The 50,757-nt window shown below is 39.5% G+C and carries 39 protein-coding genes and 1 pseudogene (1 of these 40 cut by a window edge); 23 read left to right on the top strand and 17 right to left on the bottom strand.

The genetic code is table 11. The features are described from left to right. The 3 genes from KIH23_RS11715 to KIH23_RS11705 form a co-directional block, all read left to right on the top strand. Positions 1-1,954, top strand: a 1,954-nt coding sequence (locus KIH23_RS11715) for a gliding motility-associated C-terminal domain-containing protein (RefSeq protein ID WP_213213677.1), incomplete at its 5' end; no start/stop codon positions are given. A gap of 60 nt (positions 1,955-2,014) precedes the next feature. Next, complete coding sequence (locus tag KIH23_RS11710) at positions 2,015-2,938, top strand: type IX secretion system membrane protein PorP/SprF (protein ID WP_213213676.1); 924 nt, start codon at positions 2,015-2,017, stop codon at positions 2,936-2,938. Between the two features lie 12 nt (positions 2,939-2,950). After that, a complete protein-coding gene (locus tag KIH23_RS11705) occupies positions 2,951-4,888 on the top strand; it encodes an OmpA family protein (RefSeq protein ID WP_213213675.1) in 1,938 nt (645 codons plus the stop codon). Between the two features lie 62 nt (positions 4,889-4,950). Here the strand turns inward: KIH23_RS11705 and KIH23_RS11700 are convergent, their stop codons facing one another. Next, a complete protein-coding gene (locus tag KIH23_RS11700; RefSeq protein WP_213213674.1) occupies positions 4,951-6,234 on the bottom strand; it encodes an O-antigen translocase in 1,284 nt (427 codons plus the stop codon). A gap of 120 nt (positions 6,235-6,354) precedes the next feature. Here KIH23_RS11700 and KIH23_RS11695 point away from each other — a divergent pair, with 120 nt between their 5' ends. From KIH23_RS11695 to nhaA, 8 genes are all read left to right on the top strand, one after another. Next, positions 6,355-8,163, top strand: coding sequence for a gliding motility-associated C-terminal domain-containing protein (locus KIH23_RS11695; RefSeq protein ID WP_213213673.1), 1,809 nt, complete (start codon positions 6,355-6,357; stop codon positions 8,161-8,163). Between the two features lie 113 nt (positions 8,164-8,276). Continuing rightward, positions 8,277-11,333 carry a S8 family serine peptidase gene (locus tag KIH23_RS11690; RefSeq protein WP_213213672.1) on the top strand — a complete coding sequence of 1,019 codons (3,057 nt, stop codon included), beginning with the start codon at positions 8,277-8,279 and terminating at the stop codon, positions 11,331-11,333. 59 nt (positions 11,334-11,392) lie between these two features. After that, entirely contained in the window at positions 11,393-12,181 is a 789-nt protein-coding gene (locus KIH23_RS11685) for a TrmH family RNA methyltransferase (protein WP_213213671.1), read from the top strand. 4 nt (positions 12,182-12,185) lie between these two features. Next, a complete protein-coding gene (locus KIH23_RS11680; protein ID WP_213213670.1) occupies positions 12,186-13,739 on the top strand; it encodes a serine hydrolase in 1,554 nt (517 codons plus the stop codon). Between the two features lie 219 nt (positions 13,740-13,958). Next, on the top strand, positions 13,959-16,175 hold the full coding sequence (locus KIH23_RS11675) for a RelA/SpoT family protein (protein WP_213213669.1): 2,217 nt from the start codon (positions 13,959-13,961) through the stop codon (positions 16,173-16,175). A 165-nt stretch (positions 16,176-16,340) separates the two neighbouring features. Continuing rightward, the gene (locus KIH23_RS11670) at positions 16,341-16,802 is read left to right on the top strand and encodes a Fur family transcriptional regulator (RefSeq protein WP_213213668.1); all 462 of its coding nucleotides are present in this window, start codon (positions 16,341-16,343) and stop codon (positions 16,800-16,802) included. 208 nt (positions 16,803-17,010) lie between these two features. After that, positions 17,011-18,282 (top strand): adenylosuccinate synthase, encoded by a 1,272-nt coding sequence (locus tag KIH23_RS11665; RefSeq protein WP_213213682.1) that lies wholly within the window; start codon positions 17,011-17,013, stop codon positions 18,280-18,282. A gap of 15 nt (positions 18,283-18,297) precedes the next feature. Then, entirely contained in the window at positions 18,298-19,431 is a 1,134-nt protein-coding gene (gene nhaA, locus KIH23_RS11660) for a Na+/H+ antiporter NhaA (RefSeq protein ID WP_213213667.1), read from the top strand. Positions 19,432-19,476: 45 nt separating this feature from the next. Here nhaA and KIH23_RS11655 read toward each other — a convergent pair whose 3' ends face one another. Next, positions 19,477-21,345 (bottom strand): alpha-amylase family protein, encoded by a 1,869-nt coding sequence (locus KIH23_RS11655; RefSeq protein WP_213213666.1) that lies wholly within the window; start codon positions 21,343-21,345, stop codon positions 19,477-19,479. A 163-nt stretch (positions 21,346-21,508) separates the two neighbouring features. On the opposite strand from KIH23_RS11655, the pseudogene KIH23_RS13765 reads away from it, so the two are divergent. The 4 genes and pseudogenes from KIH23_RS13765 to KIH23_RS11635 form a co-directional block, all read left to right on the top strand. Beyond that, positions 21,509-23,038 (top strand): annotated as a pseudogene (locus KIH23_RS13765) (OstA-like protein); the annotation flags it as partial. Between the two features lie 876 nt (positions 23,039-23,914). Then, complete coding sequence (locus KIH23_RS11645; RefSeq protein WP_213213665.1) at positions 23,915-25,105, top strand: aspartate aminotransferase family protein; 1,191 nt, start codon at positions 23,915-23,917, stop codon at positions 25,103-25,105. A 108-nt stretch (positions 25,106-25,213) separates the two neighbouring features. Then, positions 25,214-26,605 (top strand): tetratricopeptide repeat protein, encoded by a 1,392-nt coding sequence (locus tag KIH23_RS11640; protein ID WP_213213664.1) that lies wholly within the window; start codon positions 25,214-25,216, stop codon positions 26,603-26,605. A gap of 3 nt (positions 26,606-26,608) precedes the next feature. Beyond that, positions 26,609-27,343, top strand: coding sequence for a shikimate dehydrogenase family protein (locus KIH23_RS11635; protein WP_213213663.1), 735 nt, complete (start codon positions 26,609-26,611; stop codon positions 27,341-27,343). A gap of 1 nt (position 27,344) precedes the next feature. On the opposite strand, the gene KIH23_RS11630 is transcribed toward KIH23_RS11635, so the two are convergent. Continuing rightward, complete coding sequence (locus KIH23_RS11630; protein WP_213213662.1) at positions 27,345-27,734, bottom strand: hypothetical protein; 390 nt, start codon at positions 27,732-27,734, stop codon at positions 27,345-27,347. A 209-nt stretch (positions 27,735-27,943) separates the two neighbouring features. On the opposite strand from KIH23_RS11630, the gene KIH23_RS11625 reads away from it, so the two are divergent. Together KIH23_RS11625 and hemN are read left to right on the top strand one after the other, a co-directional pair. Next, positions 27,944-30,088, top strand: a complete 2,145-nt coding sequence (locus tag KIH23_RS11625; RefSeq protein ID WP_249684901.1) for a DUF349 domain-containing protein — start codon at positions 27,944-27,946, stop codon at positions 30,086-30,088. Positions 30,089-30,180: 92 nt separating this feature from the next. Continuing rightward, complete coding sequence (hemN, locus tag KIH23_RS11620; protein WP_213213661.1) at positions 30,181-31,545, top strand: oxygen-independent coproporphyrinogen III oxidase; 1,365 nt, start codon at positions 30,181-30,183, stop codon at positions 31,543-31,545. 52 nt (positions 31,546-31,597) lie between these two features. On the opposite strand, the gene KIH23_RS11615 is transcribed toward hemN, so the two are convergent. The 9 genes from KIH23_RS11615 to KIH23_RS11575 all read right to left on the bottom strand — a co-directional run bounded on the left by KIH23_RS11615 (position 31,598) and on the right by KIH23_RS11575 (position 40,427). Continuing rightward, a complete protein-coding gene (locus KIH23_RS11615) occupies positions 31,598-31,831 on the bottom strand; it encodes a YdcH family protein (RefSeq protein WP_213213660.1) in 234 nt (77 codons plus the stop codon). Positions 31,832-31,843: 12 nt separating this feature from the next. Next, complete coding sequence (locus KIH23_RS11610) at positions 31,844-32,545, bottom strand: sulfite exporter TauE/SafE family protein (protein WP_213213659.1); 702 nt, start codon at positions 32,543-32,545, stop codon at positions 31,844-31,846. Positions 32,546-32,551: 6 nt separating this feature from the next. After that, the gene (locus KIH23_RS11605; protein WP_213213658.1) at positions 32,552-33,028 is read right to left on the bottom strand and encodes a FixH family protein; all 477 of its coding nucleotides are present in this window, start codon (positions 33,026-33,028) and stop codon (positions 32,552-32,554) included. Between the two features lie 16 nt (positions 33,029-33,044). Beyond that, a complete protein-coding gene (ccoG, locus tag KIH23_RS11600) occupies positions 33,045-34,463 on the bottom strand; it encodes a cytochrome c oxidase accessory protein CcoG (protein ID WP_213213657.1) in 1,419 nt (472 codons plus the stop codon). A gap of 5 nt (positions 34,464-34,468) precedes the next feature. Continuing rightward, the gene (locus tag KIH23_RS11595) at positions 34,469-35,410 is read right to left on the bottom strand and encodes a cbb3-type cytochrome c oxidase N-terminal domain-containing protein (protein ID WP_213213656.1); all 942 of its coding nucleotides are present in this window, start codon (positions 35,408-35,410) and stop codon (positions 34,469-34,471) included. A 12-nt stretch (positions 35,411-35,422) separates the two neighbouring features. Then, complete coding sequence (locus tag KIH23_RS11590; RefSeq protein WP_213213655.1) at positions 35,423-35,596, bottom strand: CcoQ/FixQ family Cbb3-type cytochrome c oxidase assembly chaperone; 174 nt, start codon at positions 35,594-35,596, stop codon at positions 35,423-35,425. Between the two features lie 7 nt (positions 35,597-35,603). Continuing rightward, positions 35,604-37,790 (bottom strand): cytochrome-c oxidase, cbb3-type subunit I, encoded by a 2,187-nt coding sequence (gene ccoN, locus KIH23_RS11585; RefSeq protein ID WP_213213654.1) that lies wholly within the window; start codon positions 37,788-37,790, stop codon positions 35,604-35,606. Positions 37,791-37,792: 2 nt separating this feature from the next. Then, a complete protein-coding gene (gene ccoS / locus KIH23_RS11580) occupies positions 37,793-37,981 on the bottom strand; it encodes a cbb3-type cytochrome oxidase assembly protein CcoS (RefSeq protein WP_213213653.1) in 189 nt (62 codons plus the stop codon). Between the two features lie 67 nt (positions 37,982-38,048). Then, entirely contained in the window at positions 38,049-40,427 is a 2,379-nt protein-coding gene (locus tag KIH23_RS11575; RefSeq protein ID WP_213213652.1) for a heavy metal translocating P-type ATPase, read from the bottom strand. A 107-nt stretch (positions 40,428-40,534) separates the two neighbouring features. Here KIH23_RS11575 and KIH23_RS11570 point away from each other — a divergent pair, with 107 nt between their 5' ends. Next, entirely contained in the window at positions 40,535-41,215 is a 681-nt protein-coding gene (locus KIH23_RS11570) for a Crp/Fnr family transcriptional regulator (protein ID WP_213213651.1), read from the top strand. Here the strand turns inward: KIH23_RS11570 and mazG are convergent, their stop codons facing one another. From mazG to ruvX, 4 genes are all read right to left on the bottom strand, one after another. Next, a complete protein-coding gene (gene mazG, locus KIH23_RS11565) occupies positions 41,216-41,989 on the bottom strand; it encodes a nucleoside triphosphate pyrophosphohydrolase (RefSeq protein WP_213213650.1) in 774 nt (257 codons plus the stop codon). A gap of 75 nt (positions 41,990-42,064) precedes the next feature. Then, entirely contained in the window at positions 42,065-42,547 is a 483-nt protein-coding gene (locus KIH23_RS11560) for a DUF5606 domain-containing protein (protein WP_213213649.1), read from the bottom strand. 35 nt (positions 42,548-42,582) lie between these two features. Continuing rightward, positions 42,583-43,170, bottom strand: a complete 588-nt coding sequence (def, locus tag KIH23_RS11555; protein WP_213213648.1) for a peptide deformylase — start codon at positions 43,168-43,170, stop codon at positions 42,583-42,585. A 93-nt stretch (positions 43,171-43,263) separates the two neighbouring features. Further along, entirely contained in the window at positions 43,264-43,680 is a 417-nt protein-coding gene (ruvX, locus tag KIH23_RS11550) for a Holliday junction resolvase RuvX (protein WP_213213647.1), read from the bottom strand. Between the two features lie 161 nt (positions 43,681-43,841). Here ruvX and KIH23_RS11545 point away from each other — a divergent pair, with 161 nt between their 5' ends. The 4 genes from KIH23_RS11545 (at position 43,842) to KIH23_RS13865 (ending at position 48,875) form a co-directional block, all read left to right on the top strand. Further along, a complete protein-coding gene (locus KIH23_RS11545; protein ID WP_213213646.1) occupies positions 43,842-44,228 on the top strand; it encodes a hypothetical protein in 387 nt (128 codons plus the stop codon). A gap of 76 nt (positions 44,229-44,304) precedes the next feature. Beyond that, positions 44,305-45,120 carry a 2,3,4,5-tetrahydropyridine-2,6-dicarboxylate N-succinyltransferase gene (locus KIH23_RS11540; RefSeq protein ID WP_213213645.1) on the top strand — a complete coding sequence of 272 codons (816 nt, stop codon included), beginning with the start codon at positions 44,305-44,307 and terminating at the stop codon, positions 45,118-45,120. 18 nt (positions 45,121-45,138) lie between these two features. Next, positions 45,139-47,019, top strand: coding sequence for an LTA synthase family protein (locus KIH23_RS11535; protein ID WP_213213644.1), 1,881 nt, complete (start codon positions 45,139-45,141; stop codon positions 47,017-47,019). Then, positions 47,016-48,875 (top strand): glycosyltransferase, encoded by a 1,860-nt coding sequence (locus tag KIH23_RS13865; RefSeq protein WP_317197039.1) that lies wholly within the window; start codon positions 47,016-47,018, stop codon positions 48,873-48,875. Before KIH23_RS11535 ends, KIH23_RS13865 begins: the two co-directional genes overlap by 4 nt. A gap of 1 nt (position 48,876) precedes the next feature. On the opposite strand, the gene KIH23_RS11520 is transcribed toward KIH23_RS13865, so the two are convergent. Further along, positions 48,877-49,641 carry a lipopolysaccharide kinase InaA family protein gene (locus KIH23_RS11520; RefSeq protein ID WP_213213643.1) on the bottom strand — a complete coding sequence of 255 codons (765 nt, stop codon included), beginning with the start codon at positions 49,639-49,641 and terminating at the stop codon, positions 48,877-48,879. 141 nt (positions 49,642-49,782) lie between these two features. Here KIH23_RS11520 and KIH23_RS11515 point away from each other — a divergent pair, with 141 nt between their 5' ends. Then, positions 49,783-50,757, top strand: partial view of a DUF3413 domain-containing protein gene (locus tag KIH23_RS11515; RefSeq protein ID WP_213213642.1) — the 5' portion only. Its footprint extends 876 nt past the window's final position; the window shows 975 of its 1,851 coding nt (coding positions 1-975); the start codon lies at positions 49,783-49,785; its stop codon lies beyond the right edge, outside the window.

Genomic DNA, 50,757 nt, shown 5'->3' with positions numbered 1-50,757 from the left:
AACACAACCAACGTGCGCAGTAGCAACAGGTTCAGTAGAATTGACCGGTTTACCAACAGGAACTTGGACCATTAATCCGGGGAACATCTCTGGAACTGGAACATCTACAACCGTGTCTGGTTTGGCTACTGGTTCTTATAACTTTACCGTAACCAACAGCGAAGGTTGTACTTCATCAGCTTCTGCTGAAGTAGTAATCAACGCTCAACCACAAACGCCATCGGCTCCAGTTGCCGGTACTGTAACACAACCAACGTGCGCAGTAGCAACAGGTTCAGTAGAATTGACCGGTTTACCAACAGGAACTTGGACCATTAATCCGGGGAACATCTCTGGAACTGGAACATCTACAACCGTGTCTGGTTTGGCTGCTGGTTCTTATAACTTTACCGTAACCAACAGCGAAGGTTGTACTTCATCAGCTTCTGCTGAAGTAGTAATCAACGCTCAACCACAAACACCATCTGAACCTATTTCTGGTGGTAATCAAACAGGGTGTTTCTCAAACCCGATAACGGCTTTAACTGCAACTGCAACCACAGGAGCAGGAAACACAATCGTTTGGTTTAATGCACCTGTTGATGGATTTACAGTTGATAACCCAACATTGAATACCGTTGGAACCATTACATACTATGCTGCGTCATTCAATGGAACTTGCTACTCAGCAACCAGAACGGCGGTTACTTTGACTATTAACCCTGCTCCTACAGCTCCATCATTGAGTAACATTGTTGCTGAATGTAGTGCTACTGCACCTGCTCCGACTATGAATGATAATTGTGGTAATACTTTAATCGGTATAACAACTGATCCGACTATTTACAATACGATTGGTAATTATGTAATTCACTGGACATTTAACAATGCTAATGGACAGTTTGTAGTTTCAGCTAACCAAAATGTAGTGGTTCAAGATACACAAGCTCCGATTGCTCCAGTATTGCCAAACATTACTGCTCAATGTACCGTTACAGTGACACCACCAACAGGCCAAGATACTTGTGCCGGTCAAGTAACAGCAACAACAAGTGATCCGTTGACATATCAAGGTGAAGGAACCTATACAATTCACTGGGTATTTAGTGATGGTATCAACAGCACAACAGCAATTCAACAAGTTATTATTGACGATACTGTTGATCCGCTTATTCCAACATTGGCAACCCTTACCGGAACTTGTTTGGTAAATGTTCCAGCACCAACAACAACTGATACATGTAATCAAAATACCATTACAGGTACAACTTTAGATCCGGTAAGCTACAATGTTGCCGGTACCTATACAGTTAACTGGTCATTTAATGATGGAAACGGAAACATTGCAACTACCACGCAAACGGTTATTGTAAATCCGGGAACAGCGCCAGATAATATTACCGCTTATGCAGAATGTAATAATGATAATTCACCAGAGAGATTGATCAATTTAGATACTTTATTACCTACTGGTGTTCCAAGCGGTGGTACATGGACTGATGTTGATTTTAGCAACGGTGTTACGGGTAATATTTTTAATCCTTATGATGTACCGGTAGGAAACTACCTCATTACGTATGCAGTTGCAGAGGGTGATTGCAGCCGATTGGTAAATTTAGTGATAACTGTAGATGATGAATGCGAAGTTGACCCTGAGTGTTCAGAGCCGGTAGTTTACAATGCGGTTTCTCCGAACAATGATGGAGTAAACGAGTACTTAAATATTGATAACTTAGACCAATTCACTTGTTTCCCAACCAATTCGGTAGAAATATATAACCGATGGGGTGTACTAGTGTATGAAACTAGTCAATATGACAATGCAGCTCGTTCATTTAAAGGAACTTCTGAAGGTCGTGTAACTGTTGATAAATCAGCACAATTACCAACCGGAACTTATTTCTATATTCTAAATTATACGGATAAAAATGGTAGTAACCATCACAAAGAAGGTTATTTATACCTAACCAGATAAACCAAACTCAAATCTAACGCCTGAGGGTTGCAAAACCCTCAGGATTAAAACAGAAAACTAATGAAAACAAGAATATTAACTTTCGTTTTGATGTTTACGGCCGCGGCGGGGTTTGCGCAACAGGATGCTCAATTCACGCAGTATATGTACAACACGATTAATATCAATCCGGCTTATGCGGGATCGAGGGGAGCTTTGAGTATCTTTGGCTTACACCGAACACAATGGGTTGGTTTAGATGGTGCTCCGGTAACCAATACGCTTTCGATGAATACGCCAATCAATGGTAGCAAACTAGGTTTAGGGTTATCATTTGTCAATGACAGAATTGGCCCAACGACTGAAAATGCTATATCGGTTGATGTATCGTATACAGTTCCAACTTCAGAAACTTTTAATTTATCATTTGGTCTTAAAGGTACGGGTAACTTCTATGGTTTAGATGCTTCTAAATTAGATTTAGATCCGACTGTACCTGATGATGCTGCCTTGATCAATTATAATAAATTTACGCCAAACATTGGTGCCGGTGTATATTGGCATTCAGACAAATCATACATAGGATTGTCAGTACCCAACTTTATACAGAACAAAAAACTCAACAACAGCAATGGTGATAATGTAGCTATTCTACAAGAACGAATCAACTACTATTTGATTGCTGGACATGTTTTTGACTTGAATCCAAACATTAAATTTAAACCGGCCATCTTGACCAAAATGGTTACTGGTTCGCCACTTCAAGTAGATGTTTCAGGTAATTTTATGTTCTATGACAAATTTGTTCTGGGTGCTGCTTACAGATGGGATGCCGCTATGAGTGCCTTGGCCGGATTTCAAATTACAGACGGTTTGTACCTCGGATACGGTTATGACTTAGAAACGACCAGACTCAGAAAATACAATTCAGGTTCTCACGAAGTATTCTTGAGATTTGAATTATTCAACAATTACAACAAAATTATTTCTCCTCGATTCTTCTAAAATTGAAACATCATGAAAAATAAAGCAATACTATTTATATCGTTTTTGAGTGCTCTTACCTTTAATGGTTTAGCCCAAAATGCCGGTATCAAAAAAGCTGATAAGCAGTATGCCAAATATGCATATATTGATGCAACTCAGACTTATGAGCGCGTAGCCAACAAAGGCTACAAATCGGCAGACATGTTTCAAAAATTAGGAAACGCCTACTACTTCAACGCAGATTTAACCAAAGCAGCCAAATGGTACGGAGAATTGTTCGCCATGAATACTGAGGTTGAGCCAGAATATTACTATCGTTATGCGCAATCGCTCAAAGGAATTGGCGATTACAAAAAAGCCGATGAAATGATGCGCCAATTCAACCAAAAAGCCGGCGAGGATTTGCGTGGTAAAATCTTCAAAGACAAACAATACTACATGGATGAAATCACAGCCAATTCAGGTAGATACAAAATTGAAGATGCCGGAATCAACTCAAAATATTCTGATTATGGAAGTGCATTCTCAGGCAATATGCTGGTTTTTGCATCATCACGTGATACCGGAAGTTTAGCACAGAAAAAACACAAATGGACCAATCAATATTTTACAGGCTTGTATTCGGCCGAACAATCAACTGATGGTGCTTTGGGATTGGCCGATAAATACGCCAAACAAATCAACTCTAAGTTTCACGAGTCAACACCTGTTTTCTCAAAAGATGGTAAAACCATGTATTTTACCCGAAACAACTTTAACAACGGAACCAAAGGTAAAGATGCCAACCGCGTTACTTTGTTGAAAATCTACAAAGCGACCCTCAAAGATGGCGTATGGCAAAATGTAACCGAGTTACCTTTCAACAGTGACAGTTACAGCGCTGCTCACCCGATGCTTAGCCCGGATGAAAAGACTTTGTACTTTGCCTCTGACATGCCGGGAACCAAAGGTCAATCTGACTTGTGGAAGGTGGCCATTACCGGCGAAGACAGCTACGGAACACCGGAAAACTTAGGATCTATAAATACTGAAGGAAAAGAAACTTTCCCACTGGTAACCGACGAAAATGAATTGTATTTTGCCTCAGACGGTCATCCGGGATTGGGCGGTTTAGATATCTTTATGTCGCGCATGAATGCGGACGGAAGCTTACAAGAACCGATTAATATTGGAGCGCCTGCCAACTCACCGCAAGATGATTTTGCTTATTTGATTGACACCAAAACCCGTAAAGGATTCTTATCATCTAACCGTGAAGGCGGTATGGGCTATGACGATATTTACAAGTTTGTTGAAACGCGTAAATTGGTTTGTGAACAAACTTTATCAGGAATTGTTACTGATTTAGAAACCGGCGAAATCTTGCCAAACACCAAAGTAACTTTGTTTGACGAAAAGTTCAATAAAATCAAAGAGGTGGTTTCAGACGATAAAGGTTTTTATGATTTCGGAACCGTTGAGTGCGGAAAAGTATATTATGTTCGCGCTGAAAAAGATCCGTACGAAACCAAAGAACAGCGTTTGACTATTTCTAAACAAACCGGAAAAACAGATTTACCGATTCAATTGGAGAAAAAAGTCAAACCGGTTACTGTAGGCGACGATTTGGCCAAAGCCTTTGGTATCAAAATCATCTACTTTGACTTAGATAAGTGGAACATCCGTCCGGACGCTGCTCTAGAGCTTGAAAAAATCTTAGATGTGATGAAGCAATATCCGAACATGAAAATTGATGTTCGTTCACATACTGACTCACGTCAGACACACAAATACAACGAAAAATTATCTGACCGTCGTGCCAAATCTACCATTGCTTGGTTGATTAAAAACGGAGTAGATGAAAGCAGATTAACCGGTAAAGGTTATGGTGAAACAAAATTGGTGAACCGTTGTGCCGATGGTGTACAATGTTCAGAAGATGAGCACCAAGCCAACCGTAGAAGTGAATTTATTATTACAGCTTTATAATTCCAAATTTAAATTTTGTTGGTAAGGGATGTTGTTTTGGCAGCATCCCTTTTTTTATTCAATTAAAGCTGTTTTGACAAAAGTGATTTTCTGAAATAGATAAATAGAACTAAAAAATAAATGAGGTAATCTGCGGCATAAGCCATCACTACTCCTTTAGCTCCGTATATTGGCATCCATAAATAAGAAAGCAAAGTCAATAAAATAAGTGATAGTATTTCGGTAAGGATATAAACTTTAATTAACCGTTTGGCCAAAAGTTGATAACCCAAAATAAGCGAAGCTGCTTTGAGCAAATCGCCCAACAATTGCCATAAAAACAAATCTGAAACCAACGAAAAATCTTTTGTAAAACAAACCGCGATGATTTCTTGACGCAACAAATAAATGACAAATAATCCCAGGCAAAAAAACGGTAGAATTCCTTTGTAATAACTCATAAAAATATTTCGTGTGGCCACAACTGAGTTAGCCGCAGAAAGCTTTGGATAAAAATATACTGTGAGTACCGTTGAGATGAACAACAAATAAAAACCTGAAATTCTGCTCATAGCTTCCCAATAACCGGCTTGTTCAATACCGCTGAGTTCAATTAAATTTTGGCGAATCATTAAGTAAGTCCAAGAACCACCAACCGCTGAAACCAAAGTCATCAGGGCATATGAAGACATTTTTTGAATAACGGCAATATCAAAACAACTTGGATTTAAATAACTTTTAAAATCAATAATTCGGTTGAGTTGATACCAAGAAAACAAAAACAAAATTGCCGGTGGAATAACCAATGATATCAAAGCACCAAAAGTTTTAAACGCAGCAACCGCCCAAAATGTAAAAACCAAAACCAAGATGTTCCCGACAATATTGATCCAAATCACTTTTTGATATTGCCCCAAACCATTGATAAAGTAGGTCAAAACCATTCCGCCAATATAAAACGGAAGGCTTAATCCTAATATCAAAAATAGGTTATCAAAATGTTGCTGACCAAAAATTGCCTGGTTTATATACGAAGCCATAACCATTAATCCTATACCTAAAAGCAACGAAAAAGCCAACATTAAAGTAAAAACGGTAGCCATCATTTTCTTGACATTTTCAGGCTTGTCTTTACTTGCGGCAACTTGTTGAATAACGCCATTCTGAATTCCGAGTGTAGCAATTCCTTCTAACGAAGTGAGAAAGTTGCGCAGATTACCGGTCAACGCCAAGCCTGAGGGGCCCACCATTAATGCCAATATTTTAGAACTGGCCAATCCGGTAAAAATCTTAACCAAAACACTCAAACTGTTGAGTGAGGTTACTTTGAACAAAGGTGTTCTTCGGATTGACTTGAAAAAACGCAAAACGAAAGTATTAAAGTTGTTTACAAAACTAGCATTATTTTGAATAAATGACTCGAAAGTAAATTTTACCCTTCTTATTATAAGGTATTTTTAATAATTTTAAAAACTCAAAAAAGCTAAGTGAAAGATAAACTCATACTTACAGTATATATTGTCTACTTGTGGTCAATTAAACTTGCAGGTCAAAATATTGCACTCTATGAGCAATTTCAGGGCAGATATAATTTTACCTTCATAGGCAATACGCTTAACCCGCAGGAAAATACTTTTATGAGTAGCGCCAGCATTCTCACTACATCATCAGCGCAATTAAATTTATCGGCAAACGACCAAATTGAAAAAGCTTATTTGTATTGGGCGGGTTGCGGGCCTGGCGATTTTGAAGTAAAACTCAATGGTGTTTCCTATACATCGCAAAGAAATTTTGCTTTGCAACGCATCTCATTTTTCGGAAACCCGCTTGATTACTTCAGCGCTTTTGCCGATGTGACCACACAAATACAAACTACAGGCAATGGCACTTATACCCTATCTGATTTAGATTTGAACCCGTGGATTAATTATTTTTTTACCGAAGGAAGAACCAATTTTGGCGGTTGGGCCATCATCATCGTATACAAAAACAACAATCTACCGCTCAATCAAATTAACATTTATGACGGTTTTCGGTCTATTCCGAATTCAGTTGACATTACCCTGAATAACCTTGATGTAACCGATACCAACAATGCACAAATTGGCTTTTTGGCTTGGGAAGGCGATAGAGGCATTCAAGTAAACGAATCGCTGTTTATCAACAATAATCTTATTGCTTCGCCCCCACTCAACCCGTCAACCAATGCTTTTAACGGAACCAGCACAGTTACCAATTCAGCTTCGATGTATAATATGGATTTAGATATATACAGTTTACAAGGTAATATTGGTATAGGCGATACTACTTTACCTATTCGAATGACCTCAGACCAAGACGTGGTTTTGATCAATGCTGTAGTTACCCAACTCAACCAACGTTTACCCGATGCCACTGTTCAGGTTGACCTGATTGAAAGTCTGTGCAATTTTAGAGACGTAAAAGTTGACTACACCGTTTACAACACCCTTGGAACCTTGGCTTTGCCGGCACAAACTCCGGTAGCTATTTATCTGAACAACAACTATTTTCAGACGCTGTATACTCAAAATGCAATAGCACCCGGCGGTAGTGAATCGGGTATCTTGAATTTTATTCTTCCGCAAAACTTATCTAGTCCGTTTGATCTTAAAATGGTAGTGGATGAAAATAGCTCAGGCCAAGGAATTGTCACAGAACTTAACGAAAACAACAACACTTTTACAACGACCGGCTACATTGATATTTCACCCGAACTTATACCTCCGCCCCACTTGTTGGTTTGCAACGAAGGCGATTTTAAAGGAACTTTTGATTTTTCAAACTATCCTGATTTGGTCAAACAAAATGCTACCGATGATGTTCGGTTTTATGAAAGTGAATCAGATTTACTGAGCAACACCAACGAAATAACAAACACAAATAACTACACCGCACTATCAACACCAAAAACCATTTATGTAAAAGTAGGTCATGAAAATTGTTATCAAAAAACCAGCTTTGAATTACAAACACGCAAATGCCCTCCGGTGATTTACAATTTTGTTTCGGCCAATCATGACGGAGCCAATGATACTTTTCATATTGCCCATTTGTATCATATTTTTTACAATTTTAGATTATACATCTACAATCGTTGGGGAAAACTAGTCTGGATTGGCAACAACAGCACAGGTGAATGGGACGGATATGCCAATAAAGGTTTGGTGGTTTCAAACGATGAAATTGCAAGCGGGACTTATTTTTATGTTTTAGAACTCAATGATCCCGAGTATCCTGAGCCTATGACCGGCTATTTGTATTTAATTCAACCTTAGGGATTTTTTGCTGTAAAATGTTTACAAAATGATCCTTTTTGCACCTCAATATCAATTGATCTTGCAAAAGTTATCAAGATTTGAATTACTTTAGCGACGCAAAAAATTGAAAAATGAAAAAACTATTTACCCCAATAGTAATGTTAGGTGTATGTTTATCGGTGTTTTCGCAAAACACTGAAGACATCAAAAAAATACAAGCTGCCAGCAATATGGCACAACTAACCTTATTGGCCCGTCAAAAAGATTCCTTGGCCAAAGCGCAAAAAACAGAAGCTTGGAAATTGGCGCAAACCAAAGGATGGCCCACTACTGTAAAAGGCAAAAACGGCAGTTTCAAAGAACTCATCCGAATAGATCAAGACGGAAACCCGGTGTACTTCAGTACCGACAATGCAGGAGCAGCAATGACTACCAGAGCCAATCGATTAAACACCGGAGGAAGTCTGGGTTTGAATCTTGACGGACAAGGAATGACCATTGGTGTTTGGGATGGCGGTAAAGTTCGCGACACCCATGTTTTGCTCAACGGACGAACCACACAATTTGATAATGCCACCGAACTATCACTACATGCTACCCATGTTTCAGGCACAATGATAGGCGGAAACGGCAGCGCCAATGCCAAAGGAATGGCCTCACAAGCACAACTCAAAGCTTATGACTGGAATTCTGACGAATCAGAGGTGATAACTGCTGCTGCCAATGGTTTATTGATTTCAAATCATTCCTATGGTGCTGATCCGGATTCGGTTCCGATTTCAATGTGGGGAAGATATAATGGTGAAGCTCAATCATTTGATGAAATCATGTTTAATGCACCTTATTATCAGTTTGTCAATTCAGCAGGAAATTCAAGAAACTCCGGATATAACCCAGACAAAGAAGGTTATGATTTGCTCTCCGGAAAAAGTAACTCCAAAAACGGAATTATTGTAGCGGCTGTTAATCAAGTAACCAATTACACCAGCGCTTCAAGTGTGACCATGTCTGGTTTTAGTAGTTGGGGGCCTTCAGACGATGGCAGAATCAAGCCCGACATTTGTGGTAAAGGCGTTAACGTACGTTCAAGCACTTCAAATTCAGACACTTCATACCAACAATTAAGCGGTACATCAATGTCATCGCCCAACGTTGCAGGAACATTACTTTTATTGCAACAGCACTACAAAAATGTCAAAGGATTTTTTATGCGCGCCGCTACCTTGCGCGGATTGGCTCTACATACAGCAGATGAAGCTGGCAGTGACCCTGGGCCTGATTATCGTTTTGGCTGGGGGTTGTTGAATGCAGAAAAAGCAGCTGTACTGATTTCAAAAGAAGGTGCTGAATCGTATATTCAAGAAAATGATTTAGCCCAAAATAAAACCTATTCATTTGATGTAAAACCATTCAATACAGCACAGCCTATTATGGCTTCAATTTGCTGGACTGACCCCGCAGGGGCAACAGTTTTTGGTGCCGTAGACAACCCAACTCCGGCATTGGTCAACGATCTGGATTTGCGTTTAACTCAAGGCAATCAAGAAAGTTTTCCGTGGAAACTCAATCCGGCCATAGTTGATGATCCGGCAATCAAAGGTGATAATACTGTTGATAATATTGAAAAAATTGAGCTTAGTAATCCAAACGGAACATACACTGTAACGGTTTCACACAAAGGAAATTTGACCAATGCTCATCAAAACTATTCATTGATTATCAGCAATGTAATACACAACCCGATGTTTTTGAGCACCAGCGAACCTGTATTAAAAAGATATTGTCAAGGCACCAATGAAGCGCAATTTAATTACCACTTAAAAATACCGGCCACATTTTCGGGCATTGCCCAAATGAGTATGACCGGATTACCAGCTGGTGCCAGTACAACTTTTTCATCTGATACAATGAATACCAGTGGTGAAGGTTCAGTGGTTATTTCAGGTTTAAATTCAGCAGCTGTAGGAACTTATGTGCTAATGCTCAAAGCAGACTCAGGGAACTATCACGGCGAGCTTACTTTGACCTTGGTGATTCAGAATGAATTAATAGCGGGTCCTACTTTGACCAGTCCGGCCAACAACACCAATCCGGCGAGCATTTCTCCTACTTTGATTTGGCAAAACGTTGGCTCAAACGCGGCGAGTTATACCATTGAATTGTCAAAAACAGCTGACTTCACCTCAGGTGTGACTGTTTATTCAAGCAATACCAACCAAATTGACTTAGACGGATTAGATGCCGGAAGCAATTATTACTGGCGTGTAAAATCAAACAATGTGTGTGGAACTTCAGAATACTCTACGGTTTATCAATTCACCACAGCTTGTAGCAACGATACGCAAATTACGGTTTCAAATATAACTGCCCACACTGCCGAAATTACTTGGAGCAACCCGAACGGTTCTTCTAGTTTTGAAATAGCTGTTGTGCCGAGCGGACAATCGCCCGTGGGTGCCTATCAAACAGTAAGCACTAATTCATTTATTGCCAATAATTTGACCTCATTTGCTAGTTATGATGTTTACATCAGAGCACAATGCAGCAACAATGTTTTTTCAGCCATAACATCCACCGGATTCAACACCAAAATTGATTATTGTTTTGACAATGTATTCTACGATACCGGTGGCCCGAGCGGCAACTATTCAAATCAAGAAAATGATATGGTAACAATTTACCCACTTAATGCCGGCGAAAAAGTAAGTGTTACTTTTACTTCTTTTGAATTAGAAGATCAACTTGATCGATTGACCATTTACAACGGTCCAAACAATACCTATCCGTACATCGTTGAACAATATGGTTTTACCGGTAACAACAATCCGGGAACCATTACCTCTACCGATGCATCAGGAGCTTTGACCTTTTTATTTTATTCTGACGGAGTCAATACTTATCCGGGCTGGTCAGCAAGCGTTAATTGTTCGGTTTTAGGCCAATCAAAATTTGATCGCTTACCGTTTTTGTATTATCCTAATCCGGCACAAAATCAAGTAAATATCAAGAGTAAAAATGTTATTGACGATATTTTGATGTACAATATGTTGGGGCAATTGATTCAAAAAATCAGTCCAAAAACAAACGAAACATCTGTTGATATTTCAGAATTGAGCAACGGACAGTATTTGATGAAAGTGGCCACTGGTCAATCATATAATACGGTGAAAATAACCAAACAGAATTAAATCAAAAAAGCCTTTGAAGATGTTTCATTCAGAGGCTTTTTTATTTTTATCTTTGAGGCTTGAAGCAAATTACATCCATACAAAATTCATTGATAAAATCTCTGGTTCAATTGCAGGAAAAATCCAAAACCCGCAAGCAAACCGGCACTTTTTTAATTGAAGGAAAACGCGAAATTGAACTAGCCATTCGTGGCGAATATAAGCTCAAAACCATTTTATACTGCCCGAGTTTTGTTGACTACAATACAATTCAACATCTTGCTCATCCAACCGAAATTATTGAAATCAATCAGGATGTTTATCAAAAGTTAGCTTATCGCGATACTACCGAAGGATTACTGGCCGTAGCTGCCAGCCGTTCACTTGATTTATCAGATTTAAGGTTGCCCAAAAACCCACTTGTTCTAGTGGCTGAATCACCAGAGAAACCCGGAAACATCGGAGCTATGTTGCGCACAGCCGATGCCGCCGGAATTGATGCCGTGATTATAGCCGACCCAAAAACTGATTTGTATAATCCGAATGTGGTTCGTTCAAGTGTAGGCGGGTTGTTTACCAATCAAATAGCCACCGGAACCTCTACAGAAGTGATTGATTATCTCAAGCAAAACAACATAGCCATATACTGTGCGACGTTGCAAGATTCAACTCCATATTTTTCGCCTGATTATCAAAAGCCAACCGCTTTGGTAGTCGGAACTGAAGCTACCGGATTAACACAAATTTGGCGTGACGTTTCAGATCAAAATATCATTATTCCGATGCAGGGTGCACTTGATTCAATGAATGTTTCAGTAGCCGCTGCCATCCTCCTTTTTGAAGCCAAAAGACAACGTAATTTTAAATAATCATATGAAAAAAAGATTTTTTCTCTGCCTGACCTTTGCCGCACATTTGAGTGTGATGGCCCAACTCACCGCCGCTCAAATAGATCAATTGGTTCAAAGAACACTTACTACTTACAACGTTCCCGGCATAGCTGTGGCCATTGTTAAAGACGGACAAGTTGTTCATGCTAAAGGCTACGGAATTCGTTCTATTAAAAGTCAAGCGCCTGTGGATGAAAACACCTTATTTGGTATAGCTTCTAACAGCAAAGCTTTTACTTCAGCTGCTTTGGCCATGCTGGTTGATGAAGGAAAACTCAAATGGGACGACAAAGTAACCCAACATATTCCTGAGTTTAAAATGTATGATGATTATGTCACTCAAGAATTCACCATCAGAGATTTGCTCACGCACCGCAGCGGTTTAGGATTAGGCGCCGGAGATTTGATGATCTGGCCCGATAAAAACAACTTTACAACGCAAGACATCATTCACAATTTACGCTATCTCAAACCGGTTTCATCGTTTAGAAGCAAATATGATTATGACAATTTACTGTACATAGTGGCCGGTGAAATTATTCACAGAGTGAGTGGTTTAAGCTGGGGCGAATTTATTGAACAGCGCATCATGAAGCCATTAGAAATGAATCACAGCGCGGCATCCTATGTGCGTTTAAAAGATACTGCCAACATCATCATGCCGCATGTGCCTACCGACGGAAAACTCAAAGCCATTGCGCGCTACAAAAGCCAAGTATTTGATCCCGCAGCCGGAATTTATTCAAGCGTGACCGATTTGAGCCGTTGGGTCATCACGCAATTGAAAAAAGGAAAATACGGCCCTGAAAATAAAAATCAATTGTTTTCTGAAAGACAACACACTGAAATGTGGACACCGCAAACCCTGCAACCCAACAAACCCATAGCTCCATATTTTTCGCATTTTAAAGCCTATGGGCTGGGTTGGCAAATTACAGAGGTCAAAGGAAATGCTCAGATTGGACATACAGGCGGGCTTGACGGGATTGTAACCCAAGTGACCATGTTGCCCGAAATCAATTTGGGTATTATTGTTTTGACCAATCAACAAAGCGGAGCAGCTTTTAACGCCATAACCAACACCATCAAAGATTCATATATTGGTGTCAAATCAGACGATTATGTTGCTCTATATAGCGCGCAACGCAAAGAAAAAGAAGACAATGCCGACAAAATTACCGAAGAAGTTTGGCAAACCGTGGCGCAAAATCTCAAAAAACGCATCCGCATTCCGGTTGAATTATACACCGGAACCTTCACCGATAATTGGCTCGGCGCTATTGAACTGACTCTTGAGAAAAAAGGAAAATTGCGCTTTGCCTCAAAACGTTCACCCCAACTTACCGGTGAAATGTTCTATTATAAAGACCAAACTTTTGCTGTAAAATGGGACAACCGTAGCTTTTTGGCCGATGCCTTTGTAAGCTTTAGCGCTGACCTTAAAAACATCAAAATGAAAGCGATATCTCCGCTCACGGATTTTAGTTATGACTTTCATGATTTAGATTTTAACAAAACTGAAACCTCTGGTCAATAACCGGCACAACTACTTTTTCACAACCACCCAATTGCGTGAAGGATGGCAGCGGCAGCCCGCAGCGAGGTTTGCAAAACCGAGCGAGGACTACAGCGAACAGCCTGACCCTTGTGGCCACGCCAAAATTGTTGATTTTTTAGTATTGATTTTGATTGAAATTTTTTATTTTTAAACACAACGCTAAAAAAGTGGAACAGACCCAAAAAAACGAGCCCTGTTATGGTTGAGATTGACATTGAAAAAGAGAACAAAGCCATTGCAAAAGAATACAAAGAACTTTTGCGCATTAGCTACCAAACGCTTTCGGCCGAAGATAAAAAACTCATCAGAAAAGCCTTTGATCTAGCCGTTGAATCGCATCAAGATCAGCGCAGAAAATCAGGTGAAGCTTATGTTTTTCACCCGATTGCCGTGGCCAAAATTGTCGCCTCAGAAATTGGCTTAGGTGCCACCGGAATTGCCGCCGCACTCATGCACGATGTGGTTGAAGATACCGATGTAACAGTGGCCGATATTGAGCGCATGTTTAACCCAAAAGTGGCGCAACTTGTTGAAGGTTTGACCAAGATATCTAAGGTTCAGAAAGATTTGAACGTATCGATGCAAGCCGAGAATTTCAGAAAAATGTTGCTCACACTCAACGATGATGTGCGCGTGATTCTGATCAAACTGGCCGACCGTTTGCACAATATGCAGACCATGGAATCGATGCCGGAACACAAACAAATTAAAATTGCTTCAGAGACGCTCTATATTTATGCGCCGCTCGCCCACCGTTTGGGTTTATACAACATCAAAACCCAGTTGGAAGATTTGGGTTTGAAGTATACAGAACCTAAAGTGTATAACGATATTGTAAGCAAAATCAAAGAAACCAAAGAAGAGCAAGACGCTTATATTAAAGATATTTCTGAGGTGCTCAAAAAATCACTTGATGAAGAACAATTAGACTACATCATCAAAGGCCGCCCCAAATCAATTTATTCGATTCGTCGTAAAATGAAAGCGCAAAACGTGACTTTTGATGAAGTTTATGACAAGTTTGCGCTCAGAATTGTCTACAAATCAAATCCGCATGATGAAAAATTCTTTGCCTGGAAGATATATTCTATAGTAACGGATCATTACCGCCCAAGCCCAAGCCGATTGCGCGACTGGATTTCATCGCCCAAATCAACCGGCTACGAAGCGCTTCACATAACCGTTATGGGGCCAAAAGGCAGATGGGTTGAGATTCAAATTCGCAGCGAACGCATGGACGAAATTGCCGAAAAAGGCTATGCCGCGCACTACAAATACAAACAAGGCGCCAATGAAGAAAGCGGTTTGGATGTTTGGCTCAACTTATTGCGTGAGGCATTAGAGAATTCTGAAAGCAATGCCGTTGACTTTGTGGAAGATTTTAAAATGAATCTCTACGCCAAAGAGATTTTTGTCTTTACACCCAAAGGCGAAATTAGATCGTTGCCCAAAGGCGCTACTTCATTAGACTTTGCGTTTAGTATTCACTCTGAAATTGGCATCAAAACCCGCGGAACTCGCGTGAATGGCAAATTGGTTCCGCTCAATACCGAGCTCAAAAGCGGCGATCAGGTTGAAGTGATTACCTCGCCCAACCAAAAACCAACGAGTAACTGGCTTGATTATGTAACTACCTCGCGCGCGAAGAATAAAATCAGAAACGTTCTCAACGAAAACACCAAGAAAATTGCCGAAGACGGAAAAGAACTGCTCACGCGCAAATTGCGTCAGCTTAAAATATCACTCAGCGAACAAGTGATCAATGAACTGGTCAATTACTTCAAACTCAAAACCAGTTTAGACTTGTTTTATCGCGTAGGAATTGGCTCGATTGAAAACCAACACCTCAAAGATTACGCGGCTCAAAAGAGCAATACGCTCATGAATTTCTTTAAAGTCAAAATAAAACGACCACATCAAACTGCCGACGATGACATCAACAAACCCGAAATCAGCAGCAATTATGACATGCTTGTTTTTGGGCCTGATCAAGACCGACTCAATTATAAATTATCTTCATGTTGCAACCCAATTCCGGGTGATGAAGTGTTTGGTTTTGTGTCAATCAACGAAGGTATCAAAGTGCACAAAAAAGATTGCCCGAACGCCATTAGCTTGCAATCTAATTACGCCTACAGAATTATTTTGGCCAAATGGATTGACTCAACCCAACAAGAATTCAAAGCCAGTCTTGAAATTACCGGTATGGACAGTATGGGGCTTACCAATGAGCTCACCAAAGTCATCTCAAACAATATGCATGTTAACATTCAGAGTATTTCACTTAGTGGCGAAGCCGGTATTTTCAACGGACAATTAACCGTAATTGTTCAGAACAATCAAATCTTGAAAAAACTCATTGAAAACATCAAAAAAATTGATGGTGTTGATAAAGTCTCGCGGGTCAATCTTTAGGATTGAAGATTGTTGATTTTTGAACGGAAAGCATTGAATCAACAAAATGTTTCAACTCAACTTCCTAAACCTTCTAAACTTTCATTGTTGAAAACTCATCTCCATTGTTGAAGTTTTAAAATATAAAACAGGTGCACCACGCATGAAAAAAATTATCTTTGCCTTATGACTTTAGTTGCCAACGATAACAGTAAAAATCAAGAAATCGTAAAAAACGTTTTTACGAAATACCTTGAAAACAATGGCCACCGAAAAACGCCGGAGCGCTATGCCATTCTGCAAGAAATTTACGAATGCGACGATCATTTTGATATTGAAAACCTCTACATCAAAATGAAAAACAAAAACTACCGCGTGAGCCGAGCCACTTTGTACAACACCATTGAGCTCTTGCTTGACTGCGGTTTGGTGCGCAAACACCAATTTGGACAAAATCAGGCGCATTACGAAAAATCGTATTTTGACAAACAACATGACCACATCATCATGACCGATACCGGTGAAGTCATTGAGTTTTGTGACCCGCGCATTCAAACCATCAAAAAAACGATTGAAGAAATCTTCGGCATCGAAATTCACAATCACTCGCTGTATTTTTATGGCAACCGCAAACCCAATAACGAGTAGTTTGTAACTCTTTTGGGCATTGCTTACGGCCGGGCTTATCGCGCTTGTCGGCAGCTAGCTTCAAATGCGAAGCATTCATTGAACACCAATAAAAAGATTAACTTAGTGAGTAATCTCTAACGCGACTCACCTTTTCAAAACAAGCACAACACACAACTGATTATAAAAATTCCAAAAAACAAATTCCAACAACACAACACACAACTCAATAATGGCTAACTTACTACTCGGTCTCCAATGGGGCGACGAAGGAAAGGGAAAAATCGTCGACGTACTCACCCAAAATTATGACATCATTGCCCGCTTTCAAGGCGGCCCGAATGCCGGACACACTTTAGAATTTGACGGTATCAAACACGTACTCAGAACCATTCCTTCGGGTATTTTTCACCCGAATGCAATTAATCTCATCGGAAACGGCGTGGTCATTGATCCGGTGGTTTTTAAATCAGAAATTGAAGGCTTGGCCAAATTCAATATTGATTTACCCAATCGCTTATTATTGTCGCGCAAAGCACATCTGATTTTACCCACACACCGATTGCTCGACGCGGCTTCTGAAGCGGCCAAAGGCAAAGCAAAAATTGGTTCCACGCTCAAAGGCATCGGCCCGACTTATATGGATAAAACCGGTCGCAACGGTTTGCGTATTGGCGATATCGAATTATCAGATTTTAAAGAACGTTACCGCGCATTGGCCGAAAAACACGAGGCGATGATTGCGTTTTACGACGTGAGCATTCAATATAATTTACCCGAACTCGAAAAAGAATTCTTTGATGCACTTGAAACGCTCAAAAAACTTCCTTTTATTGACAGCGAAGAATACTTAGCTAAAGCACAACACGACGGAAAATCTATTTTGTGCGAAGGCGCTCAAGGTTCACTATTGGATGTTGATTTCGGAACCTATCCGTTTGTGACTTCGTCTAATACCACAGCAGCAGGCGCTTGCACCGGACTCGGCATTGCCCCGAACAAAATCAAAGAAGTCTACGGAATCTTCAAAGCCTACACCACCCGCGTGGGCAGCGGACCCTTTCCTACTGAAGATTTTGGCGAGGATGGCGATACGATGGCACGCGTGGGCAACGAATTCGGATCAGTCACCGGACGCAAACGTCGTTGTGGGTGGCTTGATTTGGTGGCTTTGAAATACGCCGTTCAAATCAACGGAGTTACCCAGCTCATGATGATGAAAGCCGATGTGCTCTCGGGTTTTGAGACGCTTAAAGTATGTACAGCGTACAACTATCGCGGTGCGCAAATATCGCATATGCCCTACAACATTGAGCCTGAAAACCTCACACCCATTTATCGGGAATTCAAAGGTTGGCAAGCTGATTTGACCGGAATGAGCAATTATGAAATGCTTCCCGAAGAGTTAACTGCTTACATCGAATTTATCGAAAACGAAATTCAAGTGCCGATTAAAATTGTATCGGTGGGTCCGGACAGAAAACAAACCATTCTTCGTTAGTAACGAAAATAAACCATGAGAATCACACGCGTTTTTACTGCCTTTTTTGAGAGCGAAAAAGCCGGTGGTCTTGTGTTGATATTGGCAACACTGGTTTCGTTAATCATAGCCAACTCACCTTTGCAAGCTAATTACATCGCTTTATGGGAAATGCCTATGGGCAGCCATACGCTTGTTGATTGGATCAACGACGGACTCATGGCGATTTTCTTTTTGCTCATTGGTTTAGAACTAGAACGCGAACTCTATAACGGTGAGCTCTCGAGTATCAAAAATGCTACTTTGCCCCTAGTTGGAGCATTGGGTGGCATGGTGGTTCCGGCACTATTGTTTACCCTTTTTAATTTTGGATTATCAACCCAATCCGGTGCCGGAATTCCAATGGCCACCGATATTGCGTTTGCCATTGGTATTTTATCGCTGCTCGGAAAAAAAGTGCCGGCTTCGCTCAAAGTTTTCCTGACTGCGCTGGCCGTAATTGACGATTTAGGTGCCATTTTGATTATTGCGTTGTTTTATACTAAAACCATTTCCTTTGGTTATTTACTGGGTGCTATGGCTATTTTTGGTGCTTTACTCATCCTCAACCGACTCAAAATACATAGCTTCTGGCCTTATGCAATTGGCGGAATTTTGATGTGGTATTGTATGTTGCATTCTGGCGTTCATGCCACAATTACGGGTGTACTATTGGCGTTTGCGCTTCCGTTTGGCAATGGCAGCAAAACATCGGTTTCCTACAAAGTTCAAAACGCCTTACACTTGCCGGTGGCTTTTATCATTTTACCGCTTTTTGCTTTGGCGAATACGGGAATTATCTGGTCAGGAACGGCTCAAGACAACTTCACACAACCGGTAAGCTTAGGGATTTTGGCCGGGCTCGTGATTGGAAAACCCTTGGGTATTTGGCTGTTTTCGCGCTTGGGATCAATGCTTAAAATATGTTCTTTACCCAGCGATTTAAAATGGTCGCATATTCTAGGCGCGGGATTTCTAGGCGGCATTGGTTTTACGATGTCAATCTTTATTACCCTTTTAGCCTTTACAAATACAACAGATATTACGCATGCAAAAATGTCCATCTTGTTGGCCTCACTCCTAGCCGGAAGCATTGGTTTTATTTGGCTCAAAAAAACTTTGCACAAATAAAAAAAGCCACCTTGTGAGCGACTTTTTCTTTTATATTATTATGGTTTAAAAACCAAAGATAAACGATTCGGATGGGTTGATATCAATATGAATTATACCCACACCTTGATTTACCTTAAGCATCGCCGTTTGTTTTTGATACAATTGATCTTTGAGCGGATATGTTCCGTCTTTGAGTTTCCATTGTGCGATTAACTCAGTCGGAACTTTCATATCAAAATGGCTTTTGGTAACCCATGAAAAATTGGCTACCACAATCAGTTTTTGCTCTTTTGACCAACGCGCAAAGGCATAAATGCCCGGATCATAACCCGCGGTTGCTTCGCGGTTGGCTTTTTGCAAATCGGCAAACGAACCCATCAAGGCAGAACTCTTCGTTGTAAAATTCAATAATCGGCTATAAAAATCGCGCAATTGTTTTTCAGCATCGCTGAGTTTTCCGCCGTCAAATTTTCCGCCATTCATCCAGCGTTGATGATTCGGAACCCCCACATAATCAAAGATAGAGGTGCGCGATGGTTTGCCAAATCCGCCATCAATTGCACCGGCCTCGCCTACTTCTTGTCCGAAATAAATCATGGTGGGCGATGAACCCAAAGTAGCCGAAACCACCATCAGCGGTTTTCCTTTTTCAGGAGTTCCCGCAAATTCCGGGCTGGCCAAACGTTGCTCATCGTGATTATCGAGAAAATGCAACATATGATGGTCAATATCACTGTATTTTTTTTGAATCTCAGATACGTGATCCGGCAACGCCTTACCTTGAATCACGGCTTTTAAATGATCATACAAATCAACTTTGTCATACAAATAATCCATTTTTCCCAGGTGAATGTAGTTTCGATATTCATTCGGATTATAGACTTCGGCCAGCAAAAAGGCATTGGGGTTTTTCATCTTGATCGATGAATTCATAAAGCTCCAAAACTCATACGGAACCATCTCGGCCATATCATATCTAAAACCGTCCACACCTTTGCCTATCCAATACAAAGCGATGTCACGGAATTTTTTCCAAGAACTCGGCACGTCTTTATCTTTCCAAAAGGCGTAGTGCTCTTTATATGATTTTTGGTCGAAACCTTGCGGCAACTCAGGAAAATCTTTACTACCGTCGGGGCGAATACCATAATTGACTTTGACCGTTTCATACCAATCGTTGATGTCGGGTTTGGCATTACGCGAACCATTGCCGGTCCATTTGGCCGGAAATTCTGAAAACTTACCGTCAATGAGCGGATTCGCCTCGCCATTGAGCGGTTTGTAACTATCAGATGTGGGCACTTCAAAAGCCTTTCCGGGAATGTAATAAAAGTTGTTATTGCGATCGTACTCAAGATTGGTGTTATCATCAGCGCCAAAATCACGCACACCTTGCGGATTGGTTTTGCCTTCATACTTTCGAGCAATGTGATTTGGAACGATGTCAATAATCAGCTTCAAACCATTTTTGTGCGTGCGGGCAATAAGCGCCTCAAATTCTTGCAAACGCTTGGCCGGGTCAACCGCCAAATCAGGATTAACATTATAGTAATCTTTAACCGCATAAGGCGAACCCGCTCTACCTTTGACTACTTCAGGATCGTCGTTTGAAATGCCGTATTTAGTGTAATCGCGCACCAAAGCATGATGCGGAACGCCGGTATACCAAATATAAGTTACACCCATTTTTTTAATTTCTTGAAGTGCCTTATCGGTAAAATCATTGAACTTACCAACACCATTTTCTTCAAGGGTTCCCCAAGGTTTGTTGTTGGTATTTTGGTTTCCGAACAAACGCGTGAAAACCTGATAAACCACTTCTTTGTGTGGTTGCGTTTTGGTTTTTGGTGCAGTCATGGGTTTCTTTTTGACATTTTGGGCCTGAGCGCTCAGTACTAAACCAACGGCCAGCAGGCAAATTGCTTTTTTCATGGTGCTATTTTTTACTGAAAGTCTACAAATATAGTTATTCAAACTTCACTTAAAACGCGCTGATAAATAATTCTTAATAGCCTTTTTGGTTGGCGGCTTTTTCATAAATTTGGCAAAATTTTTTAGCTTGAAAATTACGCGGTTTTTTATCTTTTTTTGTTGGATGATCCTCAGCAGCATTTCTGTTTTGGCTCAAGCTCCGAAAAAAATCATCATTGAACATTCTGATTTTGCCGATGTCAATCAGGTGGAAATGCCGGATGCTTTCTTGCTCACCGGAAACGTGCGTATTTTGCACGACGGTGTACGCATGTTTTGCAATAAAGCTTATTATTTTCAGAACGAAAATTACGTCAAAGCTTTTGGCGATGTCCGCATGATTCAGGGCGACACGCTGTTTATGAACAGCAAATACGCCGAATACAACGGCAATGTGAAACAAGCCTTTGCCACCGGAAAAGTAGTTTTGCGCTCGCCCGATATGACCCTAGAAACTGATACGCTCAACTACGATCGCGTTTCACAACAAGCTTATTATAACACGCGCGGTGTGATTGTCAATAAAGACAATGTACTCAAAAGCAAATCAGGCCGATACTATGCAACTGAAAAAAAATTCCAATTCAAAACAGCAGTAACCATTACCAATCCTAAATACGTGGTCAAATCAAATCGTTTGGATTATTACAACCACAACGGACAAGCTTACCTGATGGGACCATCGACCATTACTTCAAAAGATAATTTTATCTATACCGAAAAAGGCTTTTACGACAGTAAGAAAAATATAGGGCATTTCATCCGCAATTCATACATCAAATATAAAGACCGACGCATTGAAGGCGATAGTTTGTATTACGACCGGACCCGCGAATTTGCCTCGGCCACCAACAATGTAAAAATAACGGACACCATCAACAAAGGCATCGTCAAAGGACATTATGCCGAAGTTTTTAAAAAGAAAGACTCCCTTTTTGTCACCAAGCGCGCTATAGCTATTAATTTGGTTGATAAAGATTCGGTTTACATACACGGAAAAATTTTGATGGTGACCGGAAAACCCAACCAAAGAATTATTCGCGCCTACAACAACGCTCGTTTTTATAAAACCGATATGAGCGGAAAATGCGATTCAATTCATTCGAGTCAAATCAGCAACATTACCCAACTGATTGGCAAACCTATTTTGTGGAATTTCAAAAACCAACTCACCGGCGATGTGATGCATCTCATTGGCAATGACAAAACGCAAAAACTCGATTCACTCAAAGTTTTGAGCAATGCTTTTATCATCTCAAAAGACACCATTGGCGATGGTTATAACCAAGTAAAAGGCTTGAATTTGTTCGGGAAATTCAAAGAAAATCAACTCTACGAAGCTGATGTTGTCAAGAATACCGAAGTGGTTTATTATATGCGCAACGACCAAAACGAACTCATTGGCATCAACAAAAATGTGAGCAGCCGCATCAATATGACCATGGACGGAAATACTATTGATACCATGACTTTTTTCACCAATGTAGACGGCGATATTTATCCTGAAAAAGACTTGCCTGAAAATGCGCGAAAATTGCGCGGTTTTGTATGGCGTGATGATGAACGCATCAAATCAAAAAACGATTTATTTAGTGAAGAAGACAATGCTTTGGATGTTAAAATTCAGGAGGAGAAAAAGAAACGCGAGGAACAATTCAGAAAAGTTGATGAGCTCGAAAATCTTGCTGATGTACTAGATCAAAAAGTTGGTGGCATTGTTATAAAAAACAACGATATCCCTGAAAATGATTCATTTACAAAAAAACTTTATGACCTAATTTTCAAAAATTACAACAATAGAATAATATCTGATATTAATGGTCAAAAATTATTGATTCGCAACAATAAGTTTTTAGCGCCTTTAACAAGTTATTCTTTAAGAAATTTAAAAGAAAAATACTCTGAGTATAATACCGAAATCAATATAAAAGCCAAAGTATGGTTTGGTGAAAAAACACAATTAGGAATCTATTATGATACCGAATTTGATGAAAAACCAAAAGGAGTATTGAGCAGCAATGAATATGATGAGATTTTCAAGAAATATAACAACCGAATTATTATTGATAAAAACAATCAAACATTGTTAGTAAAAGGTGGGAAATTTCAGTTTGCTTGGACTGAAAAATCATTAGAAAATTACAAAAAAAACAATCCAAAATATAAAAACGAGATTCATCTTGATAAGGTTGTCTGGGATTGGCCATTAATGGAGAAAAGTCAATTCAATGGAATGTATTTTTACGATGGCAAGCTAGAAGAAATTGAAATGATGCAACCGGAAAAGATAACATACAGTTACATCTTTTCTAATTACAACAACAGAATTCTCTTTGATCAAAATGAACGACCAATATTAGTCAAAGATGACAAATTTTATTTTTTTGAAGACAACAAAATTTATGAAGATTTCAAAGCTAAATATCAACAAAACACTCCTGAAATTAGGCTTTATAAAAAAATATGGGACTGGAAAACTATGAAACTAGGTTCATACTATGGTGGGTATTACAAACCGTAAGAATATACTATGCAATCAGACTTCCTCAAATACCAAGCGCAAACTTCGCCGCATCCGTTGGGCATGGAAATTTCACATGCGCAGGGTTCATATATTTATGACATTCATCAAAATAAATATTTAGACTTTGTAGCCGGTGTTTCGGCCTGTTCTCTCGGACATCAACATCCGCGGGTAAATCAAGCCATCAAAGATCAGCTCGACAAATATTCACATGTAATGGTTTATGGTGAATATGCGCAAGATCCGGCCGTAGTTTATTGCAAATTGTTGGCTTCGCTTCTGCCCGAGCCGCTAGAAAAAACCTATTTGGTCAATTCAGGAACCGAGGCTACCGAAGGCGCACTCAAACTCGCCCGCCGTGTAACCGGTCGCAGTCAACTGATTTCTTGTAAAAATGCTTACCACGGAAACACCATGGGTTCGATGAGTGTGATGGGTTTTGAAGAACGCAAACAAATTTTTCGCCCACTCGTTCCCAATGTTGATTTTATCACTTTTAACCACGAAACCGATCTAGAAAAAATCACCGAAAAAACCGCTGGAATTATTCTTGAAAGCATTCAAGGTGGTGCTGGTTTTATTGAACCCAAGAACGATTTTTTGCGCAAAGTAAAACAGCGTTGTGAGCAAGTAGGCGCACTGATGATTATTGACGAAATTCAACCGGGTTTTGGTCGTACCGGAAAACTCTTTGGTTTTGAAAATTACAATGTTGTACCCGATATCGTGATTTTGGGTAAAGGTATGGGCGGCGGAATGCCTGTAGGCGCTTTTACGGCATCAGCAGCGCATATGGATTTGCTCAGCGACAGCCCAAAACTCGGACACATCACTACTTTTGGCGGACATCCGGTGATAGCCGCTGCTTGTTTGGCCACTTTGCGCGAAATCACTGAAACTGATATCATACCACAAACTTTGGTCAAAGAACAGTTGCTCAGATCGCTGCTGGTTCACCCGCTGATTCAAGAAGTACGCGGTCGCGGATTGATGTTGGCCGCCATGACATCTGATCCTGGAATCACCAACCAAGTTATTTTAAAATGCCACGAACGCGGTCTGATTTTGTTTTGGTTGTTGTTTGAAGGCTGTGCGATTCGCATAACACCGCCTTTGACCATTTCTGAAAATGAAATCCGCGAAGGCTGTTCTATCTTGCTCCAAGTACTCGACGAAATTCAAGCTGAAAGACAATAAATGAGCCCAAATGTTTGTTAATTAAATTGTTCACAACAAATATTGGCTCTACCCGCTTCTACCCGAAGCTTTTCTAATTTTATTCTGGGTTATTTTAAATCTAAGCCTATGCATCTTAGCGACGAAGAAGAAGACTACAATTTATCGCTTTCTAAATTTGAGTCTATGTTGAAAACCAATAAGGTTCTCTTCTTTGACTCTGAAGAATTTGAAGAGATCATCCTTCACTACATTGATATGGGCAAACCCGCCCTAGCCAAAAAAGCGCTCAAGCTGGCTTTGGAACAACACCCAAAATCAACCGGTTTAAAACTGGTTCAAGTTGAAATGTTGATTTATGAAGACAAACTTGATTTAGCTGAAAAATTACTCAACGAATTATACGCCATTGAGCCACACAACGAAGAAATTTATATCCAAAAAGCAAGTATTTTTTCAAAACGTGATAACCATGAAAAAGCAGTAGAACTTCTTAAAACTGCACTTAAATATACCGATGACTTAGCCGATGTATACAATTTGATTGGCATGGAATATCTATTCATGGATAATCTTGAACTCGCTAAAGATAATTTTATCAAATGTCTCGAAGAAGATTTTGAAGATCAGAGCGCACTCTACAACGTAGTTTACTGCTTTGAATTTCTTGATCAGAACGATCAAGCCATTGAATACTTATCACGATACATTGACCAAAATCCGTATAGCGAAATTGCTTGGCACCAGCAAGGAAGATTGCACTACAGTTTGCATCAATATGAACCGGCGCTTAGAGCTTTTGAATATGCCACCTATATAGATGATGAATTCTTGGGTGCATTCATGGAAAAAGCCAAAACGCTCGAACGTCTTCATAGGTACGAAGAAGCCATCGAAAGCTACAACCGAACCATTGAACTCGACGAACCAACATCTTATGCGCTGCTCAGAATTGGCAAGTGTTACGAAAAATTGGGCAACAAAAACTTGGCACTCAAATTCTTCAACAAAACAGTACACGAAGACCCGCTTTTAGACAAAGGTTGGATAGCCATTACTGATTTTTATGTTCGTCAAAAAAGCTATCAAAAAGCCTTATTTTATGTCAATAAAGCTTTGGGTATTGATGATCAAAACCGCTATTACTGGAAGCGATTTGCCACCATCAATCAAGAACTCAACAACTATGAAGAGGCCGAATACGGTTTTAGAAAAGCGGTTGAATACGGCGACCAAATGCTTGACACTTGGTTGTACTGGATTGATATGTTGGTTTATTTAGGCGAGTATGAAAGTGGCGTTCAAGCCTTGTTGCAAGCTTCAGAATATTTTCCGGAGCAAGCTGATATTGCCTATCGATTGTCCGGATTGTACTTTATTTTGCACGAAACTGAAAAAGCCAGCTTTCATTTAGCCAACGCGCTCAGAGCTGCTTTTGAAAAAAGAACAATCCTTGAAGATTTATTCCCAGGAGTTTGGGAAATGAAAGAAGTGCAAAAAGCCATTCAAAAGTATCAGTAATCCATGACCAAATTATACGGACTCATTGGCAAGAACATTGGCTATTCATTTTCAAAAAAATACTTTACAGATCGATTTGCGCAAACAGGCGCTACAGATTGCGTTTATGAGAATTTTGACCTTGCACAACTAGAAGAATTCAAGAAAATTATTGCTGAGCATTCTAATTTGTGTGGGCTCAACGTGACCATTCCGTATAAAGAAGCTGTTATTCCGTACTTAGATGAATTGTCAATAAAAGCCCAAAAAATTGGTGCCGTCAATGTTATTCGCTTTAAAAACGGAAAACTAAAAGGTTACAATTCAGATGCTTTTGGTTTTAAAAAATCAATCAAACCATTACTAAAACCGCATCACAAAAAAGCACTTATTCTCGGAACCGGCGGAGCCTCAAAAGCTGTTGCCTTTGCGCTTGAGGAATTAAATATTTTGTACTCTTTTGCTTCAAGAAATGATGGCGTCAATACCATCAAATACGAGCACATCAATGCAACGACTTTTGATAATTTCCAAATTTTTATTCATTGTACGCCGTTGGGAACATACCCAAACATAAATACTTGCCCTGATTTACCATATGAATATTTCTCAGAACAACACCTCGCCTTTGATTTGATTTATAATCCTGAGGAGACTTTGTTTCTGAAAAAAGCCAAAAACAAAGGAGCCCAAACGCAAAACGGTCAGCAAATGTTGATTAATCAGGCAGAAAAAGCCTGGCGTATTTGGAATAAATAACTTATTTTGTTCCGAGCGGATGTTGCTTTTTTTGCAAACCAACCGAGCGTTTGGCGCGCTCTTCTTTATCGTTTAAATAATCTTTGAATTGCTCCGGAGTCAAAAGTAATTTAACCTCGGCATCGCGCTGTAGGTCATATTCGCGCATTTTTTGTTCTTTTTGCTCAATGGTCAATCCGCCTTTACGCAAGTCTCGAACCATAATTGCATATCGCTTGATGATTTCACGATAAGCCGATTGCTGATCTGTTTTTAAAACCAATGTTGTTTTGAATCCTGAATCTTGTGTTGCTTCAGCCTTTGTTTGCGGCTGGGCTACAGTTGCATTTTCTTGTGCAAATAAATTTGTAGCAGCAAAGGCTAAGGACAGAACTAAAACTATTTTTTTCATGGTGAAAACTAAATCATTTAAATTTTATGAGGCAAATTAAATAAATTCTAAAGCTATTTTTTTATGATTTAACAAATAAAAAATTCATTTAAACAGAATTTTTGTTTACTCCTCGATAAAAACCTTATTTTCTTTGTTAATTAACGTTGCTTTACTATCTTTCGCCAACCAAAAGTCTAAGTAAATAACCAACCTAAAACATTTTTCGAATGTTAGAAGAAAAGAATGATAACCTGCCAACACCTGAATCTACGGCAGATGGAAACACAGAATCTACGCAAAACAACCCACAAATTACTGAAAATGAAACGCCTGAAGTTTCTACAGATATCACAGAAGTAGTATCTGAATCAGAAGCCATTGTTGAAGTTGTTGAAGAAACATCAGCCGAAGAAGTTGAAATGCCTGAAGCAGCTACATCAGAAACTGAAATTCCTGCTCAAGAAGCTGAAATATCAGAAGAAATTGTGACGGAACCTGAAGCAGAAACTGTCATTGAAGAAGTTCAAACCGTTACGGAAGTAGAGCCATCACAACCAGAAATTGCGCCAGAAACCGATGATGTGATGAGTGCCATTGCTGATGTAACGGCTGCTGAAAGTGAAGATGCAACTATTCGAGAAGAAGTTCCGATGCTTGATTATGAAAGCATGCCCATGGAGCAACTCATCTCTGAATTAGAACAGTTGACAGCCACTGATAAAGTGATGTCGGTGCGCAACCACGTTGAAGAACTCAAAAAATCATTCTTAGCCAAATACTATCATTTCTTAGACGAAAAACGCGAAGAATACTACGCGCAAAATCCAGACACTACTGAAGATTTTAAATATCATTTTCCGCTCAAAAGCAAATTTGATGAACTTTACTCAAGTTATCGCGATCGCATCAACAAGCATTTCAAGAGCTTAGAATCTGGTTTGAAAGCCAATTTAGATGCGCGAATGGCTATTGTTGAAGAACTCAAACATCTCATCAACCCGCAAGAAAATATTAAAGACACGCTCAAGCATTTTAATGATTTGCGCGAACGATGGAAAAACTGCGGACCAATTCCGAAAGACAAATACAACATTGTTTGGAATAATTATCATTTTCACTTAGAAAACTTTTACGATTATCTGCATTTAGATCGTGAGGCTCGTGATTTTGACTTCAAACACAACTTAGAGCAAAAGCAAAAAATTATCACTCGTGTAGAAGAACTTTTACATCTAGATGACATCATGCTTGCATTTAGAGAATTGCAAGATTTACATCGCATTTGGAAAGAAGAAATTGGCCCGGTATCACGCGAACACCGCGAGGAACTTTGGACCAAATTCAGCGAACTCACCAAACAAATGCACGAAAAACGCGAAGCATGGTTTGGTCGATTCCGTGCAGCCGAAGAAGACAATCTCAAAAGCAAAAATGAAATCATCGCTCAAATTGAAGCATTGGCTGAACAAAAAGCCAACAGCCATTCTGGATGGAGTGCTTTGGTAACCCAAGTAGAGGCTTTGAGAAATAATTTCTTTGCCACCGGAAAAGTTCCGGCAGAAGTGAGTGAAGAAACTTGGGCTAAATTTAAAAACGCCGTTAGAAACTTCAATGTGCTCAAAAATGGTTTTTACAAAGACATCAAGAAAGACCAAAACCACAATATGAGTTTGAAACAAGCTTTGGTGGCCAGAGCACAAGAACTTCAAGACAGCAATGATTTTGAGGCAACCGCTCAAATTTTAAAGCAAATTCAAGAAGAATGGAAAACCATAGGTCATGTGCCGCGCAAATATTCTGATCAGCTTTGGACCGAATTTAGAGCGGCTTGCAACCATTTCTTTGAAAGAGCCAAAGAAAACCGAAACAGTGCCAGTGCTGAAGAAGTCGAAGCTTTTGAAAAGAAAAAAGCTTATCTTGAAACTTTGCGTTCATTTGAAATGACCGGTCATCATAAAAATGATCTCGATGCGATCAAAGCCCATATTGAAAACTGGAAGAGCATCGGAAAAGTTCCACCTGCGCGTCGTCATGTTGAAGGTAAGTTTAATAAAATTCTAGATGCCTTATTTGAAAAATTAAGCGCTAGTAAAAAAGAAACTGACATGGCCAGATTTGCCAGTCGTGTTGAAAGTATTAACGATGATGGCCGCAAATTAGAAAGCGAAAAAGTATTCATCACCCGAAAAATTGAAGAATTGCAAAATGAAATTTTTCAACTTGAAAACAATATCCAGTTCTTCAACAGCAAAAATGACAAAAAAGAAAATCCAATTGTTGTAGAAGTTCGCAAGAATATAGCCAAACACAGAGAAAGTCTAGACGTTTGGAAAGAAAAACTCAAACAATTACGTCAATTAAAATCTGAATAAAGCAAGCCCCATTTTGGGGCTTTTTTTTTACATGACAATTATCATTTTTAATTGCTGAACGCATAGTTACTTTTGGAGTAAATTCAATAGGTATGAAAAGTTCACTGATTCAAAAATATAATGTACCCGGCCCGCGATACACGAGTTATCCAACGGTTCCGTATTGGGATGAATCCGGTTTTAGTTATGATCTTTGGGTCACATCGATGAAAAAATCATTTGCCGAGAGCAACGCCAATCAGGGAATCAGTTTATACATTCACCTGCCGTTTTGCGAAAGCATGTGTACGTTTTGCGGCTGTAACAAACGCATTACCAAAAACCACGCAGTGGAACATCCATATATTGAAGCTGTTTTAAAAGAATGGCATTTATATACCCAACTCATGGGCGAAAAGCCGCTCATCAAAGAAATCCACTTAGGAGGCGGAACCCCAACCTTTTTTTCCACCCAAAACCTCGAAGATCTCATCAACGGAATACTCAGCCATGCGCGTTTGGCCTCTGACTATGTTTTTAGTTTTGAAGGACATCCGAATAATACCACACGAGCGCATTTACAAAAATTGTATGATTTAGGCTTTCGTCGTGTGAGTTATGGCGTTCAAGATTATTCAGAAACGGTACAACAAGCTATTCACCGTGTACAATCATTTCACAATGTGGCTAAAGTAACTTTTTGGGCTAAAGAAATTGGCTATACTTCTATTGGTCACGATTTGATTTTTGGATTGCCATTCCAAACAATAGAAGATGTGATTGATACCATTGAAAAAACCAACGCGCTCAGACCCGACCGATTGGCTTTTTACAGTTATGCACACGTGCCTTGGATTAAAGGAACAGGACAACGCGGATTTAAAGACCAAGATGTGCCTAAAGATGATTACAAACGTCAGTTATACGAAACAGGCAAAATGCTGCTTTCAGAATTTGGGTATCATGAAATCGGTATGGATCACTTTGCACTCAAAACCGACAGTTTGTATCTGGCCATGCAAAATGGTTTGCTGCACAGAAATTTTATGGGTTATAGTTCATCAAAAACCCAGCTGATGATTGGTTTGGGCGTTTCATCAATTGGTGATAGTTGGTATGGATTTGCACAAAATGAAAAAACTCTTGAAGATTATTACCAACTTTTAGAATGGAATAAACTTCCGGTGATGCGTGGACATATTTTGTCTAAAGAAGATTTAATTATCCGAAAACACATTCTTAACTTGATGTGTCAATTTGAAACTTCTTGGCACAACCAACCCGAAATAGCTCAAGATATTCCCGATATATTGGTACAACTATCTGAAATGATACACGATGGTTTAGTAATAGTTGAAGGCTCAAAAATGATTGTAACCGAAGCCGGAAAACCTTTTGTTCGCAATATTTGTATGGCTTTTGACCTCAGACTTAAGCGGCAAGCACCGGAAACTCAATTATTCTCAATGACCGTATAAAAACTACTCCTTTTTAATAAAAAAAGCACACTGTAAAAAAGTGTGCTTTTTTTTAATTCGTTTTGATTTGCTGATATAAATCGTCTTTCAAGAATAGTAAGTGCGCTTTGAGCTCTTTAACTTCATCATCGGTAGCAAGCTCATTTCCGGTGTTGATTCTATGAATTTTATGCTCCACTTCGTGATATTCGTCAAATGTTTTTCTAAAATGAGCATTACCCGTTTTAAGTTTGTGAATCTTTTCTTGATATTCAGGGAATTCGTGTAATAGATCATGTTTTTCCATAATGATTGTTTTTTAGTGACAATTAGAAGATGATTGTACAAATAGGCTGATTGATGATGGTGATACATATGGGATTCCCAATCCTAATCCGCGCAAGATGAATAAAATAGCAATAACCACAGTAGCCCAAGGAATAAACTTTCGCACTTTATTGCGGATGGGTACGGTAAAAAAAGTCTGAACATATACCAAAGCGCTCATGAGCGGTGCAGTTCCTAAACCAAAAACGGCCATGTACAAAGCGCCTCCTAATGGATTTTGAACCGTTACAGCTCCGAACAAAGCAGCATAAACCAATCCGCAAGGCAAAAAGCCGTTAAACAAACCCAATAAATAAATAGCATCAAAGCCCTTTTTTCTAAGCTGCAATCCAAGTCGGGCTTTTATAGCGCCCACAGCCCGATACAAAGGTTGGGAGAAACTGTATCGGGCCAGAACGCCTTCGGGAATCACGACCAAAATAAGAATCGCTATCCCGGCAACAATGGATAACTCTTGTTGAATACCCGCCAAATATAATCCTTGACCCAAAGAACCAAAGATAAAACCAAGCGTAGCATAAGAAGTCATTCTACCCAAATGATAGGTCATGATTTGCAATGCTTTACGCGTGGGATTGTGGTGATCTAGTGGCAACATCAAGGCAATAGGACCACACATGCCGATACAATGCAGACTGCTAATCAAACCAAAAACTAAGGCGGTGATAAACATTTTGAATTAATAATAAAGAGTTTGTTTCATTAAAAAAGATTGCTCCTCGTATTGCCATGAAACGGTAATGTCCCAGAGGCCGCCTGCCAATTTTGATTTAGGTATGAGCAAAGTTGGACTGGTTTTCGAAAACGGCCATTCGAAATCCAATTTTTTGTCAGACGGCCTGTAAAAGGACACTTTTCCTTGTACTTTTTGGGAGTCGATATCAGACGGAAAAGTCAGCAAAATACCCTCAGCTGATGTGCTGATTTGAGGTTTATGCGCCAATTTTTCGGTATTTTGATACTGATCCAATTCATCGCTAAAATGAACATCGTGTTTGTAATAATCATCAACAACGAGTTCATTATCATATTTCGGGTTAGATTGCACTCTGTAAACAAATGAGCCAATAAAAATCATAAAAAGCACAAAGGCCATGACTATATAATGCCCCCAGTTGAGTGAAAATTTTGTTTTGAGTTGGATATCGGTTGCCATATGATTGTTTTTTTGATTAGTCAAAAGTCCTTGGGCTTAAGAAATTAGTTTTGGCAGTTTCTATTTTCTTATTACCGTCGTATACTTCAATTTTAATTGGAGTTTTATCGTGTTCAAGTAAATATTGGTTGATTTCAACAAATAGAGTTCCTTCAACCATTTCTTGACGTTTAATGTTCAAATGATCTTTACCCACTACGGTAATTTTACCTTTTACATTGATGAGTTTAAAGTGAATGTCTTTAAAATCATTGTTGGTTTTATTGATGATCTTAAATGTAAATATGTTGCTGATGTTTTCGCCTTTATGCTGATACAATTGCCCAGGCAATCTGAGAATCGTAGCCTCAACTTCGGTACGCAAAAACAGCAAACCAATGAGCACGCCAAGCAAAATAGTCAGTACAGCGGTATAACCTTTCATACGGGTAGTAAACTTGAACTTGGCACCTTTTTCGATTTCATCTTCTGAAGCATATCGAATCAAACCTTTAGGCAAACCAACACCTTCCATGATGGTATTGCATTCGTCAATACAAGCCGTACAATTCACACATTCTAACTGTGTTCCGTTGCGGATGTCAATTCCGGTAGGACAAACATTCACACATTGATGACAATCAATACAATCGCCTTTACCAGTTAGGGCGCGATCTTCATTTTTATTGAATTTGGCGCGACCAAGTTCTTTCTCACCACGCACAGAATCATAGGTCACATTAATGGATTTGTTGTCGAGTAATACGCCTTGCAAACGACCATAAGGACAAGCTATGATACACACTTGCTCGCGGAACCAAGTAAATACAAAGTAAAAAACCGCAGTAAAAATCAGTAAGGCAATCAGTGTACTGAGATGAGCTGTAGGGCCATCTTCAATCATCAGCAAGAGTTCATCACTACTAATTAAATAAGCCAAAAACACATTGGCAATAGCAAATGAAATCACAGCAAACAAAAACCACTTGGTGAGTTTTTTGCGGATTTTTTCGGCATCCCAAGCTTGTTTACTGAGTTTGATTTGCGCACCGCGATCGCCTTCAATCCAGTATTCGATGCGTCTGAAAACCATTTCCAGAAATATGGTCTGCGGACAAATCCATCCGCAAAAAATACGACCGAAAATCACGGTAAACAAGATCACGAAGACCACACCGACAATCATAAAAAGAACGAACAAATAAAAATCTTGTGGCCAAAACGGAAATCCAAAAATATTAAATCTGCGCTCGAGCACATTGAACATCATGAATTGGTTTCCGTTGACTTTGATAAACGGATTGACTACCAACAGGGTCAGCAAAAAATAGCTGACCCATTTGCGGTAGTTATACCATTTTCCGGATGGTTTTTTAGGATAGATATATTTTCGTTTGCCCGCATCGTCAATGGTGGCAATTGAATCTCTAAACGCTTCATCGGGAATCTGTGACATAGTATTTATTTTTTAACAGCAGTACTGTCGGTTTTTGTAGTTGCAGCCTCAGGAGCAGCTTTGGCAACATCCGGATCAACCCAAACTTCGCCTTCAGGGGCTTTTCCGTCTTTTGGTTTTGTTCCTTTGAGCGATAAAATGTAACTGGCTACATGTTGAATTTCGGTAGGTTTTAAGGTTTCTTTCCATGCAATCATCCCTTTACCGTCGCGTCCGCCATTGGTGATGGTGTGGAATACGTTTTTAATTCCACCGCCCAAAATCCAATTCTCATCAGTTAGGTTCGGACCAATTTGCCCTCCGCCATCAGCTCGGTGACAAGCCACACAATTGGTTTGAAAAATGGCTTTTCCTTTAGCAAGTTCAGCCGGATCAGTAAGCAAAGTCACCGTTTTTTCATCCATCAAATCAGGAGCAGTTTTCATATACTCTTCCACATCAATTTTGGCTTGAGCCATTTCTTTACGAAGCTCGGTTTCTTGGTCATCGGCTCCCATAAAATGGTAACGTACCAAATAAACACAACCAAAAATGATTGTGATGTAGAACAAATACAACCACCAAGGCGGTAAACTGTTATCTAGCTCTTTAATACCGTCGTAATCGTGATCAAGCATTACGTCAGCCTCGCTTTCGATTGGTTTAGACTTGGTGAGCATTTTCATCAATTTCTTGAACCATTCACTATCGGTAAGGCTCAAATGAGCAGCATCATCTACCACTTTTTTCTGTTCATCACTCAACAACTGATACATGACACGATCAACGGCCATCAAAGTAATTTCAATTGAAATAAGCAAGAATAAGAAGACAAATAAGAACACCGATACCATCGGGAACTTAACAAAAGCCGGTCGGTCGCCAGAATCAATAAAATATTCTAAAGCGAGCATCACACTAAAAAAGATGACCGGAATACGGATATATACGGGAATTAATTTTCTCATGATGGTTCAGATTTAAAGGTTATCATTGAGCGGAATCTGACGCAATTCGTTGATTTTTTCTTTCTTGTACGAGAAGACCCAAACGCCTAGTCCGACAAAGAATAAGAAGAATATTGATAAGGAAATAATCGGATAAATTGCCACTCCGGTTATTGTTTCCATGTTGTGTTTAATTTGTTCGAACATGACTATATTATTTAGCGTTGTCTTTTACTTTAGTATCGGTTCCTAAGCGTTGCAAATAAGCAATCAAAGCTACAATTTCACGCTCGTGCATCGGCACAAAAGCCTCGCCTCGAGCCGCTGCTTTTTTCTTGCTTTCTTCGTAGCTTTTTACAAAGTCAGGGTCACTGTGCAAGCTGGCTTCAATTTTCATAGATTGTTCTTTGATGGCCGCTTTAGCCCCGGCAACTTGAGCATCTGTATACGGAACTCCGAGTTTTTGCATCACGTGCATTTTATCTTCAATGCTTGAAATATCCAAAGCTTTGTTGTCAAACAACCATTTATAAGCAGGCATAATAGAACCAGAAGATGTACTTTGAGGATCCCACATATGATTGAAATGCCAGTTATCATTGTATTTTCCGCCTAAACGCAATAAATCTGGTCCGGTACGTTTAGAACCCCACAAAAATGGGTGATCATATACAAACTCTCCGGCTTTTGATTGTGGTCCGTAGCGTTTTACTTCACTTCTGAACGGACGAACGTTTTGTGAGTGACAACCCACACAACCTTCGCGGATGTATAAGTCTCGACCTTCAAGTTCAAGCGGTGTATATGGCTTGACAGCTGCAATGGTTGGGATATTTGATTTAACCATAATGGTTGGAATAATCTGAATAATACCTCCAATTAAAATCGCTACCAAAGCAAAAATGGTGAGTTTAATCGGGCGTCTCTCGAGCCAAGCATGCCAGTGTTCTCCTTTGAGACGTTGGTTGCTTAAAGGTTGTAAAGCCGGCGCTTGTGCCAATTCGTCTTCAACTTTTTGGTTGGCGCGAACGGTCATAATGATGTTGTATACCAATACGAACATTCCGATTAAATACATGGTTCCACCCACAGCACGCATGGCATACATTGGGATGATTTCTTTTACAGTTTCAAGGAAGTTACCGTACACAAGGGTTCCGTCAGGATTGAATTGTTTCCACATCGAGGCTTGTGTAAACCCGGCTACATACATCGGTAAAGTATAAAGAATGATTCCTAAAGTTCCAATCCAGAAATGGAAATTGGCCAATTTATGTGAGTACAATGAACCTTTGGTCATACGCGGAATCAACCAATAAATCATACCAAAAGCCATGAATCCGTTCCATGCCAAAGCACCAACGTGTACGTGGGCAATAATCCAATCGGTATAGTGTGCAATAGCGTTGATGTTTTTGAGTGACAACATCGGGCCTTCAAAAGTGGCCATACCATAACCGGTGATCGCCACAACAAAGAATTTCAAAATCGGTTCTTCGCGCACTTTATCCCAAACGCCACGCAAGGTGAGCAATCCGTTGATCATACCACCCCAAGACGGAGCAATAAGCATCACTGAGAAAACAACCCCAAGGTTTTGCGCCCAATTAGGCAAAGCTGAATACAACAAGTGGTGTGGTCCGGCCCAGATATAGATAAATATTAATGACCAAAAGTGAACAATTGATAATCGATAAGAATATACCGGACGATTGGCCGCTTTAGGTACGAAGTAATACATCAATCCTAAAAACGGAGTGGTCAAGAAAAACGCCACAGCATTGTGACCGTACCACCATTGCACGAGTGCGTCTTGTACTCCGGCATACGCAGAGTAACTTTTTAAAGCGCTTACCGGCAACTCTAAACTGTTGAAGATATGCAACACCGCAACGGTAACAAAAGTCGCGATGTAAAACCAAATCGCTACATATAAGTGGCGCTCGCGTCTTTTGAGAATGGTTCCGATCATATTGATTCCAAAAACCACCCACACCAGTGCAATGGCAATATCTATAGGCCATTCAAGTTCTGCGTATTCTTTTGAAGTAGTAATTCCGAGCGGAAGTGTAATGGCTGCAGCCGCAATGATTAATTGCCAGCCCCAGAAATGTACATTGCTCAAAAAGTCGCTAAACATACGCGCTTTGAGCAAACGCTGTAGCGAGTAGTAAATCCCGGCAAACATCGAGTTTCCTACAAATGCGAAAATAATCGCGTTGGTGTGTAAAGGTCGGAGTCTTCCAAAACTCAACCACGGAATTCCGTCGGTAATGTTCGGGAACAGAAACATAACGGCCAGAATGAGTCCGACCAACATGCCGACCACGCCAAAAAGTATTGTCGCATAGAGGAACTTTTTGACGATTTTGTTGTCGTAATAAAATTGTTGCACTTCCATAATTACATTGATTTTTCGTCTGTTTTTATTGTTTTTGGTTTATCTGTGAGAAGTTCGTCTTCAAAGAGCATTCTGACTGACGGTGTATAGTCGTCGTCATACTGCCCGGTTTTTACCGCACGCACAAAAGCGATGAAAAAGCCTATGGCTACTGCGATACTGATGGAGATTAATAAATAAATGACACTCATACCTAAAATTGTCTTTTCAAAATTACTTCTGACTATGGTCTTAAAACATGACTTTTATCATGCGGGGTTATTTTCGCGTAAATCGCGCATAAAAATTGGTCATCATCGTTACAAAACTCACGATGGTAATGGTGCTCAGCGGCATAATAATGGCCGCTACCAGTGGTTGTAGATGGCCCGTCAAGGCAAATGACAAACCAACTACATTGTATAATAAAGACAGACCAAAACTCATGATGATGGTGCGCATCGATCCGTGTGATAATTTCATAAAATACCACAGTTTTTCAAACTGGCTTGCATCGAGAATAGCATCACAAGCCGGTGAGAACACATTGACGTTTTCAGCAATAGCAATACCCACGTTACTCTGAGCCAGAGCTCCGGCATCGTTGAGCCCATCGCCTACCATCATGACTTTTGCGCCTTGACTTTGCAAGTTTTTGACAAATTCGAGTTTTTGTTCGGGCGTCTGGTTAAAAACAAGTTCGGTTCCGGCAGGCAAGATTTTTTCTAGAACTTCGCGTTCGCCTTCGTTGTCGCCCGATAAAACTTTGAGCGTATATTTTTGATGGAGTTTAACAAACAGTTCGCTTAAACCCTGACGATATTGGTTGTTAAAAACAAACTTACCTTTATATGTATGGTTGATTTGGATGTGAACCGCAGTTTGATGTAGTTCGTTAGCTGTCATACATTCTGTAAACGAAGCAGAACCGATTTTGAACACCTCGCCTTGTACCGAAGCCATGATTCCTTGTCCGGGAATTTCCTCAAACAAACCAACACTCATGCGCGCAGCTGTTGGCAAATGGTTATACAACATGCGACTCAGCGGATGGTTCGAAGCGCGCAATACATTTTTCAGTGCCAAAGTTTGTGCTTCTGTAAGTGTTGCTCCTTGATAGGTAATCGCCGCTCCGGCATTGGTCGTAATGGTTCCGGTTTTGTCAAAAACAATCGTATCGGCTTGGGCCAATTGCTCAATGACCGTAGCATTTTTAAGATAGAATTTTTGATTGCCCAAAATGCGCAACATATTGCCCAAAGTAAACGGAGCAGTTAGCGCAAGTGCACACGGACAAGCCACAATGAGTACCGCTGTAAAAACATTAAAAGCAGTATTGGTATTACTCGGAATCCAAATGCCAAAACCAATGATTGAAATAAGCAGCAAAGCCGGCGTAAAATAACGACTGACCGTATCGGTAATGCTTTTGTGCTTTTGCGCGACTTTTTTCTGAAAGACATCATTGCTCCAAAGCTGAGTGAGATAACTCTGAGAAACGCTGTGCAAAACTTCCATCTCAATCACCTGCCCCATTTGCTTGCCGCCGGCATAAACCTTATCGCCGGAATGTTTTACCACAGGATTGGCCTCACCGCTCACAAAACTGTAATCGATTTCAGCGGTGGCCGAAATGAGGATTCCATCTACCGGAATAAGCTCTTGGTTGCGAATCAGCAAACGATCGCCTTTAACAATATCATAAACAGCCACGTTTTCTTCGTGATCTGCACGAATACGCGAAACAGCAATCGGAAAATACGATTTAAAATCGCGTTCAAAACTCAAAAAGCTATAGGTTTTGGTCTGGAAAGTTTTACCGAGCAACATGAAAAAAACCAGTCCGGTCATGCTGTCAAAAAAGCCCGGGCCGTAGTTCATAACCATATCAAAGGTACTGCGCACAAACATGACGATGATGCCCAGCGCAATCGGGATTTCAATGTTGAGCAATCCTGCGCGTATACTTTTGTAGGCTGCTTGGTAATATCCGCTGGCCGAATACAAAAAGCTCGGTAAGGCCAAAGCAAAAATGAGCCATCTAAAAAAGCCTTTGTACTGGTCGAGCCAGAATTCGCTGACTTCAAAGTACTCCGGAAATGACAAAAGCATGATGTTTCCGAAGCAGAAAAAAGCGACTCCTAATTTATAGGTCAAACTTCGATCAACTTTGTGTTGGCCTGATTCGTATTGTTCTAAACTAATATAAGGTTCGTAACCAATAGAACTCAGAAGTAAGACCATTTCTTTGAGTGAAACCAAATTGGGTTTGTAAGTGATGCGTACCTTCTTTTGCGGAAAATTCACTTGTGATTGGGTGATGCCAGCTTGTAGCCGTTGCAGATTTTCAAGCACCCAAATACACGAACTACAGTGAATATGCGGAATATACAACGATACTATAGCGGTTTCAGCTTCGTTGAATTCAAGAAGTTTTTCGGCGATTTCGGGGTTGTCTAAAAAGTCGTATTTGCCTTTTATTTCTTGGGGTGTGGCGCCGGGCGATTGTTGAAAATCGTAGTAACAGTCCATGCCGTTTGAACTGAAAATCTCATACACGGTTTTGCATCCTGCGCAACAAAAAGTCTTGCTGTCAAAATGAATTGTGTCTGATTCGACCACATCCAACCCACAGTGAAAACATTGGTTGGTGTCCATAATTTGCTCAATTTTACCTGAAGCAAAGTACCGTCGATTGCCAAAAATAAAATATGATTTTTATCATATTAATCTGTAAATTTGCCCTTCAGCTAATCACGAACAACATGAGTAAATGTGAACAATGTATTGTGCGGGAATTCAGCTCGCTCAAAGCGCTTACAAAGGATGAACTCATCAAAATGTCTAATTGCAAAACTTCGTACACGATAAAAAAAGGGGAACCTATTTTTGAAGAAGGTGAAAACGTCAACGGAATTTATTGCGTTAAAGATGGCGTTTGCAAGCTCACCAAACTTAGCGCCAACGGAAAAGACCAAATTGTTAAATTGGTTAAATCAGGTGAATTGTTAGGGCAACGTTCGATGATTAGCGATGAACCCGCCAACTTATCTGCAGTGGCTATGGAAGACATGGAAGTTTGCTTTATTCCGAAAAGTGAAGTTTTGCAGTTCTTCAATCAAAACAATCAATTCTCAATGAATGTCATGCGCACCATCTGCGGCGATCTCAAAGAAGCCGATGATCATATGGTTTCGATGGCGCAAAAAAATGTAAAAGAAAGATTGGCTGAAACGCTTTTATACCTTGAAACCACCTTTGGTAAAAATGAAGATGGTTCACTCAGATTACATGTTTCACGCGAAGAATTAGCCGGAATGATTGGCACGGCTACCGAAAGTTGTATCAGATTGTTATCAGAATTCAACAAAAGTAAGCTCATTGAAATCAGCGGAAAAAAAATAACACTGCTTGACCGCAACGGACTCAAACGAGCTTCAGAATAATTACAGTTTCTTGGCTTGGTTCCAAAACACATCCATTTCGGCCAAAGTCATTTCTGACAAAGGCTTGCCTAGCTCTTCAGCTTTTGATTCTAAATATTGAAAACGCTTGATGAATTTTTTATTGGTGCGTTCTAAAGCATCTTCAGGGTTGATGTTTAAAAAACGAGCGTAGTTAATCATCGAGAACATAACATCGCCAAACTCGGCTTCCATGCGCTCTTGATTTCCGTCGGCCACTTCGGCCTGTAATTCGCTGAGTTCTTCTTGAACTTTATCCCAAACCTGATACGGTTCTTCCCAATCAAAACCTACACCTTTGGCTTTGTCTTGAATCCGACTGGCTTTAACCAGCGCCGGTAAACCTTGCGGAACGCCTTCTAATACTGATTTTTTGCCTTCTTTGAGTTTGAGTTTTTCCCAGTTTTGCTTGACTTCTTCTTCGTCTTTTACTTGAACATCACCATATATATGCGGATGGCGATGAATGAGTTTCTCACAAATTTCATTGCAAACATCGGCGATGTCAAAATCTTGGGTTTCGCTCCCGATTTTGGCATAAAATACAATATGCAAAAGCAAATCACCAAGTTCTTTTTTGACTTCACTCAGATTGTTGTTCAGAATAGCATCGCCGAGTTCGTAGGTTTCTTCAATGGTCAAATGACGCAAAGATTCCAAAGTTTGTTTTTTATCCCACGGACATTGCGCACGCAAATCATCCATAATATTCAACAATCGGTCAAAAGCTTGTAGTTGCTGGGCTCTGGAATTCATTAGATGTGATTTGTGTAAAAATAAAAAATCCCGCTAACAAATACTCGTCAGCGGGATTCATTTATGTTTGAAAAACTATTCTTTTTTAGATTTTGTTTTTTTAGCTGCTTTGGCTTCGACCACTTTTTCTTCAACAATCGCCTCAATTTCAGCTTGTTTTTCAGCGGTTGACTCTTCTTTAGAAACCAATCCTTTTGATTGTAAAATATTGTACCAATTGAGCACTTTTTTGATGTCTGATGGATAAACGCGATCGGCATCATAATCAGGTACTACGCTCAAAAAGTAAGCAGCCAATTTGGCGTTGTCTTCTTTGTGTGAAATAGCCGGGCCTTCGTTTTCTTTAACAGCAATAGCACGCATTACCTCGGCCAATGGTTTTTCACCATCATGAGTATACATTGAAATCTCAGACAACAAACTCACATTACTTCTTAAACCAACGGTTACTTTTTTTCCGTCAATAAGTGATTCGGCCAAAAAACCGGTACGTGTTTGCAATTTCAATGAGTAAATGCCGGGCATTCCTGAAATGGCGAGTATTCTTTCTAAATTCATTTTGGGTATTTATTTCTTTATTAGGTTAATCATAATTATCGGCCTTTTTTAGCGGCAAACTTCATTTTGTAGTCAGGACGGGTTTTGCCTTCCATAATGTTTTGAAGCTTCTTCTTGATGAGTTGTTTTTTGAGCGTAGAAATCAAATCAGTAAACAAAATTCCCTCAATATGATCGTACTCGTGCTGAATAACTCGTGCAATTAATCCATCAAAAACTTCGGTTTTTCGGTTGAAATTTTCATCATCATACTCAATAGTAATGCGTTCATGTCGGTAAACATCTTCGCGCACTTCAGGAATACTTAAACAACCTTCATTAAAACCCCACAACTCTCCTTCTTCTGTTAAAATCTTTGCATTGATAAAAGTTCGTTTGAAATTTTTGAGCTGTTTTTGCTCATCGGTTGACAAATCGTCGTCTTCACCAAAAGGAGCCGTATCAACCACAAACAAACGAATAGGTAAGCCTACTTGCGGAGCGGCCAAACCTACACCATAAGCGTTGTACATGGTTTCGTACATACTGGCAATGGTTTCATTAAGTTGGGGATAATCGGCAGAAATCGGTTCGCAAACTTTGCGCAAAACCGGGTCACCATATCCTACAATTGATAATATCATCTGTTTTAATCACTAAAAAAGTGTGGCAAAAATAATCAAAAATTACACATGAGGCTTTTTGCAGACAAGAATTAGTAATATTTTAATCAAAGCTTAAATCATTTTGCGCGAAAGATAATCTTGCAACATAATGGTAGCCGAAATTTCATCGACCAAAGCTTTATTTTGTCTTTGTTTTTTAGATAAACCACTATCAATCATGGTTTGAAAAGCCAGCTTTGAGGTAAAACGCTCGTCAACGCGAACAACTTTTATTTCTGGGAATTTTTGTGAAAAAACAATAACAAAAGCTTCAATAATTGCTGCACTTTGCGACGGAAGCCCATTCATTTGTTTGGGTTCACCAATCAAAACCTTAGATATGTTTTCTTGACGAACATATTTTTCTAGAAAAGGCATCAGCTCTGTTGTAGCCACGGTTGTCAACCCTGATGCTATGATTTGTAAAGGGTCAGTTACGGCCAATCCTGTTCTTTTTTGTCCGTAATCAATGGCTAAAATTCTAGACATAATGTTAATTTATGGTTTCAAAGATAGTTAGTTGAAAAATGATTATAAACACTTTTTTTAAGTTATCAACAAAAAAATGTTGACAGTTGTTAAAATATTGTTTTTATTTGCGGCGTTGTTAAACAAAATTTTGAGTTAATTGCGCTACCAAATCATTTTAAATGAAGCTTAAGCAACTTTTGCCCCTGTATTTGTTATTATTTTCGCTGAGTAGTTTAGCTCAATGTAAAGTATTTACTTACAATCAGATACAGTCGAGAAATGAAGTTCAACAATGGGGAAACATACAAACCATTGCTCCGCAGCGCGCAGAATTTACAGACAGCGAAATCAAACTTCAAGCTGATCAGCCTTATCACTTAACCGTGATTTCTAAAACTGATTTACCCGACAAAGGAATCATTTATTTGTGCAAAGACGAAAAATCAAATCCAATTACCGTGATGTTATTTGACAACATCAAGATGTATTTGTACGCCAAAACCAAAAGGTTTTTGATTAATTTTCAACATGCTGCCACAACTTCTACTCTAGCAGATTCTGAGTAATTAAAAATCACCAGATTTTATTTTTTGGTTATTCATTTTTAAAAATTGAGGCTATATTTGTGCAAAATCTTAATTCATGGAAGCATTGCGTCAAATAATTGAATCAGCCTGGGACAACCGCGATTTATTACAACATACCACAACCACCACAGCCATCAGAGAAGTGATTGAATTACTTGATTCAGGAGCTTTGCGCGTGGCTGAACCTACAGCTCATGGTTGGCAAATCAACGAATGGGTCAAAAAAGCAGTGGTGATGTATTTTCCGATTCAAAAAATGGAAACGCATGAAGTAGGCATCTTTGAATACCACGATAAAATTCCACTCAAACGAGGCTATTCCGAAAAAGGTATACGTGTAGTTCCACATGCAGTGGCACGTCACGGAGCTTATATCTCAAAAGGAGTGATTCTAATGCCGAGTTATGTCAATATTGGCGCTTATGTAGATGAAGGAACCATGGTAGATACCTGGGCAACTGTAGGTAGCTGCGCACAAATTGGCAAAAACGTTCACTTGAGTGGTGGCGTCGGTATTGGCGGTGTATTAGAACCTTTACAAGCTGCTCCGGTGATTATTGAAGATCACGCTTTTATTGGTTCGCGTTGCATTGTCGTTGAAGGCGTTCGCGTTGAAACCGAAGCTGTATTGGGCGCGAATGTTTGTTTGACTGCATCCACTAAAATTATTGATGTAACCGGTGATACTCCGATAGAAATGAAAGGAGTTGTTCCGGCCAGGTCAGTGGTCATTCCGGGCAGTTATACCAAAAAATTTGCTGCCGGTGAATACCAAGTTCCGTGTGCACTCATTATAGGCAAACGAAAACCATCGACCGATTTAAAAACCTCACTCAATAACGCTTTGCGCGAATACGACGTAGCCGTATAAACGACCCATTACAATCGGATGAATCAATATTATCGTTTAGTGAAATTGCTGAGCCGGAGAATCTTCGTGATTTTTTGCGCTTATCAGTTGTGCCGAATTGTTTTCATCGCCTTCAATAAAAGTTTTTTTCCTGACATAGATGCCAACAGTTTTTTAGGTGGAGCCGTTTTTGATTTATCAGCGATTGGCTTTACAAATTTGCTGTTTGTTCTGTTGCATTTACTTCCGGGCTCATTTCAGTATAGAAAGGGTTATCAAAAAGGATTGAAGATTGCCTTTTTTACAGTCAATTTGATTTTCTTGGCAACTAATTTTGTTGACTTTGAGTATTTTAAATTTACCGGTAGACGCAGCTCATTCGGGCTGATTACCGCCAAAGGAATGGAACATGAAATTGGTGGATTAATCCCAATGTTTTTAATGAATTATTGGTATCTGCCTTTGGGCTTCATTATTTTTGCCATTGTGCTTTGGAAATTGCTCGGCGAGGCTCCGTTCACCGATGAAAAAACAGCGTATAAACCATCTATCATCGTCAAACAAACGGCCTTAATGATCACTGGTTTAGGTATTTGCTTTTTGATGGCGCGCGGCGGAATCAACTCAAAACCTATTCGGATTGTAGATGCCGTTAACTACACTTCTATAGGAAATACCGCAGTTGTACTCAATACACCCTACAGTATTTTGAAAACTTTGGGCAGCAAAGAAACCTTGACCGACCCAAAATACTACACATCAGAAGAACTCGACAAAATTTTTAATCCGGTTTTGCATCATCCGACCAACGGAAATCTGACCCGCAAAAACGTGGTCATTATTATATTGGAGAGTTTTGGCGATGAGAACATCCACATTGGGCAAACGCCTTTTTTAGATTCGCTCATCACAAAATCGTATTATTTTAAAAATGCGTTTGCCAACGGAAAAGTTTCTATTGATGCAGTTCCGTCCACAATGTCAAGTGTTCCGAGTTTGATGAATTCACCGCTGATTTCATCGGCTTATGCGCTTAATGAAGTGTATGGTTTGCCCAAGATTCTCAAGAAAAATGGTTATTCAACCAGCTTTTTTCACGGTGCTTTTAACGGCAGTCAAAACTTTGATCAATACTGTCGTGTAGCCGGATTTGATGCCTATTTCGGCAAAGATCAATATCCTAAAGACGGAGCTTTTGATGGTTCTTGGGGTATTTATGACGAAGAATTTCTGCAGTTTTTCTGTGATAAAATCGGCACGTTTAAAAGACCGTTTTTTACTTCAATTTTTACCATATCATCTCATATTCCTTATACCATTCCTGAGCGATACAAAGGAAAATTTCCCAAAGGAACGGCCGAAATCCACGAAAGTGTGGCCTATACAGATTATGCATTGCGACTGTTCTTTAAAAAAGCGCAAAAACAAGATTGGTACAAGAATACTTTGTTTGTGCTCACAGCCGATCATACTTCATCGTCTGGAAAAGGAAAATACACCAACAATGTAGGCAAATTCAGAATTCCTATTTTGATGATTGACCCTTCGAATCCTCATTTTCAAGGCGTCAATGAAAAGAATTTCCAACAAATTGACATTCTCCCGAGTTTATTAGATGAGCTGAATATTAGTGACACGATTGTGACTTACGGAAAATCGTATCGTTCGCAAAAAGACTTTGTGGTATCGTACGTTGATAATGTTTACAATTACATCAGCGGTGATTATTATTTGGCCTTTGACGGAAACAAATCATTGGGTTTGTACAATTTTAAAAAAGATTCCTTGTTTCAAAACAATTTATTGCAACACGAGCCCAAACTAAAATTGCAAATGGAGCGTTTTATCAAAGCCTATATACAATCCTTTAATGAGCGTGTGAGCCGCAACGAGCTAACCGTCAACCACAAAAAGCCTTGAAAAAAATACTGGTCATACAACAAAAAATGATTGGCGATGTGCTCGTGAGTAGCATTATCTGTAACAATCTCAAAAAAGCTTATCCTCAGGCGCGCATTGATTATTTGGTGTATGAATCAACCACGCCTGTTTTAGAAGGAAATCCAAACATTGACCGTATTATTCTCTTTAAAAAGAAGCACCGAAAAAACAACTTAGCTTTTCTCAAACTAGCTTGGCAAATTCGCAGAGAACAATATGATTTGGTGATTGATGCCTATTCAAAACTTGAGAGTTGGTTGTTTGTGTTTTTGAGCGGTGCCAAACGAAAAATATCCTATAAAAAACCCGGAAGAAGTTTTTTATACACCGATAATTTACCTTTTACGGCTTATCCAAAAACCAATTTAGGTTTGGCCATTGAACGCCGATTGTCATTGCTTAAACCGCTTGATTTAGATATAGAAATAGATCCGCTTCCGAAGTTGTTTGTCACCGAAGACGAAAACAAGCTAGCCCAGAAATTAATGGCTGAGCACGGTGTCAACGCCCACCGAAAAACCGTCATGATTAGCCTTATTGGAAGCGAGCCCTCAAAAACATATCCATTAGAATACATGGCGCAAATCGTCAACTATATCGGGGAGCAATTTGAGGTGAATTTGCTTTTTAACTACTTTCCGAAGCAGATAGATCAAGCCAAAAAAGTCTATGATTTGTGCTCTGAGCAAACAAAATCCAAGATTTATTTTGATTTATTAGGTCCTGATTTACGCAGTTTTATTGCGCTCATGAACCAATGCAATTTAATTGTGGGCAACGATGGTGGCGCGATCAATATAGCCAAATCACTCGGAAAATCTTCATTCATTATTTTCTCGCCCTGGATTGAAAAGAAAATCTGGGCCACTTTTGAAGACGGCTCCCGACAAATATCCGTTCATTTGAATGATTTTAAACCCGATCTCATTCGTCAATATTCTGAAAAAGAACTCAAAACCAATACGCCTGAACTTTATCAGCAATTCAAGCCCGAATTGTTTTTGGGTCAATTTGATGGCTTTCTAAAAGATAATTTAGTGGCTCAAGCTGCTGAAAATGCCTTGACCATTACACCAATTAAATTGCCTTTGAGCGCGCTGATCATCACTTTTAATGAGGAAAAACACATCAAAGCGGTTTTAGAAGATATTGATTTTGCCGACGAAATCATTGTCATCGATTCATTTAGTACCGACAAAACCGTTGCATTGGTACAAGAATTTCCGAAAGCAAAACTCATTCAAAATAAGTTTGTCGATTATAGTTCACAACGAAATTTTGCGATTGAATGTGCCCAAAATCCGTGGATCTTATTTATTGATGCTGATGAGCGTTTTACTGATAAATTGCGAGAAGAAGTAATTGAAACAGTACAGAAACCTGATGCATGCAGTGCTTATTTGTTTTATAGAATCTTTTATTTTAAAGATGAGCATTTACATTTTAGCGGATGGCAAACCGACAAGATATTCCGATTGTTTCAAAAAGATAAAGCGCGCTATGTAACCGAGCGTTTGGTGCATGAAAAGCTTAAAGTAGTAGGCAGTATTGGCAAACTCAAACATAAACTCATCCATTATTCTTATACTGATTACGAGTCATATAAAGACAAAATGGTCAACTACGGAAAGCTCAAAGCCAAAGAAGAAATGGCCAAAGGTGTCCAGCCCAACTTCTTTCATTTTTATCTGCATCCGGCGTACAAATTCCTATATCAATATTTGGTTCGATTGGGCTTTTTAGATGGCCAAAAGGGAATCATTATTTGTTATCTCAACGCACTGAGTGTGGCTGTCAGATATCGTGAACTTAAAAAAATGAGGTCAAAAAAATAGATTATTTCCAGAATTTGAGTTTCTTTTTCAATCGCCTTTTTTGATGAAATTTTCGCTGAAAATCATCAGTGTAAAACCACATGCGCTGGGCAATTTCAGCTTCGGATTTTTGAGTGTATAAACGAGCGTATTCATTACTCATCAAATCAACCATCTTTTTCTGCGGAGTCAAATGCGAAAGGTTTTTCATGCGCGTTTCAAAATCAAGCGAATCGTGAAAATTCATTCGGTTCAAATCAACCAAATAAAAATCATACAAACCGTTCTCGCGCTTTTTAATCAAGGTATTCCCAGGCGAATGATCTAAAAACTCAATGCCTTTTTCGTGCAATGAAAAGCTAAAACGAACAAACTGACGCAAGATATTTTCTGCATCGGGATAATCGGGAATCTCAACGAGTTCGCGATAAGTCAAATCAACCGAGAGTTGTTCACTCACATAAAAGCTGCGGCCCATGCTCCACCACGAAGCGCTTTCGCTGTAGGCAATTGGCTGTGGTGTTCCGATGCCATTTTCAAGCAAGCGCATGGCAAATTCATACGATCGACGCGCTTTTGATTTTCGAAAAAACTTATAAGCTACACGATTAATAAGATTCGGAATTTTAAAAGATTTGATGTTGAGTGTAGTATCACCAAGTTCAAACAATTTGATTTTATTGCGCTGCCCATCAACGAACATTTTCCCCGTATGGTCAAAATTTTCAATAAACCCTTTTATTTCGGGTTTTTGGTTTTCAAAACGAGGATTGACAATTAAACGCATTCAAATCTTTATATATGAACAAAAGTAGCTAATGCATTATATTTTTGCAATTTAATAGCTATTTTTACCGCCCAAGGCTTTAAAATTAACATCTTAAAAAGCCTAAGTTATTCATTTATTGTTTATTATCTCATCTGGGTTATGCAAGATAAAGCGTCCTTATTTCAAAGAAAACTCTACTTGGTGTTTCTGATGAATTTGGTTGTTGTTTTTTTAATATCGTTTAAATACATTCATTTTCTTGAAAATATCGAAGGCTTTGGGCTCAAAATATATTTAGGTCTAACCACGATGAGTCATTTCTTTTTGATCGGAAGCCTTCCGCTTTTGGTGAGCTTATTACTTTTTAAAATCACAAAATCCGAAAAAATTACCCAAGTTTTTCACATCATTTTATCGACTTTACTGTTGGTAATTATCAAACTCGATGCGGTAATATTTGAGCAATTTCGCTATCACTTATCACCCATTGTACTCAAATTGGTTTTTGGCAAACGCGCTTCAGATATTTTTCAATTCTCAACTTTAAATTTACTATTGGTCATTTTATTTGTGCTTTTGCTCGTGGGCTTACAAGTCTTGTTTTATCTTTTGGCGCAAAAAATCATCCTTAAAAACATTTCGCTACGCATCAAATCTACTTTACTGATTTGGTTTTTAGCACTGCTGACTTCGCATTTTGTTTATGCATGGTCAGATGCCAATTACTTCAGACCGGTGACCCAAATCAAAAATGCTTTTCCGGTTTTTTATCCGCTTACAGCCGATAGCTTGCTCATGAAACTTGGTTTGGTTGATTTAGAAAAAGCCAAACGCAATGAGCAAATGGCCCAACAACAGGCTTCACAAAATGTGCAATATCCGCTTCAACCTATTATTTCTGATAGTGTGCAACCTAAAAAAAACATCTTGTATTTGGTGATTGATACTTGGCGCAACGGTATGATGAACGAGCAAATTACCCCAAATATTTATGCTTTCTCAAAACGCTGTCAGGTTTTTGAAAACCATTTTAGCGGATCAAATATGACCACAGGCGGAATTTTCTCCTTGTTCTACGGAATTCCGGCCACCTATTTTGACACCTTTACCGGGCAAGAAATTCAACCGGTGATG

The organism is Flavobacterium sp. CYK-55 (assembly GCF_018413465.1).
Classification (GTDB): domain Bacteria; phylum Bacteroidota; class Bacteroidia; order Flavobacteriales; family Flavobacteriaceae; genus Flavobacterium.
This window is presented reverse-complemented; position numbering and strand designations above follow the sequence as displayed.

Bases quoted from the DNA above. Each gene is read 5' to 3' on its own strand.
- KIH23_RS11710 (WP_213213676.1), top strand. From the start codon at position 2,015: ATGAAAACAAGAATATTAACTTTCGTTTTGATGTTTACGGCCGCGGCG.
- KIH23_RS11705 (WP_213213675.1), top strand. From the start codon at position 2,951: ATGAAAAATAAAGCAATACTATTTATATCGTTTTTGAGTGCTCTTACC.
- KIH23_RS11690 (WP_213213672.1), top strand. From the start codon at position 8,277: ATGAAAAAACTATTTACCCCAATAGTAATGTTAGGTGTATGTTTATCG.
- KIH23_RS11680 (WP_213213670.1), top strand. From the start codon at position 12,186: ATGAAAAAAAGATTTTTTCTCTGCCTGACCTTTGCCGCACATTTGAGT.
- KIH23_RS11675 (WP_213213669.1), top strand. From the start codon at position 13,959: ATGGTTGAGATTGACATTGAAAAAGAGAACAAAGCCATTGCAAAAGAA.
- KIH23_RS11670 (WP_213213668.1), top strand. From the start codon at position 16,341: ATGACTTTAGTTGCCAACGATAACAGTAAAAATCAAGAAATCGTAAAA.
- nhaA (WP_213213667.1), top strand. From the start codon at position 18,298: ATGAGAATCACACGCGTTTTTACTGCCTTTTTTGAGAGCGAAAAAGCC.
- KIH23_RS11655 (WP_213213666.1), bottom strand. From the start codon at position 21,345: ATGAAAAAAGCAATTTGCCTGCTGGCCGTTGGTTTAGTACTGAGCGCT.
- KIH23_RS11645 (WP_213213665.1), top strand. From the start codon at position 23,915: ATGCAATCAGACTTCCTCAAATACCAAGCGCAAACTTCGCCGCATCCG.
- KIH23_RS11640 (WP_213213664.1), top strand. From the start codon at position 25,214: ATGCATCTTAGCGACGAAGAAGAAGACTACAATTTATCGCTTTCTAAA.
- KIH23_RS11635 (WP_213213663.1), top strand. From the start codon at position 26,609: ATGACCAAATTATACGGACTCATTGGCAAGAACATTGGCTATTCATTT.
- KIH23_RS11630 (WP_213213662.1), bottom strand. From the start codon at position 27,734: ATGAAAAAAATAGTTTTAGTTCTGTCCTTAGCCTTTGCTGCTACAAAT.
- KIH23_RS11625 (WP_249684901.1), top strand. From the start codon at position 27,944: ATGTTAGAAGAAAAGAATGATAACCTGCCAACACCTGAATCTACGGCA.
- hemN (WP_213213661.1), top strand. From the start codon at position 30,181: ATGAAAAGTTCACTGATTCAAAAATATAATGTACCCGGCCCGCGATAC.
- KIH23_RS11615 (WP_213213660.1), bottom strand. From the start codon at position 31,831: ATGGAAAAACATGATCTATTACACGAATTCCCTGAATATCAAGAAAAG.
- KIH23_RS11610 (WP_213213659.1), bottom strand. From the start codon at position 32,545: ATGTTTATCACCGCCTTAGTTTTTGGTTTGATTAGCAGTCTGCATTGT.
- KIH23_RS11605 (WP_213213658.1), bottom strand. From the start codon at position 33,028: ATGGCAACCGATATCCAACTCAAAACAAAATTTTCACTCAACTGGGGG.
- ccoG (WP_213213657.1), bottom strand. From the start codon at position 34,463: ATGTCACAGATTCCCGATGAAGCGTTTAGAGATTCAATTGCCACCATT.
- KIH23_RS11595 (WP_213213656.1), bottom strand. From the start codon at position 35,410: ATGAGAAAATTAATTCCCGTATATATCCGTATTCCGGTCATCTTTTTT.
- KIH23_RS11590 (WP_213213655.1), bottom strand. From the start codon at position 35,596: ATGTTCGAACAAATTAAACACAACATGGAAACAATAACCGGAGTGGCA.
- ccoN (WP_213213654.1), bottom strand. From the start codon at position 37,790: ATGGAAGTGCAACAATTTTATTACGACAACAAAATCGTCAAAAAGTTC.
- ccoS (WP_213213653.1), bottom strand. From the start codon at position 37,981: ATGAGTGTCATTTATTTATTAATCTCCATCAGTATCGCAGTAGCCATA.
- KIH23_RS11575 (WP_213213652.1), bottom strand. From the start codon at position 40,427: ATGGACACCAACCAATGTTTTCACTGTGGGTTGGATGTGGTCGAATCA.
- KIH23_RS11570 (WP_213213651.1), top strand. From the start codon at position 40,535: ATGAGTAAATGTGAACAATGTATTGTGCGGGAATTCAGCTCGCTCAAA.
- mazG (WP_213213650.1), bottom strand. From the start codon at position 41,989: ATGAATTCCAGAGCCCAGCAACTACAAGCTTTTGACCGATTGTTGAAT.
- KIH23_RS11560 (WP_213213649.1), bottom strand. From the start codon at position 42,547: ATGAATTTAGAAAGAATACTCGCCATTTCAGGAATGCCCGGCATTTAC.
- def (WP_213213648.1), bottom strand. From the start codon at position 43,170: ATGATATTATCAATTGTAGGATATGGTGACCCGGTTTTGCGCAAAGTT.
- ruvX (WP_213213647.1), bottom strand. From the start codon at position 43,680: ATGTCTAGAATTTTAGCCATTGATTACGGACAAAAAAGAACAGGATTG.
- KIH23_RS11545 (WP_213213646.1), top strand. From the start codon at position 43,842: ATGAAGCTTAAGCAACTTTTGCCCCTGTATTTGTTATTATTTTCGCTG.
- KIH23_RS11540 (WP_213213645.1), top strand. From the start codon at position 44,305: ATGGAAGCATTGCGTCAAATAATTGAATCAGCCTGGGACAACCGCGAT.
- KIH23_RS11535 (WP_213213644.1), top strand. From the start codon at position 45,139: ATGAATCAATATTATCGTTTAGTGAAATTGCTGAGCCGGAGAATCTTC.
- KIH23_RS11520 (WP_213213643.1), bottom strand. From the start codon at position 49,641: ATGCGTTTAATTGTCAATCCTCGTTTTGAAAACCAAAAACCCGAAATA.